The following is a 46,169-nucleotide window of genomic DNA, read 5'->3' as shown; positions in this document are numbered from 1 at the left end:
GTGTAGTCGAAGGTGGTCTGCTGGAGCTGCGGCAATATCTGCGTGGTGCTGAACAGCACCGCGCCGACCGCCATCATCACCAGGAAAGATGTGCCGAACTGGCGGGTGAAAACCAGCCGCATGTCGACGATCGGATCGCGATGGCGAAACTCCCAGGGGATCAGGAAAAGGAACGAGACGGCCGAGATCACGGCGAACGTCGTGATGAAGCCCGACGCAAACCAGTCGTTGCGCTGGCCCTCGTCAAGGAAGATCTCAAGGGATCCGAGCGCCAGCACGACGAAGATGAAGCCGACCCAGTCGATCTTGAGGCCATCCTTCAGCCTCTCTTGGCGCTCGCGCTCCAGCACGTCTGGTTCGACCAGCAGCCATTGCACAAGGGCCAACGACATGATGCCGAAGGGCACGTTGATGAAGAAGATCCAGTGCCAGGAGAAATGGTCGGTCAGCCAGCCGCCGATGGTCGGCCCGACCGTCGGTGCAACGATGACGGCGATGCCGTAGAGCGCGAAGGCCTGCGAGCGTTTTTCGGGCGGGAAAGTATCGGCGAGGATCGACTGCTCGCTGGGTGCCATCCCACCGCCGCCCAGTCCCTGAAGGATGCGAAACAGGATCAGCATTTCCAGGTTCGGCGCGAGGCCGCAGAGCAGCGACGCGAGCGTGAAGGTAGCCACGCAGATCATGTAGTAGCGTTTGCGGCCGATCACGCCGGCGAGCCAGCCGCTGATCGGGATGATGACGGAATTGGCGACCAGATAGGTGGTGATGATCCAGGTGCTTTCGTCCATTCCGGCCGCGAGGCTGCCGGCTATGTTGCGCAGCGCCACATTGGCAATGGACGTATCGAGCACCAGCATGAAGGTGGCGATGGAGACGACGATGGCGATAAGCCAGGGATTGCGCCCGCCCGCGGCGGACCGGCTTTCGCCGGCTTGCGCGGTCGCCTGGCCGGTCATCGCACCTTGACCGTCGGCACGACGGACATGCCGGGCCCGAGCAGCAGGCCGGTCTTCTTGTCGAAGACGATCTTCACGGGCACGCGCTGCACCACCTTGACGAAATTGCCGGTCGCGTTCTCCGCGGGCAGCAGGCTGAAAGCGGTTCCGCTGCCGGCCTGGATGCTGTCGACGTGGCCCCTGAAGGTCTGCTCCGGGTAGGCGTCGATATCGATCTCGACGGGCTGGCCAGGCCGCATAAGGTCGAGTTGTGTTTCCTTGAAGTTGGCCTTCACCCACACGTCCTCGGGCACGAACATCATCAGCACTTGCCCCGGTTGGGCATATGCGCCCACGGCGGCGGATATGTTCGTCGCCCGTCCGGCCACCGGAGCGGTGATCGAGGTGCGGGAAAGCGCGGTGCGGGCCTGCTCTTCGCTGGCATGGGCCTGGTCGAGTTTTGCCGCCACGCTTTTGCGCTGGGCCTCGAGGACGGCGACTTGTCTCTGGGCCGCCACGACGTTCGCCTGCGAGCTGTCGAGCGTCGCCTGGGCCTGGCGAAGCGTCGAGGCAGCCTGTTGCGCCTGCTGCAGCGTTCCGGTTCCCTTGGCAAGCAATTCGCTGTTGCGCTGATTTTCGGCTTTCGCGAAATCAAGCGCTGCCCGGCCTTGCGACACCTGCTTCTGGGCTTGGTCCACCTTGGCCTGCTGCGCTTCGATCTGGGCTGCGATGTCAGCGGTTTCGGCGTCGGCCTGCGCCACCTGCGCCTGAACCTGCTTGAGGGATGCCTGATAATCCCTGTCATCGATGCGCAGCAGGACATCGCCGGCCTTTACGCTCTGATTGTCGGTCACCGCCACATCGGTGATGCGGCCGGCGATTTCGGCACCTATGGTTACGGTACGGGCGTCGATGAAGGCATCGTCGGTCCATTCATACTGTCGCGCCTGGAGCCACCAGATTATCGCTGCGGCCGATGCCAGCAGCAGAACAAGGATGACCGCCGCGGTGACGTAGGGGTGCCGCCTGAGCGAGCCGAACAGGCCCTCTTTGTTCCCGGCGGAAGCATCGAGGTCCTGTTTCGGTTGTGGGCGCGACGAGGCGCGCTTCGGTCGTGCATCGGGGCGACGTTTTGTTTGAGGTCTTTCGTCGACCGGTGCGACGTCTGGAGAGTTCGTGTCCACGTTAGCGGTCCGCGGTAGGGTTGGTGCGGCAAAAGCCGCGTACTGGAAGGACGTAAATCAACGGACCCGCGTCCGAAAAAGTTCCTGTCAGATTGAGGGTTTGTGGCCGGCCGCGCTAGGCGAAGTGCAGCAGCATCATCACCAGCACGATGCCGACAAGTCCCGCAATGAAGATGATACGGCGCGTTCGCGTTCGCAGGATAATCTCGCCTTGCCGCGCATCCTCTGCGGAAAAAACAGGCCCCTCCTTGTCGGGATCGTTGCTCATGAGCTGCTCCTTCCGACGAATTTGGAGTGTCTCAGGCAGCTAAACCTGCTCATCCCGGCAAGGTTCCCCAGAAATCACGGGGGCTGACGGCCGGGGTCACGCTTTGCCAGCCGACAAGCGCAAGCCAGTCCGGGCCACGCCGGGCGCGCCATCAGTCGGCCGGCAACGCATAGGCGATCACGTCGTCGCCGACCTTCGTCTCCATGAAATGATGACCGCCGGGCGCGATGACGACATATTGCCGGCCGCCGACCTCATAGGTCATCGGGGTGGTCTGGCCGCCAGCGGGCAGATCCGTCTGCCAGACCACCTTGCCGGTCTTGATGTCGATGGCGCGCAGCTTGTCGTCCGTCGCCGCTGCGATGAAGATCAGGCCGCCGGCGGTCACGAGCGGCCCGCCATTGTTTGGCGTGCCGATATCCAGCGGCAGCATGGACGGGATGCGCCAGGGGCCATTCTCGACCGCCTCGCCGAGCGGCTTGTCCCAGAGCGTCTTGCCTGTCTTCAACTCGATGGCACGGATATGGCCGTAAGGCGGCTCGGAACAAAGCAGCCCCGTCGAGAGGCGCCAGCCCGCGTTGACGGCAATGGCGTACGGCGAACCCATCTGCGGGTCACCCATGTCCTTGGCCCTTTTCGAAGCGCCGCCCTGTTCGATCGACCTGAAGCCTATCTGGTCCGCCTTTTGGCGCGGTATCAACTGATCATAGTTGGGCATGTCGTTGTAATTGGCGACCAGGATGCCGGCGTCGGTGTCGACGGCAACGCTTCCCCAGTCGGAGCCGCCATTGTAGCCGGGATATTCGATGAAAGGCTTGTCCACCGTGGGGGGCGTATATTCGCCCTGGTAGGAAGCCTGCCGGAACTGGATGCGGCAGTAGAGCTGGTCGAGCGGACTCATGCCCCACATATCCTTCTCGGTCAGCACAGGCTGGTCGAGATGGGCATAGCCGGAATAAGGCTGCGTCCTGGACAATTTCTCTGGTTCGACGCCGCCCGACGGCACCGGCCGTTCTTCGACCGGGAACAGCGATTTTCCGGTCTTGCGGTCGAGCACGTAGATCTGGCCCTGCTTGCTGGGCACGATAATTGCGGGAACCTTTCCATTAACTGACGGAAAATCGACGAGCGTCGGCTGCGAACCGAGGTCATAGTCCCAAAGGTCATGATGAACGGTCTGAAAATGCCAGACCGGCTTGCCCGTCGTGACATCGATGGCGACGATTGAGGAATTGTATTGGTTTTCGAAGTCCTTGCGATCGACGCCGTAATAGTCGACGGCGGCGTTGCCGAGCGGCAGGAAGACATAGCCGAGCTGCGGATCGGCGGCGGCCACGGTCCACATGTTCGGCGTGCCGCGCGTGTAGGTATCGCCCTGGGGCGGTGCGCCCGTGCGGTCCGGATGGCCCATGTCCCAAGCCCAGACCAGTCTCCCCGACATCACGTCATAGCCGCGCACGACGCCTGACGGCGCATCCTCGGCCTGGCCGTCCTGCACCTGGGCGCCAAGCACGGCAATGCCGCGCACGACGGTCGGAGGCGCCGTCACCGAATACCAGCCGGGCACGGTCTTGCCGAGCCCCTGGGTGAGATCGACAACGCCCTGCTGGCCGAAATCGCCACATGCCTTCCCGGTCCTGGCGTCGATGGCAATCAGCCTTGCATCGAGCGTGCCCCACAGGATGCGTGTTGCGCATGGTCGATCGGCGCTTGCGCCTGGAACGGCGTAGTAGGCGACGCCCCGGCAACTGGCGCCGTATGGGATGGCGGCGTCGGATACCTTCGGATCATAGCGCCACTCCTCCTTGCCGGTTGCCGCGTTGGCCGAGATGACGATGCCCTTGGCCGAACATGCAAACAGGTGCCCGTCCACTTCGAGGGGGGTGTTTTCCGGGGAGTATTTGTCGGTCGCCGCCTTGCTTGGCATATCGCCCGTGTGGAAATCCCAAACTTTGGTCAGCTTCGCGACGTTGTCGGCGGTGATCTGTTTGAGGGGAGAATAGCGGGTGGCAAGTTCCGAGCCGCCATAGACGGGCCAATTCGGTCCAGCCTGGTGTATCGCGACATTGGGCTGAGGGCTGACCGGAGACTGACCAGATGCGCTTCCTGCGGCGGGTGGCGTGACCGGGGCAACCGGGGATGCCTCCTGGGATTGTGCCGAGGGCGTGAAATGCTGAAGCCCGATCGCGCAGCCGACAATGAAAAGGGCAGCGGATGCGGCCGCGCAGCCGCGGTCGCGAACCCGTTTCGCGTGCCCGGCGCGAAAGGCAGGCAAGGTCAACAGAACGAAGATCAGGATGACCGTCGGCGCGAGCACCCGGGGCATCAACCCCCAGCCGTCCATGCCAACTTCCCAATAAGCCCAGGCGAGCGTCGCGATCCAGGTCAGGACGTAGAGCCAGACTCCGGCGGCATTGCCGCTCAAAAGCAAAACACCCGCCGCCAGGAGAGCCACTCCGGTGGGCAAATAGTACCAGGAGCCGCCCAGCGCGACGAGCCAGGCGCCGCCTGCGCCGATCAGCAGACCAAGTATTGCCAGCAGCACACCCACGAACATAGTCCACCAGAAGGCGACGCCGGAGCGACGCCTGTCCGCGAGATTCGGATTGGCAGAAGTCATGACAGCATTTCCATTACGACAGGCTCATGATTGTTTCGAACGCTGGCCGTCCCGCATGGTTGCGATCGGCCGCGGTTTTCGAGGGTGCTCCCAACTCACCATTTTGTGAGCATTCCGCGCCGACGGAACCTTTGTCGCTTTGCCGCCGTTAGGCGCTCGATCCAAAAGCTTGTTCCAAGCGAAAAATCGGCGAGGATGCCGCAGGTCTTTTCCAGCAACGCCAATGGGATTGCCCGCTTCTTTCTGTGGGGTGTTTGCTGTTTCGCGCTTCTGGCGGCCGTCGGCGGCACGGCGTTTTTGCGTTCAGGGTTCGTTACCGGCGTGGGGCAACCGGTGGCCCAGGCCGTTCCGTTCAGCCACAAGCATCATGTCGGCGATATCGGACTGGACTGTCGTTATTGCCACAACGGGGTCGAGACATCAGCCTCGGCGGGGCTGCCGGCGACAGAAGTGTGCATGACCTGTCATTCGCAGCTCTTCACCAATGCCGAGATGTTGGCGCCGGTGCGCGCAAGTCTCGCCTCGGGACAGCCGCTGCAATGGCAGCGGGTCAATTCGGTGCCGGATTTCGTTTACTTCAACCACTCCATCCATATCGCCAAGGGCATCGCCTGCGAGACCTGCCATGGCGCGGTCGACGAGATGCCGCTGACGCGACGGGCGCATTCATTGTCGATGGAATGGTGCCTTGGCTGCCACCGCGACCCCGGTCCCAACCTTCGCCCGCCGCAAGCCGTTTTCCTGATGCACTGGAAGCCGCCTAACGACATCGAGCAGATCCGGCGTTCCCTGATCAGCGTGCTCGACATTCATCCCGAGACCATGACGGATTGCTATGTCTGCCACCGTTGACCGAAATCCGGCTTTCGATCTTGCGGCATTGCGGCTCGCCGCGGCGGGGCGCGAGCCATGGCGAAGCATGGGCGAACTGGCTGACACGGCGGAGTTCCAGCGCTTTGTGGAGGCGGAATTCCCCGCGATGGCCGATCGCCTTCAGCCTGGCTTCGACCGGCGCACCGTCCTGAAACTGATGGGTGCATCGCTGTCGCTGGCCGGGCTGGCCGCCTGCAGCGAGGCCGAGAGCATCGTGCCTTATGTCCGCCAGCCGGAGAACATCATTCCCGGCCGGCCGCTCTACTACGCGACAGCCCTCTCCAGCGACGGCTACGGCATCGGAGCCGTGATCGAGAGCCATGAGGGCCGGCCGACAAAGGTCGAGGGCAACCCGGATCATCCGGCATCGCGCGGCGCCACCGATGCCGTCATGCAGGCGGCGGTGTTGTCGCTGTTCGATCCCGAGCGATCTCGCACGCCGCTCAAGCTGGGCGAGCCCGCAAGTTACGATGAGTTCCTGAAAGATATCGCCGAACTGGCTGGTGGATTCCTCGCTTCAGGCGGGCAAGGGCTGGCATTGCTGCTCGAGGCGACGACATCGCCGACGACGAAGGCGCAGATCGCGGCGCTGAGGGTGCGCTATCCCAGACTTCGCGTCTTCCGCCACGATCCGCTTGCGGCCAATTCCGGTGAACAGGCAACGGGTACATTGTTCGGCAGGCCGTTGACGGCGATCTACCGTTTCGACCGCGCCGATGTGATCGTCAGCCTGGATGCCGATTTCCTGGGCGATGGTCCGGGGCGCCTGGCCTATGCTCGTGATTTCGCGCAGCGGCGGCGGGTGCGCAAATCTACGGACACGATGAGCCGCCTCTATGTCGTCGAGACGACTCCCACCATCACGGGTGCTGCCGCCGACCATCGCCGAGCTATCAGGCCAAGCGCCGTCGCAAGCGTTGCGGCGGCGATCAAGGCCGCCCTCGATGGCGACAATGCCGCGGCCGGCTTGTCGCCGCTCGGTCCGGAATGGACAAACGCGCTTGCCGACGATCTGCGCGGCGCCGGCCGCAATGCGCTTGTGGTGGCCGGAGCGCACCAGGCACCGTCCGTGCATGCCTTGGCCCTAGCGATGAATGCCAGGCTTGGTGCCCTTGGCAACACGCTGCAATTGATCGAGCCGCCTGATGCCATGCCGGTGGATGGCGATCTTGCAACGCTCTGCGGGGCCATCACGGATGGTTCGATCGACAAGACCGTCGTGCTCGGCGCCAATCCCTTGCACACGGCGCCATCGGACATCGATGCACGGAAGGCTTTTTCGAGCCTGAAGCTTCTTGTCCACTGGGGACTCTACCGCGATGAGACGGCGTTTCTGGCTCGCTGGCATATCCCAGCCGCGCACGAGTTGGAGAGCTGGAGCGATATCCGGGCCTATGACGGTACGGTTTCGATCGTGCAGCCGCTCATAGAGCCTCTGTTCGGTGGCAAGAGCCTGCATCAGTTGCTTGCCGCGCTGGGCGGTGAATTCGGCGCCAATGCGCAAGCACCGGTGCGCCGGACGTGGGCCGCCATGGACGAGGTGGCCTGGCGCAAGGCGCTGCGCGACGGCATCGTGCCGAACACTGCTGCTGGTCCCGCTGCCGTTTCGGCACCGCCGGATAGCGATGGCTCGGCACCCAATGCCGCCACCAAAGGGTTGGAGGTTCGGTTCGTCGCCGATCCCTGGCTTCGCGACGGCCGCCACGCCAATTCATCCTGGCTTCAGGAATTGCCCCGGCCGTTAAGCAAGCTCGTCTGGGGCAATGCGGCGCTGGTCTCGCCAGCCACCGCGCAGCGCCTGAGGCTCGAAAACGGGCAGGTGGTCAACCTGGCGCGGGACGGCAGGACGCTGGACGCACCCGTCTGGATCACGCCGGGACAGCCTGACGACACAGTGACGCTGTCGCTCGGTTTTGGACGCAAGGCCGGCTCGGTAGCGGCACTCGCAGGCGGCTACGATGCCTTCGCGATCCGGACCAGCGATGCGCCATGGTTTGCCGACGATGTCGTCCTGAGCCCGCGCGGCGGTTCGGCGCGTGTAGTCACGACCCAGCATCATCAAGCGATGGAGGGCAGGGCGATCATCCGCCATGCTTCGCTCGATGCGTTCAGGGCAAATCCCCATTTCGTGCGCGACCACGCGCCCCCAGCGCCCATGGAATCGCTCTACCCCGACTGGAGCTACGACCAGGAAGCCTGGGGCATGTCGATAGACCTGTCGGCCTGCATCGGCTGCATGGCCTGCGTGTCGGCCTGTCAGGCTGAGAACAACATCGCAACGGTGGGGCCGGACGAGGCGGCACTCGGACACGAAATGCACTGGCTGCGCGTCGACCGCTACTATGCGGGCGGGCTCGACGATCCGGACATGTTCTTCCAGCCAGTGCCGTGCATGCATTGCGAGAAGGCCCCCTGCGAGGTCGTCTGTCCGGTCAATGCGACCATCCATACGCATGACGGTCTGAACGCGCAGGTCTACAACCGCTGCATCGGCACGCGCTACTGTTCGCAGAACTGTCCCTACAAGGTGCGGCGGTTCAATTTCCTGGAGTACCAGGAGTTCGACAATGACAGCGCGGGACCGGAGCAGGCCGTCCACAATCCCGATGTCACCGTGCGTTCGCGCGGCGTTATGGAAAAATGCAGCTACTGCGTACAGCGCATTTCGCAAAAACGGATCCGCGCCCAGATCGAGAACCGGGAGATCGAGGACGGTGAGATCGTCACCGCCTGCCAGCAGGCGTGCCCGACAAAAGCTATCACCTTCGGCGATCTCAACAGGAAGGATTCGCAGGTCGTCCAGGAAAAGGCCTCGCCACACAATTACGCGCTGCTCGAAGAACTGAACACAAGACCGCGCACCACCTATCTGGGCAAGGTCAGCAACCCTAACGACAGGCTCGCCGCGACATCCGGCTCGGAGGGCGGCGATGGCTGACGTGGCCGCCCGCAGGACGAGCAAAGGCGTGACACCTGTGCTGCGCGGGCGTCACGATTTTCCAGAGATCAGCGGCCGTATCAGCGCGGTGGTCCTGCAAGGGAAGTTGCCGCGGTTCTTCTGGTCGGCGTTCTTCGTCTGCTTCGCCTTCGTATTGCTGTTCCTCTATTCCATCACCTACCTGGTCTCGGTCGGCGTTGGCGCCTATGGGGTCAACATTCCCGTGGTCTGGGGCACGATGATCTCGAGTTTCGTGTGGTGGATCGGCATTGGCCATGCCGGTACGCTGATCTCGGCGGTGCTGCTGCTGCTGCGCCAGCCCTGGCGCGCCTCGATCAACCGCTTCGCCGAGGCGATGACGCTGTTTGCCGTGGCGATGGCCGGCCTCTACCCTATCCTGCATCTTGGCCGGCCGTGGTTCTTCTATTGGCTCCTGCCCCTGCCCAACACCCACATGCATTGGCCACAATGGCGCAGCCCGCTGGTCTGGGACTTCGCCGCAATTTCCACCTACGCCACCGTCTCGCTGCTGTTCTGGTACACGGGATTGCTGCCTGATCTCGGCGTGCTGCGCGACCGGGCGAAGTCGCGTGGCGGGCAACTTTTCTACGGCGTCCTCGCGCTTGGCTGGCGCGGCTCGGCCTATCATTGGGCGCGATACCGAACGGTCTATTTCCTGATGGCGGCACTCGCAACACCGCTGGTCGTTTCGGTTCATTCGATCGTCGCTCTCGATTTCACCTTCGCCATCACGCCGGGCTTCCATTCGACGATCTTTCCGCCCTATTTCGTCGCCGGCGCGCTCCTTTCCGGCTTCGCCATGGTGCTGACCATAGCCATTCCCTTGCGCTGGGCATTCGCTGTGGAAGACCTGATCACGCCGCGCCACATGGACAACGCCGCCAAACTGATGATCGCGGCCGGCATGGTCGTCATTTACGGCTATGCATCGGAAGCGTTCTTCTCCTGGTATTCGGGTGAGCCTTACGAGCGCGCGATGATGGTCCAGCGCGCCGTCGGCCCTTATGCGCCGCTGTTCTGGACCATGCTCTTCTGCAATTGCGCGGTGCTGCAACTGCTTTGGTTTCGCCGTGTGCGATCCAATATGCCGCTGCTGTTTTCGATCGCTCTGGTCATCAACATCGGCATGTGGCTCGAACGCTACATCATCGTGGTGACCGGCCCGAGCCGCGACTACCTGCCGTCGTCCTGGGGCGAGCAGTCGCTGACCTGGCTCGATTTCGGCATCCTGTTCGGATCGATCGGCACCTTCTTCGCGCTGGTCTTCCTGTTTATCCGCATCCTGCCGGCGATAACCATCTTCGAGGTCGAGGAACTGGCCGAGCAGAAAGGCGGCGCGGCATGAGCGTCCATGGCGTCATCGCGGCTTTCGCCGATCCGGATGCGCTGACCAGGGCGGCGCAAGCGATGCGCGACAAGGGCTACCGGCATATGGATGCGTTCTCGCCGTTCGAGGTGCATGGCCTGATAGACATATTGGGCATGCGAAAAACACGGTTGCCCTGGGTCATGCTGGCGGGTGGCGTCGCCGGCGGCGTGCTGGTCTATGCATTGATCCTTTATTCCGTCGAGGTCGACTATCCGGTCAATGTCGGCGGCCGGCCGCTGCATTCCTGGCCGCCGTTCACGGTCATCGCCTTCGAAGCCGCGATCCTGGCCAGCGTGTTTGCCGGCTTCTTCGGCATGCTGGCCGAGAACCGGCTGCCGCAATATTATCACCCCGTCTTCAACGCCGAGAGCTTCACCTACGCGAGCGGCGGCAAGTTCTACCTGCTGATCGAGGCCACCGACCCGAAATACCGCAAGGGCGTCACCAAGGGGCAACTGACACGGCTTGGCGCCGAGACGGTCGAAGAGGTGGCGATATGAACCCGCGGCTGCTTTTGCCGGTTTGCCTGCTCCTCGGCGCCTGCAAGCAGGACATGGCCGACCAGCCTCGCTACGATCCGCTCGAAAACAGCAGAGAGTTCGCCGACGGCATGTCGGCAAGGACACCGGTCGAAGGCACGGTGACGCGTGACGCCGACCTGGCGGCGACGCCGGACAAATTCCCGTACCCGATCACCATGGCACTGCTTCAGCGTGGGCAGCAGCGCTTCGACATATTCTGCTCTCCCTGCCACGGCCGCACCGGCGACGGGCACGGGATGGTGGTCAGGCGTGGTTTCCCGCCGCCTCCGACCTACCATCAAGATGCGCTGCGCAAGGCGCCGGACCGGCATTTCTACGACGTCATCACCGACGGTTACGGTGCAATGTATCCCTATGCCGCGCGTGTCGAGCCGCGGGACCGCTGGGCGATCGTGGCCTATATCCGGGCGCTGCAATATTCGCGTCATGCTGCGGCCGGCACGCTGCCCGAATCTCTTCGCGCGAAACTCGATGCCGAGGCGGCACGATGAAGCGCGCCGCCCGGCTCGACGGCCATCTCGTCCTGCTGCTCGCAGCGGCCGCCGCGGGGCTCTGTCTGTGCGCGGCCGGGCTGCTCGTCGCCGCGCGCGCGACACTGGCCGGCTGGCTGACGATGGCGGTGTTCCTGCTCGGATTGCCGCTCGGCGCAATGACCCTGGTCATGGTGCACGGGCTGACCGGCGGGCGCTGGGGCGACGCGTTGCGGCCGCCGCTGCGCGCGGCCGTCGCGACCTTGCCTGTCGCGCTGCTGTTGATGCTGCCGGTGCTTGCGCGGCTCGATCTGGTCTTTCCCTGGGCAGGGGCCGACCCGGCGCTGACGGAAGCGGTGCGCCAGAAAATGACCTATCTCAACGTGCCATTCTTCGTCGTTCGTTTCATCGTCTATGCTGTCGTCTGGCTGGCGCTGGCCTGGCTTGTACTTGGCTGGACGGCGCCCGGTTCGGCCGCAAGCAGGACCGGCGGCGGCTACGCCATCGGGCTCGTCGCGCACGGCTTTGCCGTGACGGTGTTTGCCATCGATTGGATGATGTCGATAGAGCCGGATTTTTCCTCCACCATCTATGCGATGCTCGAAGCGGCGGCCGAGGTCGTCGGCGTGTGCGGGCTGGCGCTGGCGGTGCTCTCGGCCGGCCGTGCGATCGAGTCGGCGCCGGGTGGCGAGGAGGACGTGGCGCTCGGCGAAGACCTCGCCAACATGATGTTCGGCTTCATGCTCATCTGGGCCTATCTGGCATTCATGCAGTGGCTGGTCGTCTGGGGCGGCGACCTGCCCGACGAAATCCATTGGTATGTCATCCGTGGTCGAAATGGCTGGCAGTATCTGCTTTGGCTGCTGATCGCGCTGCAATTTGCCTTGCCCTTCGCCGGTTTCCTGAACCGCTCCGTCAAGCGCAGCCGCGTTGGCCTGATAGGGCTCGGCGCGTTCCTGCTGGCCGGACATTTCGCCGATGTCGCCTGGCGCGTCCGGCCGGCTTTGTCCGCCCTCGGTGCAGGAGTGTCGTGGCCGGACCTCGCGGCAATGGTCGGCGCGGGCGGCATCTGGTTCGGGTGCTTCGTCTATATCTGGACCAGGCCTGATCGCATCGTCGTCTGGCGCGGGAGGCTGGCCCGTGGCTAAGGTCGTGCGTCATCCCGAAACACGCGATGTCTGGCCGAGGGCGCTCGTGCTCATTGGCCTCGGCCTGCTTGTCTTCCTGGCGCTCGCCGCGCTTGGGCTGAGACTGATTTTCGATACGGCCCCGTTCTGGCCACTTGCGGGCACGCAGATGAACGGCAGCGCCGCAGGTCCCGCCTTGCAGGATTTCCCCGGGGCCGATCTTGCCGCGTTCCGTCAGCAGGAAGATCGTGAACTCGGCATGCTTGCATGGGTAGACCGCAATGGTGGCATCGCGCGCATTCCGATCGACGACGCCATGAAGCTGATCGCCGCGCAGGGACTGCCAGAGGCGGTAACGCCCGCTGCGGCCGGTGAGGACTGCGCCTTGCTCGAAGGCCAGGTTCCGCGCGCGCCGCAGGCCGGCATTTGCCGCGCCCGAGCGGACGCGGCGCAGCCAAACGCCGGGGCGCCGCAGCAGGGCCAGGCCGCACCGGCCATGGGGGCGAGGCCATGAGGCGTTTGGTCCTGCCGCTCGTGCTCCTGGCTGCAATGACCGCCAGCGTGCGCGCGCGGCCGGTTTTCGAACCGCAGATCGGCGCGCAGGTCAGCCTCGACACAGTCTTCCGCGAGGCTTCGGGCGGACGGCAGACGCTTTCCGGCATTCTCGGCGGGCGGCCGGCGCTGCTCATCTTCGGTTACGACAAATGCCCCAACCTCTGCGGCGTGACCCAGCAGGCGGTTGCCTCGGATCTGAACAAGACCGGCCTCGATCCCGCGACCTACCACGCTCTCTTCGTCTCGATAGATGCTTCCGAGACCGTCGCGGATGCGGCGTCCATCCAAGCCGAAGTCGGGCGGTCCGCCGGTCAGGCAGGGTTGTCCGCGTGGCGCTTCTTGACCAGCGAGGATGGCGCTGGCGCCGCCCTTGCCGCGGAGGCCGGCATCACATTCGACCGGCGCGACCGGATCTCGCAATATGTCCACCCGATCGCGGTCATCGCGCTGACGCCGCAAGGCCGCATCGCGCAAGTACTTCCGGCGCTGAGTTTCGAGCCGCGCGATCTCAGGCTTGCCCTGGTCGAGGCGTCGGCCGGGCGGCTTGGATCCATCGCCGATCACGTCTTTCTGCTGTGTGCCGGCTTCGATGCATCAAAGGGCCAGTACACGCCAGCGGTCTGGGCAGTCGTGAAGGTGACTGGCATGGCGACGCTGCTTGGCCTTGGCGCCACCATCCTCGTTCTGTCGCGAAGGAGGCCGATTTGACGTTCGGCATCCCTTTTACGCCGCCGCAGGCCTCCTCGATTGCCGGCAGTGTCGACGCCCTGTTCTACGTGCTGCTTGCCTTCACCGTCGCGCTGGGCGTCTTCCTGACCAGCCTGGTCGTTTTCTACGCCGTCAAATATCGCGCCGGCTCCAAGGTGGAGCGAACGGGGGAGCGTGCGCGCAGCACGCCGCTCGAGGTGACCTGGACAGTCGCCAGCCTGCTGATCGCTTTCACCATCTTCGGATGGGGAGCCGTGCTGTTCCTGCGCCGCGAACACCCGCCCCTTGACGCACTCGAGATCGCCGGCCTTGGTAAGCAATGGATGTGGGAGTTCCGTCATCCTGGCGGCCAGCGTGAAATCAACGAACTGCATGTGCCGGTCGGCGAGGCGGTGATCGTGTCGCTGGCATCGCAGGACGTGATCCACTCATTCTTCGTACCTGCCTTCCGGGTCAAGCAGGACGCGGTGCCGGGGCGCACCACGCATGTCTGGTTCATCGCCAGCGAGCCCGGGCGGTATCATTTGTTCTGCGCGCAATATTGCGGCACCCAGCATTCGGAGATGGGCGGCTGGGTGACCGTGATGCCGCCGCAAGAATATGCGGCGTGGCTGGGCAAGCAGGGCCAGGGTGAAACGCTTGCGGCCGACGGCGAAAAACTCTTCCGCGCGCTCGGCTGCTCCGGCTGCCACGGCAATTCCACCAAGGTGAGGGCGCCGGATCTGGCTGGGGTCTTCGGACGGCCGGTGGCCCTGGACAATCAACAGACCGTCATTGCCGACGACCGCTATTTGCGCGATTCCATCCTCAATCCGAAGAAGGAGATCGCCGCCGGGTATGAACCCGTGATGCCGAGCTTTGACGGCCTTGTCGACGAGCAGGAGCTACAGATGCTGCTGGCGTATCTCAAATCCCTGTCGCCGCGAGCAACCAGGGAAAGCGGGGCGACCCAATGAGCAGGCAAGCCTTGGCGCCTTCGAGCTATCTGCATGGGGAGGCCGGACCTGCCGCCTGGCTCTTGACCACCGACCACAAGCGCGTCGCCTGGCTCTACCTGATGTCGCTGACGGCGTTCTTTTTTCTTGGCGGTGCTTTTGCCGTGATGATCCGGATCGAACTCGCGTCGCCTGCGGGCGATCTGGTGTCGGACGATGTCTATAACAGGCTGTTTTCCCTGCATGGCATCATCATGGTGTGGTTCTTCCTGGTGCCGTCGATCCCCGCGACGCTCGGCAATTTCCTGCTGCCGCTGATGATCGGCGCGCGCGATCTCGCTTTTCCGCGGCTCAATCTCGCCAGCTGGTACGTGTTCATCTTCGGCAGCGCCTTTGCCCTGGCCGCGGTGCTCGCCGGCGGTGTCGACACGGGTTGGACCTTCTACACGCCGCTCTCGACGCTCTATGCCAACGGCTTCGTTTCGATGGCCGCGCTGGGTGTCTTCATCGTCGGCTTCTCGACGATCATGACCGGCATCAACTTCATCGTCACCGTCCACACGTTACGCGCGCCGGGGCTGACCTGGTTCAGACTGCCGATCTTCGTCTGGACGATGTATGCGACCGCGCTGGTCATGGTGCTGGCGACACCGGTGCTGGCCGCCTCGCTGATCCTGATCGTGCTGGAGCGTGCCTTCGGTATCGGCATCTTCAATCCCGCTCTGGGCGGCGACCCGCTGCTGTTCCAGCATCTGTTCTGGTTCTACTCACATCCCGCGGTCTACATCATGATCCTGCCCGGCATGGGCGTGGTTTCCGAAGTGCTGCCCTGCTTCAGCAAGCGCCCGCTGTTCGGCTACAAGGCGGTGGCGATGTCTTCGATGGCGATTGCCGTGTTCGGCTTCCTGGTCTGGGGTCACCATATGTTCGTATCAGGCCAGTCGGCCTATGCCGGCATCGTGTTCTCGTTCCTGTCGTTCTGCGTCGCGATCCCCTCGGCGATAAAGGTGTTCAACTGGACGCTGACGCTGCGCAAGGGCGAAATCACTTTCGAGACGCCCATGCTTTATGCGCTGTTTTTCCTGGCGCTGTTCACTTTCGGGGGGCTGGCCGGCCTGTTCCTGGCCGCTCTCGCCGTCGACGTCCACGTTCATGACACCTATTTCGTCGTGGCGCATTTCCACTACATCATGGTCGGCGGCATGGTGACGGCCTACATGGCGGGGTTGCATTTCTGGTGGCCGAAGATCACCGGCCGCGTCTATTCCGAAACCTGGGGCCGTATCGCCGCGACCGTGACCTTCCTCGGCTTCAACCTGACTTTCTTCCCGCAATTCGTGCTCGGTTTTCTCGGCATGCCGCGGCGCTATCACACCTATCCGCCGGAGTTTCAGTTCTGGCACGTATTGTCCTCGGCCGGCGCGGTCGTTCTGGCCGTCGGCTATCTTATGCCGCTGCTCTATCTCGGCTGGTCGCTGTTTCGCGGGACGCGGGCGCCGGCCAACCCGTGGGGCGCGACCGGCCTTGAATGGCAGACGGCTTCGCCGCCGCCCCCGCATAATTTCGACACCATGCCCGTGGTCAGGCGGCCGGCCTATGATTATGCCATGAAAGGCCTGAGGCACGAGACGTTCAGCCCGCACAGGGACGAAGCCTCATGAGCGGGCCGACCGAAAGCATTGCCTTCGATACACGGGCCCGCGAGAAGGCGGCCGATGCGTTCGGCATGTGGATTTTCATCGGCTCCGAGGCGATGCTGTTCGGCGCGATCGTGCTGGTGTTCCTCTACGCCCGATTGAGCTATGGCGCGGCATTCGCCGCGGCGTCGCAACATCTGTCATTGCCGCTCGGCACGCTGAATACGGCGGTTCTGATCACCAGCAGCTTCGCGATGGCGCTTGCCCATATGTTCACGGCTGCCCGGCGTTGGCGGCCCGCCTTCTGGGCCTTGATGTCCACGAGCCTGCTTGGCTGCATCTTTCTGGTGATCAAGGCCGTCGAATACAGCAAGGAATTCAGCGAGGGCCTGGCGCCGGTGCTCGGCGCGTCGTTCCGCTTCGCAGGCCCAGATCCGGCCCATGCCGAATTCTTCTTCGCGCTCTATTTCGCCATGACATCGCTGCACGCGCTGCATCTGATAGGCGGCATCGCGGTGATTGCCGGCATGCTGTTGCTCTGGCCGAGGACCGCGCAGGCGAGCCGGGCGCGCCGCGTGCAGGCGATCGGACTCTACTGGCATTTCGTCGACATCGTCTGGGTGTTCCTGTTCCCGGTCCTCTATCTGATCAACCGGGCCTGATGACGATGAGCGACCTCGCCAAGCTCACATTCGCCTATCTCGCGCTGCTCGCCTTGCTGGCGCTTACCGTCGGCTCTTCGTTTGTCGACCTCGGTGGGTTCAATTCCGCGATCAACCTTGCCGCGGCGGCTGCCAAGACAGTGGTGATCGCGCTGCTGTTCATGCATCTGGCGGGCGAGGGCATCCTCCCCAGGCTCGCGGTCGCGGCGGTGGGCCTGTGGCTGGCCATTCTCTTTGGCCTGACCCTGATCGGGCAATAGCCTGCGGGGCCTAGTGTGGCGCGCGTCATCAACGGTCACGCGGATTGCCCAAGGCTGGATCGCGGCGCCTCGTGTAGCCGTCGACGCGCGGCAAGCCGTCGGCCATTTCGATGAATGGCAGGCGCATATCCCAATAGGCCTGTGCCTGTGGCGGAAACCGCTCCGGAGCGTCCATGAAGCCGATCGAGACATAGAGTTCGTCACGCAGGCCTTCGTCGGCGTAGAAGATCGAGGTACCGCAATCGGCGCAGAAGGAGCGGACGACCCCCTTCGTCTTCGAAAAGGTCTTCGGCTTCCCGGCGGTCAGCTCGACCTGGTGCGGACGATAGCCGATCCAGATGGTCATAGGTCCGCCGATCGCCCGCCGGCAATCGTCGTCATGGTCGAAGCAGGTCCAGAAGGGCTCTCCTTCCATCACCGCCGTGACGGCACCGCAGAAACAATGTCCGCGCTCGATGCGAGCCATGTTGCTGCCCGTTGTCAGAGACTGTCGGTCGTCAGGACGGCGCTTCCGCTGCGGTCGAGCATGAATTTTCTCCGAAGCTGTTGGGGGATCTGATCCTGCGGGGTCAACGCAGCGCCGCCAAATTGGTTTCCGGCCATAGGAGCGGCGGCGGATTCAAATCTGCGCTTCCGGCCTAGCCGCTGGAACCTGCCGGTCGAACCCAGGTTAATGACTGTGCCAAAGGAGGACCGGCCATGACTGGAAGCGAAAATCGCCGCGAGACTGGTGCCACCAAATATCCGGCCAGGAGCGACGGCGATCCCGCCGATTCATTCTCCCAGGACGCCGCAGGCAACAAGCCGCCGGCGTCCGGGCAAGGCCTGACGCGCCCTTCAGGCGAGGTGAATGAGAAAACGCATCAGTCCGAGGGGCAGAATCCATCCCGGCGGGCGCCCCCCGACCAGCCGCCCAGAAAAGGCGCCGGCTCAGCCACTTCTGAGCACTCAAAAGACGGCCAAGTGCCGCCCGGAGGCCGGGAGCCTGGTGCGTTCGACAAGAAATGAACGATTCACAATTGACAAGCCGGCGGTGCTTGTGGATTAGTGAGAACGTTCTCAGAGAACGTTCTCACCGCTGCGGCGGACTTACCTTTTGGGAGGAGGTATGGGTACCGACGAGATCCGGCTGGCTGTTCGCATCGCGAATATTGCAAAATCCTACGGACCCACAGTCGCACTCGATTCCGTCTCCATTGATCTGCGGCCAGGGGAAGTCCATGCGCTGTTGGGCGAGAACGGCGCCGGCAAATCGACGCTCGTGAAAATCCTCAGCGGCGTCGTGACGCCTGACGGCGGATCCATGTCGATCTTCGGCAAGCCTTATGCGCCGCGTGGCATCATCGATGCGCGGGCGCAGGGCGTGGCGACGGCCTTTCAGGAACTCAGCCTGCTGCCGAATCTCAGCATCGCCGAGAATCTCGTGCTGCCGAAAATGCCGAAGGGAAAGCTAGGTCTCGTCTCGCGCCGCACCGCCACGGCATCAGCTGGCAAGGTTCTTAACGACTACGCTCTCTCCCACTTTGATCCTGACACGCCCGTCGGCGTGCTTTCGCTTTCGGATCGTCAGCGGCTTGAGATCGTGCGCGCCTTCACCCATGCCTCGAAGCTCTTGATCCTCGATGAGCCGACGGCCGCGCTGGCGGACGTCGAATGGCTGTTTGAGCTCGTGCGCCGGCAGAAGAACCTGCAGACCGCCATCCTCTACATTTCCCACCGCCTCGGCGAGGTGCGCACCCTGTGTTCGCGCGCCACCATCCTGCGCAATGGCCGCAGCATCGGCACCGTCGAGTTGTCCGGCGCTTCGGACGCGAACATTTTCGAGATGATGGTCGGCCGAAGCGCGCGTGAGACGACCGCCTCGCAGCCTTTGGTCGCCGACACCGCGCCCGTCGCGCTCAGCGTTCGGGGCCTCTCCGGCGGCATTTTGCGCGACGTGTCGTTTGATGTCAGGCGAGGTGAGATCGTCGGCATCGCCGCGCTCGAGGGGCAGGGCCAGCGCGACCTGTTCAGGACGATGATCGGCCTCTCCAAGGCGAAAAGCGGCGGCATCGAGATCGACGGCGTGCCCGCCCAGATCGCTAGCCCGGGCGCCGCGCTCCATTTCGGCAACGGCCTTGCCTACCTGCCGGAGGACCGCAAGTCGGAAGGGATTTTCGCCGGCCTCAGCACCGCCAGCAACATGGTGTTGCCTATCATTTCGCGTATCGCGCAGGGTGGCGTCGTCTGGCCGGCCAGCGAGCGTCGCATTGCGAAAAAAACCGCTGAGGCGGTCGAACTGCAGGAGCGCTATCTGCAGTTCAAGATCGATGAGCTTTCCGGTGGCAACCAGCAGAAGGCGCTTCTGGCGCGCGTCATGATGACGGGTGCGCGCACTCTACTGCTTTTCGATCCGACGCGTGGAGTCGATGTCGGAACCAAGCAGTCGATCTACGAGGCGATCCGGAAGTTCGCTGCCGATGGCGGCTCGGTGCTCTTTTACTCGTCCGAACTGCCGGAACTCGTCCATCTCGCGCATCGCTGCATGGTGCTCTATGGCGGCCGCGTCTTCGCCGAATATCAGGGCGATGCCATCGATGAGCCGACTATCGTCGGCGCGCTGATCGGCCACGCTGCGGGCGCGGTGAATGGAGTGGCCGCATGACCGCGGTCCAGGCAAATCCCGCGCCCCGCCGCTCCGCGTTATGGAGGGCTGTCATCAGCGGCACCGGCATCGTGGCGATGATCTATGTCCTGCTTTATGCGCTCTACGCGTTCTGGCAACCGGATGCGCTTTCGGTCTACACCTTCACCGATCTCGTCAACAACTCGACGCCATTGGCGCTCGCGGCAGCGGGCGAGACGCTGGTCGTCATCAGCCGCGGCTTCGACTTGTCCGTCGCAGGCGTCGTCTCGCTGACCAATGTGCTGATGGCGGTCTATCCGTTCGATGGTCCGGGCGGTGCGCTGGCCAGCCTCCTGATGTGCTGTGCGATCGGCGGTGCCGTCGGGGCAATCAACGGCATTCTCGTGGCCAGGCTTGGGCTGCAGACCATCGCGGCGACGCTCGGCACGATGATCGTCTGCCAGGGGCTTGCGCTGGTTATCCTGGACGCGCCTGGCGGTATGGTTGCCGACTTCGTCACCTACACGCTGACCGACACCCTGTTCGGTATCATCCCGATCGCCGGGCTGTTTCTGGTTGCCACCATCGCGCTTTGGCTTGCCTTCCGGCGGACCAATACCGGGATCGGCCTCTATGCGATCGGCGCCGACGAGCAGTCGGCTCGCTTCTCCGGCGTGCCCGTCGCAGGGGTACGCATCACGGCCTTTGTCGGCGCCGGCATCCTCTACGGCGTCGCCGGCTTCATGCTGAGCGCCCAGACGGCGACAGGAAATCCGACAGCCGGCACGCCATTCCTGATGCTCACCTTTGCCGCGGTGGCGCTCGGCGGCACGCCGTTGAGCGGCGGCCGAGGCAGCCTCGTTGGCTCGATCCTCGGCGCCGGTACGCTGATGCTTTTGCAGAAGGTGCTTTTCTCGGGTGGGGTCTCGTCCTTCTACACCGGCATATTCCAAGGTTTCGTGCTGGTGCTTGCGATCGTGTTCGGCAGCGCCGTGGCGCGCCTGCTCAAGAAGGAAGAGATCCGGTGAACGCGCATAAGGACGTCGCAACGCGTTTCGAGGCCAATTCCGACCGGCGCGGCAGGCAAAGGCTCGACCGGGAGGTGGTGAATACGTTTGTGGTGTTTGGGCTGAGTGTCGTGCTTGTGGTGTGCTCGCGCTTCATCAGTCCGGCGCTGGGTTCCTGGGATCAGGTGCTGACGGTTCTTATCCTCGCGTCCTTCCTGATCGTTTTGTCGTTCGGGCAAGGGCTCGTCATCCTGATCGGCGGGCTCGACCTATCGGTCCCCGCCCTCATCACGCTCGGCGGCGTGTTGACGACGACTTGGATTGGTAGCGGCAACGCCGGCATCTGGTACATGCTGCCGGCCATTCTGGTCATTTGCGCGCTGGTCGGCACGATCAGCGGACTGGGAATTGTCTGGCTGAAGGTTCCTCCCTTCATCATGACCATGGCGACCTCGATCGTCGTGGCTTCGGTGGCGCTGGGCTATACCAGCGGGACGCCGCGCGGCGGTTCCCCGTCCGTCTTGCTATGGCTGATGAAGGAATGGTTCCTCGGCGTGCCGCTGGTCATCTACTTCACCGTCGTTTTCATCCTGTTCGGCTGGTTCTTGCAGAACTTCACTGCGCTCGGCCGCCGGCTCTACGCCCTTGGCACCAACAGGAACGCCGCCCTTATCGCCGGCGTCGCTGTCAATCGGCTCGAGCTCGCCCCCTATGCGATCAGTGCCACCTGCGCAGGGTTCGTCGGCATGATGCTGGTGGGCTATTCGAACGGGGCGACGCTGAGGATGGGTGACAGCTACATGCTGCCTTCCATCGCTGCCGTCGTGGTCGGCGGCTCCTCGATCCTCGGCGGCAGCGGAACTTTCATCGGGACGGTCGGCGGCGCAATTCTTCTGACGACGCTTGGCACCGTTATCTCCGCCATCGGCCTCAACGAAGGATGGCGCACCGTCATAGAGGGCGCAATCATTGTCGCCGCCCTGCTGGTGCTGCGCGGTGAATTCCTGGCCGATCTCGGAAATCGAATGCTGACGCGGAGGAAGTGACCATGCCTGTGCGTGAAATGCGTTTGTCCAATTGTGAGAACGTTCTCACAAGCTCTGGTCCGGCACCTGCAAGGGCCAAATTCCAACGGGAGGTTGATCGAAATGAGGCTGTTAAAAAGACTGGGACTGGCCGCGTCGCTGACGCTTGCCACCGCCATGGGCGTTGGGATGGTTGTCGACCATGCCCAAGCGCAGGACAAGAAGTTCAAGATATATCTGTCGCTGAGCTACAGCGGCAATTCGTGGCAGTCGGAGGCTGCGAACATCGTCAAGGCGTTGGCGCAGACGCCGCCCTACGACAAGACGGTGGAGCTGAAGGAAGTCATCTCGGGAACCGACCCCCAGGCTCAGATCTCGGCCTATGAAAGCATGATACAGGCTGGCGCCGACGGCATCATCAGCTTCCCGATCTCGTCGACGGCGCTGAACCGCACGGTCCATCGCGGCTGCCAGAAGGGCGTGCTCTTCTTCATGTACGACGCCACGGTGACCGAGCCTTGCGCCTACAATGTCAGCTATATCACCGCAGGCTTCGGCGAGAACACCGCCCAGGCCTTGGTCAATATCCTGGGAGGCAAGGGCAAGATCTTCCTGAGCCGTGGCGTCCCGGGCAACTCGGTGGATAAGCGCCACACCGACGGCGCGATGCACATTTTCAACCAGTATCCCGGCATCAAGGTCGTCGCGGAATACTACTCCTACTGGGATGACCGCACCACACAGCAGGAGACGGCCAAGGCTCTCGCTGCGCATCCCGATGTTGACGGCATCTGGGCTCAGGCAGGCGAATATGGCGCCGTTCAAGCGCTGCTCGACAAGGGCAACAAACTGGTTCCGATGACCGGCGAGAACTCGGACGGTTTTCGTCTCGGACTGGCAGACCCGAAGATGCAAGGCATGGGTCTCAAGGGTGTGTCCGCCGGTTCGCCGCCTGCTACGTCAGGCTATGCCTTCAAGCTGATGATGGAGATCCTGACCAAGAAGCGCGACCTGAAGCCGATGAACATCGAGTACCCGCTGCCTTGGGTGCCAGCGGATCAAGTAAAACCCTGCAAAGGCGATACCTTCGCCGACGGGTGCAATGTTTTCCCGTCCGACAAGGTCCCGAGTTCCTTCGTCACCGAGGTCTTCAATCCCGATTTGCTGCCGGAACTGTCGCTGCAGTCGGCGCTCGAGGGCAAGCCAACACCAGGAGCGACCATTCAGGCATTGCCCGCGGACGTGAAGCAGGCGCCCGATGCCCCTGGCATCAACTGCTCATCGTGCAAGGCTCCGGCCGACGAATACAAGCTCACCAAGATCGAGCCGACGGTAAAACCCTGACGATCAGCAATGCAACAGGTGGACGGCATCCTGCCGCCCACCTGACTCAACATAAGGATGAGAATATGCCGACTTTTCTGAAACGGGGCAGGGATCCCGAAGCTGTCGCCCAGAGCGATGCGGCCGTCCGGACGACCGTCGAGACGATCCTTGCCGACATAGAAAAGCGAGGCGATACCGCTGTCCGGGAGTTGTCGGAGCGTTTCGACAAATGGTCGCCGCCAAGCTTCCGGCTCAGCGACAGCGAGATCGAGCAGGCGATGTCCAAGGTGTCGGCAAGCGACATCGAGGATATTCGCTTCGCCCAGGCCCAGGTTCGCAATTTCGCCGAGAAGCAGCGCGCCTGCCTCCAGGACCTCGAAGTGGAAACGCTTCCCGGCGTTGTCCTCGGCCACAAGAACATTCCCGTGGAAACAGTCGGCTGCTACGTGCCGGGCGGGAAATACCCGATGGTCGCCTCCGCGCATATGAGCGTGGTGACGGCCAAGGTCGCCGGGGTGAAGAAGATCATCGCCTGCGCGCCGCCGTTCCAGGGCGGTCCGCATCCGGCTATCGTGGCCGCGATGCACATGGCCGGCGCGGACGAGATCTACGTTCTGGGCGGTGTGCAGGCCGTCGGCGCCATGGCGCTCGGAACCGAAACCATCGGGCGCGTCGACATGCTCGTCGGTCCTGGCAATGCCTTCGTCGCTGAAGCCAAGCGGCAATTGTACGGCCGTATCGGCATCGACCTGTTCGCCGGCCCGACCGAGACGCTGGTCATTGCCGACGACAGTGTCGACGGCGAGATCTGCGCGACCGATCTGCTCGGCCAGGCCGAGCATGGTCCGACCAGTCCCGCCGTGCTTTTGACAAATTCGGAGAGGCTCGCGCGCGACACCCTGGCCGAGATCGAGCGGCAGCTGAAGATCCTGCCGACCGCCGAGATCGCCGCCAAGGCATGGGCGGACTATGGCGAAGTGATCGTCTGCGCTTCCTACGAGGAAATGGTCGCGGAGGCCGACCGGATCGCATCCGAGCACGTCCAGGTCATGACGCGCGATCCGGACTACTTCCTCGACAACATGCGCAATTACGGCGCTCTGTTTCTGGGAGCGCGTACGAATGTTGCCTATGGCGACAAGGTCATCGGCACCAACCATACGCTGCCGACCAAGAAGGCGGCCCGTTACACAGGCGGTTTGTGGGTTGGCAAGTTCATCAAGACCTGCACCTATCAGCGCGTTCTGACCGACGAAGCGAGCGCCATGATAGGCGAGTACTGTTCGCGCCTGTGTGTCCTCGAGGGATTCTATGGGCATGCCGAGCAGGCCAACATCCGGGTCCGCCGCTATGGAGGTCGCAACCAGGCCTAAGCCAGCGCGCCAACGGAGTTTTCATGTCGATCATCGCCCGCAACAAGAACAGCAAGCCCCGCCTGACCGTGAAGGATCTGGCGCGCGATCTCGGCATGTCTGTTTCGACCGTATCCAGGGCCTTTCACGCCGATGCCGTGATCGCCAAGAATACGCGGGACCTGGTGCTGAACCGTGCGAGGGAGATCGGCTATTCGCCGAACCCTTTCGCGCGCAGCCTCATCACCAAGAAGACGCGTATCGTGGGTATTGTCGTCGCGGACATCAAGAACCCGTTCTATCCGGAAGTGCTGACGCGGCTGACCACCGCCCTTCGTGCCATCGACATGAACGTGATGCTCGTCGCCGCCGACCAGTCGGGAGACGTCGACCAGGCGCTACGCCTGCTGCTCAACTACCAGCCAGATCTTGCCATCATCCTGGCGGCCACCCTGTCTTCGGCGGCCGCGCAGGAATGCCGTAGGGCCGGCACTCCGGTGATCTTTTTCAACCGACTCTCGGCCGACGACCACGCGTTCGGCATTTCCTGCGACAATATACTCGGCGGCCGCAGCATCGCCGACTATCTCGTCGATACCGGCCACCGGCGCCTGGCCTACATCGCCGCCTTGCCCGATGCCTCCACCAATGTCGCACGCCACAGGGGCTTCAGCGAACGCGCCGTCGAGCGTGGCCTCGCCGCGCCGATAGTTATCGAGGCAGGCCAGTTCAGCTATCACGCCGGCTACGAAGCGGCGCGCAAGCTGCGTGACCTGAAAGAGGTTCCCGACGGTGTCTTCTGCGCCAACGACATTCTCGCCATTGGCTTTCTCGACGGCGTGCGGCGAGAGCTGGCGCTCGGCGTGCCGGACGACATTTCGATCGTCGGCTTCGACGATATCGAGATGGCCCACTGGCCTTCGCACGGGCTGACGACCGTCCGGCAGCCCATTGACCAGATGCTCGAGGCCACGGTCAGCCTGGCGAAGGAATTGAGCACGAATTCCGGCCGGGAGCCGATCGTTCAACTAATCCCGCCCGGCGCGGTGATCGAGCGCGCGACGACGCGAAAAAGGCACCATGGCTGATATCCCGGGAAAGCGCTTCTTCGAGCGGGCGGTAAGCGTCCACCGCTATGACTGCGAGGTCGTCGCGGCGCCCCATGTCTCCGTCACCGGAAGCGAGGAACCCGTCGCCACCGTCAACGATGCCGCGTTGGCCGACGAAGCCATCGTCCGCTACGTCGTGGCAACCCGCCCCGTCTACGAAGGCCTGCGCCGGCTGATCGGCCAACTCGCTGGCCTGCTGGTCCTGGCTCAGGCCGGCGGACGCCGCGACGTGCTCGATCTGCCTGACATTCCGGTGGCCCGCGAACGGTGGACGGAGGTGGAGCAGCGGCTGGGCGCCTTGCACGCGCCGCATGGGCTCGAAAGCCATTGCGCGCGTCTGGGGGCCGCCCATGCAATGCTGGGCGAGGTCCTGGACGATTTCGGTTCGGCCCGACTGCGGCGCGACTGGCAGCAGGAGCTCGACCGGGCCGGGGAGAGGATCAAACGCGCCTACGCCGGGCTGCAGGCGGCGTCGGAACCGCGGGCCGGTATGACGCCGGTCGATTTCAATCACGCCTGCTGCAGCTGTGCGCAGCGTTGGCGACAACAGGGAGGAAGCAATGAGCCAATATTCGATCTGGGTGCTTGAGTACAGCTATGTCAGCAACTACCACAAGAGCGGCGTGCTCTACGGCGCCCACAACCAGGGTTACGTCAAGCTTCCCTACTGCTACGCGCTGATCAAGGGCAACGGTCGCGTTGCGATGGTCGATGTCGGCTACAACAACAAGGACTACGGCAAGCATCTCGCCGACAAATTTGGCGTCGAGAACTGGCACTCGCCCGAGGCCGTTCTTGGCGAAATCGGCCTCTCGCCAAAGAGCGTCGACACGGTTTTCGTCACGCACGCGCATTTCGACCATTTCGGCAATGTCGAGGACTTCCCGAATGCGACCTTCTACATCCAGGAGAGGGAGATCGCGAAGTGGGTCTGGGCGATGTCGCTGCCGGATCGCATGCGCTGGATGAACGTAGCCGTCGACCCGGGCGACATCGTGCGCGGCGTCGACCTGGCCCGTCAGAAGCGGTTGGTGACGATCGACGGAGCGAAACAGGACGTCCTGCCCGACATCGATCTCCATGCCGCCTTTGACAGCCATACCTACGGATCGATGTGGGTCACCGTGCGCAACGGCAAGGACGACACCTGGGTGCTGGCTGGCGATCTGGTCTACGTCTTCGATAACATCGAGGGCTCGGGAGCTGCCGTCGATATCGAGACGCTCTACGTTCCGGTGGGGCTTGCGGTCGGCAGCCAGACCAATCTCGTTCTCGCCACCGAGGAGATGATGAAGCAGGTGGGCCACGAGGCACGGCGGGTCATTCCCATCCACGAAGAGCGGTTGAAGGACCGGTTCCCATCCCGCATCACTCAGGATGGCCTGCGGATCACCGAAATTTGCCTCGCGGACGGCGAGACGTCACGGGTGCAATGATGGATGCAATCCGCAAAGTCGCCATTGTCGGTGCCGGACTGGTCGGCCGTGGCTGGGCGATCGTCTTCGCCCGGGCCGGCCATGATGTGACCATCTATGACGGCAGCGCCGACATCCGCGCCGCGGTGCTCGACAAGATCCGGGCCAGCCTTGCCGATATGCAAGAGGCCGGGCTGGTAGATGCCGTCGATGCAGTCATGCGGCGGCTGAACGTTGTCGATACGCTGGAGGGTGCGGTAGCGGATGCCGACTACATCCAGGAGTCGGTGCTGGAAGTGCGCGACATCAAGGAGGCGGTCTGTCTGGAGATTGACCGGGCGATGCGGCCCGACGCGGTCGTAGGCAGCTCCAGCTCCGGCATTCCGGCCTCGGCCTTCACCGGGTCCTGTGCCAACCGCCGGCGTTTTCTCGTCGCTCATCCCGTCAATCCACCGCATTTGATCCCGTTGGTGGAACTGGTCCCGGCGCCCTGGACCGACGCGGAGGCCGTTGCGTGGCTGCGGGTGCAGATGGAGGCCGTAGGGCAGGCTGCCGTGATCGTGCGCAAGGAAGTCGAAGGGTTCGTCCTCAACCGGCTTCAGGGGGCATTGCTGAACGAAGCCTGGGCCCTGCTCGAGGAGGGCGTGGCAAGTACCGCCGATATCGACCTTACGGTATCGCATGGGCTCGGCTACCGGTGGTCCTTCATGGGGCCTTTCGAGACGATCGATCTGAATGCGCCCGGCGGGATCGCGGACTACGCGAGACGTCTGGGACCGCTCTACCATTCGATCGCCCTCGCCAGGCGCGATCCGGCCCCCTGGTCGGAAGGGCTGGTTGCCAAGGCCGAGGAAGCGCGCCGCGAAAAGTTGTCAGCATCCCAACTCGCCGAACGCAGCGCCTGGCGCGACCGCAATCTAATGGCGCTGGCCGCCCATAAGCGAAGCACCGGGGGTTGACACTCAGGAGACGGCCATGACAGCCACACTCACAGGCAAGGTTGCCCTGGTCACTGGAGCAACCGGCGGCATCGGCGCGCGGATCGTATCCAGGCTTGCTGCGGAAGGGGCTTCGGTTGTCATCGGCTACAACCGTTCGCGGCAGGCGGCCGACGATCTGGTTTCGTCATTGGCGTACGGCGATCACTTCGTCGCCGAGGCGACCGTGACGGACAGCGATTGCCTCGCGCGCCTCGCTGGTCAGATCGAGAAAAGCTTTGGCCGGCTGGATGTCCTGGTCAATTGCGCCGGGACAACCCGCTTCGTGCCACATCCGGACCTCGACAGCCTGGACGATGAATTGATCGACCGCATCTTCAGCGTCAACGTGCGCGGTGTGATTGCTGCGACGCGGGCCATGCGGCCGCTGCTCGACCGCACCGGCAGCGGGGTTGTTGTCAACATCTCGTCGATCGCAGGGGTCACCGCCATGGGCAGCAACGTCGCCTATTGTGCGTCGAAAGCCGCTGTCGATAATCTGACCAAGTCGCTGGCGCGTGCCCTAGCCCCGAGAATCAGGGTCGTTTCGGTCTCGCCCGGCGTCGTCGACACCGACTTCATCAAGGGCCGTGACGAATCCTGGCGGGACGAACAGGCAAACCGAACGCCGCTGGGGCGGCTGGGCACGCCCGACGATGTCGCCGAGGCGGTTTTGGCGGCTGCGACCCATCTCCGTTTCGTGACCGGCGTTATCATTCCGGTCGACGGCGGTCGGCCCCTGGCCTAGAGCCCGGGACGGATCAGATCGAACGGACTTCCTTTCGCATCATCGATCTGCGGTCAAGAAGTGCCTGCTGATTGGTCTAATCCTCCAGCAGATAGCCTGTCCGGTGGGCGAGGGGCTTTTGGCCCACCACCTTGGCAATGACCTGATTGGCGGCGACGAGTTTCTTCAGCCTTCGTGTCACCACGAGCCCGTCGGTGCGCGCCCGTACCGTCACGCGCGCCTCGCGGCCCAGCGAAGAAGGCACGATGATGTCCGCGATCGGCTGTCCACAAGTGACGCGTTCACCCAGTTCGGCGCGGTAGACGATGACACCGAAAGCGGGCGTGCGAACCACATCGCACGCATCGAAGCCGGTGATCTCGCAAAGCGCGGCGGGCGGCAGGCCCGCTTGCCCCGCGACGTAGCCGCGGCGGCGAAGCACGTTGAGCAAGGCGGAAGCGTCAGCCGACGCCATCTCATCACTGATGTCGATGAAGCCGCGCAGTTCCACCGTCGCGGCGAGGCAGCCGATCGGGATCACCTTATCGGGAAGGGCAGCCGCAAGCCTGATCCAGGGCTCGACGCTTGCTTCGGCGAAGGTTGAGCCGCCCGACGAACCCTGTGAGAACACCGCCCGGCAACCGAGTTCCCGCGCAAGGTCGGACAATTCGGCCGAGATCTCGGGCCGCACGAACAGATGCATCAGTCCTTCGTCGTCGCAGTGCAGATCCAGCACAAGATCGGAATCGAAAGCCTCGCGTGCCAAGGCGGTGTAAAGGGAATCGACAGGCTGCCCTGCGCCGCGTTCGTCGAGAATTTCGCGGATCGTGTTGCGGATGAGCACCGTGTTGTCGTCGGCGCTGCTTCCGAGCCGATCGGCAAGCCGGATGGTCAATTCGCCGGCGACATCAGGCCATTTGCGGTTGAAATTCCGGCCGCTGGCCAGATCGTAACGCCCCAGATGATCGCCATTGACGAACTGCGCCAGGCCGAGCGGGTTGGCGTAGGGAACGACGACGATCTGGCCCCGGATTTCGCCGCGCGCGTCGGCGGCGTCAAGCTGCTCGACCAGATGGTGTAACACCAGCAGGCCGGGCGCTTCGTCGGCATGCAGCGCGGCATGTATATAGGCTTTCGGGCGCGCGTCGGCGGCACCATACCGGATGATGCGCACGCTGTGTTGGCTGCCCGGCGTGCCGTTGGCAAGAGGAACATCGAGGATTTCACGAGACATTGGTGGCTCCGGCGAGCGCACGTTCCGATAGCGGGAAGTGGCAATTGAAGACATGGCGGGGATCTTCCCGGTCGGCTGCCCGGGACGGGAAGACGCTTTTGCAGATGCCCTGCGCATAGCGGCAGCGGGTGTGGAACTCGCAGCCGGTTGGGCGCGTCATCAGGCTCGGCACCTCGCCGCTGAGCTCGACCCTGTCGAGCACGGCGTCCGGGTCGGGTTCCGGATTGGCCGACAGCAGCGCCTCCGTATAGGGGTGGCGCGGCTGCGCGAATATCCGCTCGGTCGAGCCGACTTCGATGAAGCGGCCGAGATACATGATCGCCATGCGATCGGTCATGTGGCGCACGACATTGAGATTATGCGTGATGATGAGAATGGCGATGCCGAGTTCGCCCTGCAAACGTCCAAGCAGATTGAGGACTTCACCCTGAACGGACACGTCCAGTCCCGCGGTCGGCTCGTCGGCGATGATAAGATCGGGTTGCAATGCAAGGGCCCGCGCCACGCCGACGCGGCGCGCCTGGCCTCCGGAAAGCTGGTGTGGATATCGCCGCCCGAAGTCGGCGGGCAGGCCGACCATGTTGAGCAGGCGTTCCGCTTCGGCGGCGGGGTCGCGGCCGGTAACGCCGTGAATGCGGAAAGGCTCCATCAGCAGTGAGCGTACAGTGAGCCGCGGCGACAGCGATCCGACCGGATCCTGGAACATCATCGCCATGCGCCGAAGATGCGGCTTGCGCTCCGTCGGGGCGAGGCCGTTCAGCACCTGACCATCGAAGCGTATCGTGCCGCCCGTCGGCGGCCGCAGGCCCATGATGGCGCGGGCGATGGTGGATTTTCCCGAACCGCTTTCACCGACGAGGCCGAGCGTTTCGCCCTTGCGGATCTCGAAGGAAACGCCGCAGACGGCGTCCACGAACGGGTTCTTAACGCCGCTGGCGAGCGCCTTCAGCGGGCCCATGGTGCGGAAGCGTACGCGAAGATCCTCGACAGAAAGCAGGGGGCTCATGCCGGCGCCACCAACGTGTCGTCGAGGCGATGGCAGCGTGCGGTGTGCGTTGCGCCGATAGCGCACTGGACAGGACTGTCATCCACGCACCGGGTAAAGGCTTGCGGGCAGCGCCGACGGAAGATGCAACCCGCCTGGGTACCGAGGAGGCTCGGCACCTCGCCTGGGATCGTCGGCAACTGGCGGGTGCGTTGCCGGATGCGTCCGGGATCACATTCGAGCAGCGCGCGCGTATAGGGATGCCCCGGTCGGCGGAAGATGTCGCGCACGGTGCCGTATTCGACCACCTCGCCCGCATACATGACCGCCACCCGGTCGCAGAGCTCGGCGACAGCGCCGAGGTGGTGAGAGACGAACAGGATCGAGCAGCCGATCTCCTTTTGCAGCTCTTTCAACAGATGGATGATCTGCACCTCCAGCGTCGCGTCGAGCGCTGTGGTCGGTTCGTCCGCGATGAGCAGCGCCGGCTTCACCAGCAGCGCCATCGCGATGCAGATACGCTGGCGCATGCCGCCGGAAAACTCGTGCGGATAGCCGCCGATGCGGCTCTCCGGGTCCGGAATGCCGACCCGATGGAGCATATCCAGCGCGCGCTGGCGCTTGGTCCGGTGCGAGCCGCCCTCGTGATGCTGGACATCGATCATCTGGCTTTCGATGCTGCGCACCGGGTTCAACGCCGTCATCGGATCCTGGAAGATCATCGACATGCGGTTGCCGAGCAAGCCGCGCCGCTCCGCCGGAGGCATGCCGAGCAGGTCGCGCCCCTCGAACAGGATGGCGCCGTTCACCATCTCCGCATTTTCCGCCAGCAGCCCCATCACGGCATAGGCGAGCGTCGATTTGCCCGAACCGCTTTCGCCGACGATGCCAACCACTTCGCCCGCCGACACGTCGACATGGATATCGCGCAGTGCATGGGCGCGACCGCGCGGCGTGCCGAAATCGAGAGACAGACCGCGGATCGCCAGAAGCGGGTCGCGGTTTGGAGAATGTCTTGCCTGAGCGCCGGTGTTCATAGGTCTTTCCGAAGCTTGGGGTCGAAAATGTCGCGCAGCGCCTCGCCGAGGAAAGTGAAGCCCAGCGTGGTTATGACGATCGGGATGCCGCCGGCGATCACCAGCCACACCGTCTTGTGGATATAGCCATAGCCGTCACTGAGGATGGTTCCCCAGTCCGGCGTCGGCGGACGGACACCCATGCCTAGGAAGCTCATGCCGGCCTCCAGCGTGATGACCAGCGGAACATCCATGCTGACCAGGATCAGCAGCGGCCCGATCACATTGGGCAGCACGTGCACGGCAAGGATGCGCACGATGCCGGCGCCCATGGCGCGCTCCGCAGTGATGAACTCGCTCTCGCGCAGTGCGTGGGCCTGCGTGCGCACCACGCGCGCATAGATCGGCACGGACGTGATCGCGACGACGAAGATGACGCTGGCAAGGCTCGGCCCGAGCAGCGTCACCACTGCCAAGGCGAAGATGATGACCGGAAAGGAGCGGATCGTGTCGAAGACCAGCAGCAGCAGATTGTCCAGCCAGCGCGGACCGAAGGCGGCGATGAGGCCGAGCACAAGCCCTGCGCTGAGCGAGGCGCCCAACGAGACGAAGGCGACGAGCAGCGCGATCCTTCCGCCCATGACGACCCGCGAGAAGACATCGCGTCCCAACTGATCGGTGCCGAGAAGAAAATGCAAAGAGGGCGGCGCCAGCCGGGGCCCAACCATGATCTTGATCGGATCGTAAGGCACGATCCAGGTGGCGAAGACCGCAGTCACCACCATCAGCACGACCAGCACGGCGCCCATCATGCCGAGCGGAGACTTGCGCAATTGCCGCAGGAACATGGCGGCCGCGCCCTGCCCGCTGCGTTCATCGACCGCCTCGCGAATGAGTTGAACTTCGGACACGCTACAAATTCTCGCGGATTCTTGGATCGAGCGCCGCGTTTACGAGGTCGGCGAGCGTCGTGGAGATGACGAACAGAACGGTGGTGACGAGGACCGTGCCCATGACCATCGGATAGTTGCGCGAATCCACCGCCTTGACGATCAGAGCGCCGATGCCGGGCCGGGCGAAGACCACCTCGACGAAAACCGCCGCCGAGAGCAGGTGCGCCATGCCGACGCCGATGATCGTCACTGTCGGCAGGATCGCGAGCGGCAGCGCGTAGCGCGCCACGATGCGCCGCTCCGAAAGGCCGAAGGAGCGCGCCATGCGAATGTGGTTCTCGCCAAGAATCTCCAGCATGGAGGCGCGCACGATGCGCGAGATGTAGCCCACCCAGCCGATACCGACGACGAAGGCTGGAAGGATGAGATGGACGAACCCGTCGCGGAAGCCTGAGCCGGCGCCGATGGCCGGCAGCCAGCGCAGGCCGACCGAGAAGATCAACAGCGCATAGATCGCCATGACGAAGGACGGGATGGCGATGGTTCCGACCGCGAATACACCCACGACCTTGTCGATCACGGAGTTGCGGCGCAGCGCCGAATAGCAGCCGAGCGGCACGCCGACGATAACGGCCCAGGCGATCGAAACCAGGATGAGTTCGATCGTGTAAGGCAATTGCTCGAAAACGATGGCCGCGACAGGGCGCTGGGTAAAGACATCGGTGCCGAGATTACCGTGCAGCAGCCCCCCGAAGAATGAGACGATCTGCACGGGCAGCGGCTTGTCGAGGCCCATTTCCTCGTGCAATTGCGCCTTCAGTTCCGGCGTCGCACGCGGTCCGAGCAGGACCGCGGCGGGATCGCCGGGAACGGCCTGGATCATCAGGAACAGCAGCGTGACGGCAACGACGACAATTGCCGCCGCCAGCACGATACGCTTGCCAAGATATAACCACATGTTCTGACTCAGCCTGTCCCAGCGACCGCGTCAGAGCGGTTCAGCGTTTGATAGAATCGCCGACCCGCTCTAACCCTTTGTTTTTTCGCAATTCCGGACGGAAAACCGCTACGCACTTTTCCTAGAATGCCCTAGGCCGATTTCGGCTCAAAGCCGAGATAGAGCGGCCGCCCGTCTGGGCGCGTCTCGGCCTCGAGTTGCGTCGTTCGGTACATGATCGGCGAGCCTTCATGGGTGAGGAACCGGTAGGAGCCGGAATCTTCCATGATGTCCTGCATCTCATAATACATCTTGGCCCGTTCCTGCGGGTCTTCGACGGTTACCGCCTTGGCGTTGAGCTCGTCGAAGCGCTCGCTGCGGAAGCGCTCCCAGTTCCACACACCGACCTGGTCGCGCACGAAAAAGGTGGTGGCGTAATAGGGATCCGGCACCATCGAGAAACGCTGCACGATCAGCTGCATGTCCTTCCAACGTTCGCCTTCCGATTCCATGCCGATGGTCCAGAACGAACCGGAATCCTGAACATTGACCTCGACCGTGATGCCGATCTGCGACAGCTGCGCCTGGACCATTTCCGCGATCGTGGAGAAGGTGGTCACGTTGAGCGCGTCGATGGTGAGGCTGAGTTCGGTGATGCCGGCCTTCTCAAGATACTGCTTCGCCTTTTCGAGATCGCCCTCCGGCGGTATCAGCGCTTTTTCCCGGTGTCCCACCAAGCCCGGAGCGATAAGGCCGGTGGCGACCTGGGCCTGGCCTGAATAGGCCGCGTCCATGATCTGCGGCACATTGATGGCCCATTGAATCGCCTTGCGGACATTGACGTCCTTCAGCTTCGGATGGTCCGAGTTCATGCCGATATAGACATAGTAGAGCGAAGGCTTTTCTTCGATCTTGGTGTTTTCGGGCGGGCTGTCCTTCAAAGTGGCCAGCGAATCGAGGCTGAAATCGGTGAAGTCGATGTCGCCTGCCTGATAGGCGCGCTCGGCGGTCTTGATATCGCTCATGGGCAGGATATGAATTTCGTCGAAGCCCGGCCTGGGGCCTTTCCATTCGGGATTTCGGGTCAACAGGACGAGCTGGTTCGGCTTCCAGTCCGACAACACGTAGGGACCTGAATAGCAGGGCGGCTTCATGCCGAAATCGCCGCCGTCGGCAACTGCCTTCGTCACCGCTTTTTTCGAGACGATGTGGCCGCAACCATAGGGAAGAGTGATGTTCCAGAGCGGCACGAAAGGCGTCTTGAGCACGATCACGCCCGTATGGTCGTCCTCGATCTCGATGCGGTCGAGCGGACCCCAGTCGCCCTTGACCGGAGAATTGTGCTGGATGACGCGCTCGAACGAGAACTTCACGTCCTCGGCGGTCATTTCGCCAAATCCGCCAGTGAAGTTGATGCCCTTCTTCAGGCGGAAGCGGATGTGCGTCGGATCGATCTGCTCGACGGATTCGGCGGCCTCGAGTTCCCAGCCCCACTCCGAACCCGGTTTATAGCGCGTAAGCTTGGTGTAGATGCAGTTCATGACGTCGACATTGTACGCGTTCTGGTAGAAGCCAGGATCGAGCTTGTCGATATCGGAATAGGCGCGGGCCTTGAGTACCTTGCCTTCGGCCGCCCATACGGCCTGCGACAAGGGCAGACCGGAGGCGATGATCCCCGCGCCGAGGCCGGCGCCTGCCTGCAGGAAATGCCTGCGATTCAATTTCATTCCATTCACGGTTTCGTTCCCCTTTCAACTGAGCGGGTTTCCCGGCGATTGCCGGGATCCCTCTTTTTGGTACCGCGCCGCCTGATGGGGCCGCGAGTTCGGACGGCGCATTCTTCAATTCAGCCGGCAAGCCGGTCAATTTCGCTGCCGACGCAGATGTGAGCGAGATTAGCGTCAGTTCGCGAATGTCACAGCAGGCGACGCTCTATCGCCTCGGTCCATTTCTGTTCGTGGACAAGCTCGTCGCCTTCCCATGCCTCGAGATGCGCCTCGACGTGGAAGTGCGATGGCGTCGCGGTCATGGTCGTTTCGGTCACAGAACGCATGCGCCAATCAGCGCGCGAAAATTCGAACTCCCATTTCGCCTCGGCCCTGGCCGACCCGAAATCGTCGCCGCGGAAGGAATAGCGTTCGCGGCCGAGCGAGGTAATGGTTAGGTCGTTGTCGACGATGCGATAGGTGCCGGCGCCTTCGCCGATCTCAACGACGGTCGAAGCGACTGCCAGATTCTCCGTGATCGTCCAATCCTTTTGCGGCTTTGAGATCGTCTCCACCCGTAAGGGCGGCGCCCCTTCGGGTTCGGCAAAAGGCGCCGGTGCCGGATCTCCGGCGCCCCCGACGCGGACCGGAAGTTCAAGGCGGCAATCCGCCGGATGGACGGTGAGCGTGACCGGCTCGGGCGAAGGCCAAGCGATCGGGAAGTAATTTGTCGAGATGGCAAGGCGTATGCGATGCCCCGCGCTGAAGCGCTGTGCTACGTGCTTGAAGGGGACAGAGGTGCGGTAGCGCCTTGCCGGTTCGAGCGGTTCGGGCCTCTCATGGCTATCGCGATGCGTCAGGTTCAAAAGGCCGTAGCTGACGCGCGTCGTCGCGCCATCGGGGGCGACATCCGAAAGACGGACGGCCACCATGGCGACGGGCCTGTCGCTTTCGAAGACAAGATCGAGCATTGCATCGCCGGCGATCTCAACATCGTGCGCCAGCTCTTGCGTCTCATAGACCAGACTGCCGGCATCGTCGCCGCGCTGGTCAGCCGGCTGGTCGCCGGGCACGGCATAGGAGCACCATTTGCCGCCGCGCAGGCCAACCGACAAGGGCGAGCGGACCGTCTGCGTTCCGGCCGCATCGTCTGCCCGGCGTAGGGACAGGCGCCCATTGCCGGAAAGGAAGAAGGACTGCCGCTCGATATTCGGCGATGGCCATGCCGGCTCCGTGACCCAGCGTCCGGCGCGCGTCTCGTAGGAAGTTTGCGGCGGGGCGCTATCCTGCATGAACAGGCGCAGCATCGGCTCGTCCATGATGCCGGTGTCACGGCCCTTCAGCCATTGATCCCACCAGCGGACGCATTCCTGCAGAAAGCCGATGGCAGGACCAGGCTTGCCGATATGGGGATAAGTGTGCGCCCATGGCCCGACCAGCCCCTTGCGCGGGCCCTGCAGCTTTTCCATCAGGCGGAAGACCGAGCGGCAATAACCATCGGCCCAGCCGCTGACGGCGTAGACCGGGCAGGTGATCGCGCCGAAATCCTCGCAGACCGAACCGTGTTTCCAGAACTTGTCGCGGTGCTGGTGCTCCAGCCAGTTCTTCAGCCATAGCCCGCTTTCCTTCAATCGACTGTGCCACAAAGCGCGCCAATTGTGCGGCTTGTTGCGTGGGTCGGGCGGCAGCGTGTTGCGCCCGAACATGATCGCCGCCCAGGAGAGATTGTCGATGAGCAGCGTGCCACCCATGTGGTGGACATCGTCGGCGTAGCGGTCGTCGGTCGAGGCGCAACTGATCACCGCCTTCAGCGCAGGCGGCCGCATGGCCGCGATCTGCAATCCGTTGAAGCCGCCCCAGGAGATGCCGATCATGCCGACGTTGCCGTCGCACCAGGGCTGGGAGGCCAGCCATTCGATGACCGAGCAGCCGTCGTCCAGCTCCTGCTGAAGGTACTCGTCGAGCATCAGCCCTTCGGAATCGCCGGTTCCGCGCAGGTCGACGCGCACCACTGCGTAGCCGTGGCCGGCCACGTAGGGGTGCATGACGACATCACGCGCGGCGGTCAGATCGTTCTTGCGATAGGGGATGTATTCCAGGATAGCCGGCACCGGCTTTTGTTCGGCACCCTCGGGGAGCCACATGCGCGCCGCAAGCCGGCAACCGTCCGGCATCGGAATCTCGAAATGGTCGACCGAGCGGATCGGATGGGGGAAGTTGGACACTGTGCGCATGACGAGGCCTCTGTTGGAGAGCGCCACTTTGGGCAAATCGGCGGTGCCGCACAATTTCGCGACCCTTCGCGACTTGACACTGTTCTGGCGTCAGTATGCATTAGGTCATGCAGACCGAACCGCTTCCCCAGAACCTCGCCTTCCTGTGCAGCTATTATCCGTCTATCGCCGCCGTGTGCCGGCGCCTGCAGATCAACCGCCAGCAGTTCAACAAATATCTGAGCGGCCAGACCTGGCCGTCCCGCCGCAACATGCGCAAGATCTGCGATTTCTTCGGCGTGAGCGAAGGCGAGCTTTTGATGGACCAGCAGCGCTTTGCCGAGATCGTCGGCCTGCGCCGCCGCCCGCTCGGCGTCCACGCGCCGTCGGACATGCTGGTGCATATGGAGCAGCTCTATCAGCGTTCCGGCGATCTCGGGCGCTATGTCGGCTACTATTTCCGCTATTTCTACTCGTTCGGCTATGCCGGCAAGATCATCAAATGCCTGGTCGTGATCTATGAAAAGGAAGGCCGCTATTTCTGGAAATGCATGGAAAGGCTCGTCCATTTCGGCAAATATGGCGTGAAGACCTCGAAATATTCGGCCGCCCTGCTGCTGCTCGGCGATCGCATATTCGCGCTCGAATCCGAAACCCTGCTCAAGACCAGCATCACCCAGGTGATCCTCTATCCGAGCTACCAGACGAGCGTCGCCTATCTGGTCGGCATCCAGACGGGCATGCCCCTTTTACGAGGGCGGAGACCAGCGGCCTCGGTCGTGCTTCTGGAATATCTCGGCCGCTCCGTCGACCAGCGCAAGGCGCTGCAGGCCTGCGGCCTATTCGACGAAACTGACCCCGCCATCGATGCCGGCATCCGCGCCATGATCACCAACCGCATCCCCACCGGGACATTCGTGCTCGAAACGGAAGAGGTGTAGACGTTCCTCCCCACGCGACCCGCATCAGCGTGGGCCTGTCCAACCCGTTCAGCGCGAGGTTGTCACCCATGTCTTAGGTACAGTCTGTTACCTATGTCTCCGGGCCGTACAGGTGAGAGGTGGTAGCGGGAGAGGGACTTGAACCCCCGACCCCAGGATTATGATTCCCGTGCTCTAACCAACTGAGCTACCCCGCCAGGGCGGCGAAAGGCCCGAAATCCGCCTTAAATCGCAAGGCATTTCGAGGCGTTCGCCAAGGTCGCGCGGATATAAGGTTGGGAGGGTGAGCCTGTCAAGCTTCGAACCGCTCGGCAGGGGCGCTTATTCTCGCTGCCGAAAAGCTTTGCCGCGCCGATAATTGGTTGCAGCCGCCGGGGTTGAGTTCGAAGAGGCACGTCGCTATGTCTCGGCCACGAGTTTTTAGAGTTTGAGAACAGATGAAGCCGCGCATTGCAGTCCTCGGTTGCGGATACTGGGGCTCCAACCACATCCGCACCCTCAAGGCGCTCGGCACGCTGCACGCGGTCTCCGACGCCAACCGTGCCCGCGCCGAAGGCTTTGCCAGCGAACAGGACTGCCTCGCGATCGAACCGGACCAGTTGTTCGTCCGCAATGACATCGACGCCATCGTCATGGCGCTGCCGCCGCAATTTCATGCCGAGATGGCGGTGCGCGCCACCGAAAGCGGCAAGGACGTGCTGGTGGAGAAGCCGATCGCGTTGACGGTTGCCGATGCCGAGCGCTCGGTGCAGGCGGCGAAGGACAAGGGCCGCGTCTTCATGGTCGGCCACGTCTTGCGCTTCCATCCCGCGTTCGAGACGCTGAAGGCGCTCATCGACAAGGGCGAGCTCGGCGAGGTCCGCTACATCCATTCGCACCGGCTCGGCCTCGGCAAATTCCACACCGAGAACGATGCGCTATGGGACTTGGCGCCGCATGACCTGTCGATGATCCTGGCCATCACCGGCACCGAACCGATCGAGGTGCGCGGCGAAGGGGCGGCGCTGCTCGACAATCTCAGCGACTTCGCGCATCTGCACATGCGCTTTCCCAACGGTTTGCGCAGCCATCTCTTCGCCTCGCGGCTGAACCCTTACCGCGAACGGCGGCTGACCGTGGTCGGCACCAAGGCGATGGCTGTCTTCGACGATGTCGAACCATGGGAGCGCAAGCTCGCCGTCTATCGCCACGCGGTCTGGCAGGACAGCGGCCAATGGGCGTTCACCACCAATGAGCCCTCCTATGTCGCGGTTGGCCAAGGCATGCCGCTGACGCGCGAACTCGAGCACTTCATCCATTGCATCGAAACGCGGGCCGAACCGCGCACCAGCGGCGAGGAGGCAATCCGGGTGCTGCGCATCCTGACCGCGGGTACGGTCACGCACACCAAATCCAATCCCTGAAGAAGATCGGGCCGCGTCGCGGCGGAGAGATCGTTGCCTACTCGGCGGGAACCTGCGCCGGTGACGCGGCAAGTCGGCTCAACATCGCCTCGGCCTCGGCGCCGCGCTCGGAGCGTTCGATGAAGCCGCCGCCGAACACGCGGGCCTCGTTGCCGTCGTCGGAATAGAGCACGCAAGCCTGTCCAGGCGCGATACCGGACTCGCCATCGGCCAATTCGACCGATGTGACGCCCGCCTCGTGACGCAGCATCGCCGGGCGTGGCGGCCTGGTCGAGCGGACCTTGGCGAACAGTTCCAGCCCGCCCGCGGGCATGTCGGCCAGCGCGCCGTCACCAAGCCAGTTCATGTTGCGCAGGTAGATCTTGTGCGTCTCCAGCGCCTCGCGCGGCCCGACCACGACACGGGCGCGCTCGGCGTCGAGATGGACGACATAGAGCGGCTCGCCGGAGGCCACGCCGATGCCGCGGCGCTGGCCGATGGTGTAGCGCAGAATGCCTTCATGGCGGCCGAGCACCCGGCCGTCGATATGGACGATGTCACCCGGATTGGCGGCCGTCGGCTTCAGCTTGGCAATGATGTCGGAATATTTGCCCTGGGGCACGAAGCAGATGTCCTGGCTGTCCTGCTTGGCGGCTACCGTCAGGCCCATCTCCTCGGCAATGGCGCGAACCTGCGGCTTCGGCAGGCCGCCGAGCGGAAAGCGCAGATAATCGATCTGCGCCTGCGTGGTGGCGAAGAGGAAATAGCTCTGGTCGCGATCGGCGTCGACCGGCCTATAGAGCGCGCGATGGGCGCCATTGGCGCCGGAGCGAATGTAGTGGCCCGTGGCCAGCGCGTCGGCGCCGAGATCCTTGGCGGTGGCCAGCAGATCAGCGAACTTCACCGTCTGGTTGCAGGAAACGCAAGGGATCGGCGTCTCGCCGGCGACATAGCTCTCAGCGAAGGGATCGATGACCGCCTTGCGGAAGCGCTCTTCGTAGTCGAGCACATAATGCGGAATGCCGAGCGTCTCGGAAACGCGGCGGGCGTCATCGATATCCTGCCCGGCACAGCAGGACCCGGCCCGGTGCGTCGCGGCGCCATGATCGTAAAGCTGCAAGGTGACGCCGACGACATCATAACCCTCGCGCTTCAAGAGACCCGCGACGACGGACGAATCGACGCCGCCCGACATGGCGACGACGATACGGGTGTTTTCGGGACGTCCGGGAAGATCGAGGCTGTTCATGGTTCTTTCGTTCTGCGCGGCGCTTGCATGCCAATGACGCGAATATAGGTCAAGCTTGGCGGCTGCGCCAGCTTGCGGGAACCGATCGGCGGGCAACTGCCGGCCCGGTGACCGCGCAGATTTTTCGAGCGAATCCGGAACTTCCCGGCAGATATTTCAAATGTTTGCGAAAAGACTAACGCGGCGTTCATGATCATTACCTAGCTGTTAGGGTCTGCTTAGGCAATTTTTAAAGCTGTGGCGGTAACGTGGTGGGGATTGGGTCTTTGAGTTTTTTGTAGAGAGTACGATGACCGATCTGGTTAGACCGCGAGTCAAATATGTTATCGGGCCTGACGGCAGCCCTCTCACAATTGCCGATCTGCCGCCGACGAATACACGTCGCTGGGTTATCCGGCGCAAGGCGGAAGTGGTTGCAGCGGTGCGCGGCGGGCTTTTGAGCCTCGAGGAGGCATGCCAGCGCTACAAGCTGACCACCGAGGAGTTCCTGTCCTGGCAGGCCTCGATCGACGAATACGGCCTCGCCGGGCTGCGCACGACGCGCATCCAGCAATACCGGCACTGACGCTCAAGAATCTGCAAAAGGGCGCGAAGTTCGCGCCCTTTTGGTTTCTTGACAGCATTTGCGCGTTTCAGACCGTCAGCACCACCTTGCCGACCGGCTTGCTGGCGAGGAAAGCGTGCGCGGCGCCGGCCTGTTCTAGCGGGAAGGTCTTTGCCACATGCACGGTAAGCTTTCCCGCATCGACGAGCCTGCCAAGTTCCAGCAGGCCTTCGCGGTCGGGAACAACGGACATGCGTTCGACGCGGATGCTTCGCGCCTTGGCATCCGCCCTGGTCTTGTCGCTGATGTCGAGCAGTGACACCAGCACGCCGCCGTCCCTGAGCACCTTCAACGATTGATGGGCGTGCTCGCCGCCCACCGTCTCGAGCACCAGGTCGATGTCCTTCGCCTTGTCGGTAAAATCATCCTTGGTGTAGTCGATGACCTCGTCGGCGCCGAGCTTGTGGACGAAATCCAATTTTTCCGTGCTGACGGTGGCGGCAACCCAGGCGCCGCCCGCCTTGGCGACCTGCACCGCCAGATGGCCGACGCCGCCGGCCCCGGCGTGGACCAGCACGCGCTGGCCGGCTTTCATCGCGCCATGACGCACGAGGCCTTGCCAGGCGGTGAGGCCGGCCAGCGGCAATGCGCCTGCCTGGACGTAATCGGCGTGCGCGGGCTTGCGCGCGATTTCATCGGCGGGCACCGCGGCCAGTTCGGCATAGGCTGCCGCCTGCTTTGGGAAGCGCGGCATGCCGAACACCGCGTCACCTGGTTTCAGGCCGCTGACACCAGGCCCCAGCGCCTCGACGGTTCCCGAAAGGTCCCAGCCGAGGATGAAGGGTGGTTCGCCGAGCAGCGGGTAATAGCCGGCGCGCACGGCGCCATCGACCGGATTGATCCCGGCCGCCTTGATGCGGACCAGCACTTCGCCGGCGTTGGGCGAGGGCGCCGGGCGCTCGGCGATGACAAGGACATCGGGTCCGCCGACGGAATTCTGGATAATGGCACGCATAAGATTTCTCCTGATTGACCGGTCCCACTATCATTTGGAGAGTAATGGTCTCTTGTCTAGTATGTACCTTGTTGATATATAGGCACCGTATGGATAGTGATCTCGACTCCCCCTACGGCTATGATGCGTTCCGGCGGACCTGTCCCTCGCACACGGTGCTGGAGACGCTGGCCAGCAAGTGGGTTTACCTGGTTGTTTGTGCGCTGCGCCAAGGCCGGCAGCGCAATGGCGAGCTTGCCCGCAAGCTCGAAGGCGTCACGCCGAAGATGCTGACGCAGACGTTGCGCGTGCTCGAGCGCGACGGCTTGGTGCGGCGCGAGGTGTTTGCGGTCGTCCCGCCTCGGGTCGAATATGAATTGACCGAACTTGGCCAGAATCTGGCGGGATTGCTCAACCAGATCAGATCCTGGTCGGAACAACACGTTCCCGACATCAAGGAGGCCCGGGCGCGGGCTGCGGCCGTGAATGAAGGGGAGTGGGCCGTTTAGCGCTCGCCCAATGCGTTGCGCGCCCGCTTGGACGTGCTCAAAGACGCGGATATCGGGCGGTTCAGCCGATCATCGCGCTACGACCGCCAGTTTCGGCCTCGCGAATCTTGGTGTCGCGCGATTCGAGCATTTCCGCCTTGGAAAGCTCCGCTTCAGCTTCGCCGAGTAATGATTCGGCGGCGCTTCGCTGCTGGGCGAGGTCGCCTTGCGAATTTCTGAGGTTGTCGCGGCGCAAACGGGCCGCCTTGGCGAAGGTCGGATAGGCGAAATGATTGATGTCGGTGATACCGGCCTTCTTTTCCTCGGCGCTGATCTGAAGCTCCAGCTCGGCGGCCATGCGTTCGAATTCGGCGATCATCATGTCGAGCTGCAGCAGCTGCCGCCGCTTCTCATTCACCTGAAACTGTTTCAGCCGAACGAGGTTTTCACGTGACTTCATGATTCGGTACTCCCGGAAACGCACACCTGCACATATCGTCCAAACCACTTGGAAAGGCCCAAGCGCTGCCCGTGTCCACCGGCTTTCCCCGCACTATGGGAAACAAAACCCTAAAGTTTTTTGCCGACGGTAACCATTCGTTTACGGGCATTGTTAATCATACGGGTCAGGACTTAAGGCCGGGTAAAAATCCGGCTGGCGACATGGAAGCGATGTCGATGAGTCCCTGGAGTCACTTAGTCCAGGTTTTTAATGTGTTGCATTAGCGGTTTGGTCCTGTGATTCGTTATTAAATTCAAGAGGGTGTAGAAAGTGGTTAAAAAATCTGGTACCGTCATCGACGCGGAATTAGGTTTTGTTAACCATTCCATGGCAGCCTCTGCACCAGGCAATCACTGCTCCGGTCCCGGATGGGTCGCAAGATGGTCCGGCAGCAGAAAAGGGGAATGAAATGCGTGTTCTGCTGATAGAAGATGACAGTGCAACCGCACAAAGCATCGAGCTGATGCTGAAATCGGAAAGCTTCAACGTCTATACGACCGACCTCGGCGAAGAGGGTGTCGATCTGGGCAAGCTCTACGACTACGACATCATCCTTCTCGACCTCAACCTACCCGATATGTCCGGCTACGAGGTCTTGAGAACGCTTCGTCTCTCCAAGGTGAAGACGCCGATCCTCATCCTTTCCGGCATGGCCGGCATCGAGGACAAGGTGCGCGGCCTCGGCTTCGGCGCAGACGATTACATGACCAAGCCTTTCCACAAGGACGAGCTGGTGGCGCGCATCCATGCCATCGTGCGCCGTTCGAAGGGACATGCCCAATCGGTCATCACCACCGGCGACCTGGTGGTCAATCTCGACGCCAAGACCGTCGAAGTCGGCGGTCAGCGCGTGCACCTTACCGGCAAGGAATACCAGATGCTGGAGCTGCTCTCGCTGCGCAAGGGCACCACGCTCACCAAGGAAATGTTCCTTAACCACCTCTATGGTGGCATGGACGAGCCGGAACTGAAGATCATCGACGTCTTCATCTGCAAGCTGCGCAAGAAGCTCGATGCTGCGTCCGGCGGCCAGAATTATATCGAGACGGTCTGGGGCCGCGGCTATGTGCTGCGCGAACCTGAAGACATCCGCGTCAGCGCCTGAGCGACGGCCGATCGAAATTCCAGACAAAAACCCGGCGGCAGCCGGGTTTTTGCGTCATAGACCGGTGGTAACCGCGATCCGACGGATCAGGCAGCGATCTTCAGGGTGCGAAAGCGCTCGAGTAGCTGCGGGCGGTTGAACGGCTTCAACAGATAGCCTTGGGCGCCGGCGCGTTTGGCTCGCATGATCGAGGCGATGTCCAGTTCGACCAGCGAGATCAGGATCTGCGGCTTGGTCGGGCTTTCCATGGCGCGCACGCGCCGGATCAGGTCGACCGCCTGTACATCCGGCAGTGCACCGTCGACGACGATGATATCAGGCATATCGGCGGCGCACATCTCCAGCGCGTCAAGCCCGCTGGCGGCTTCGATGACCATCATGTCGGAACCGCCCAGGATGCGCTTCGCAACTTTCCTGATGACGCTAGAATCGTCGACGAACATGCAGCGTTTCATTTCCGGGTCCTCTTTGCCTTGTGGCAATCCGGTCGCGTCGGGGTATCTGCGGCACAGCATAGGCCGATCTGGTAAAGAAGCCGAAAAGCCATTAGGTAAAATTTTTGCAAAGATGCCAGTTTGCAAGGTTTTTCTTGCAGATGCTTTGACCCGCGCTGTCAGACGAAGTTCATCTTTCGTCCGCAGGTCCATTCAACCAATATTACAGCGCTGAAATACTTTGCTGCTGGTCTGCGCGGATCTCAGGCCGCCGAAAGCACGATCTCTTCCGCGGTCGCATGGATCGATATCGTCATGTTGGCCTCCCGCGCCAGAAGCAGCGTATAGTAAGGCTGCACCGAATGCGCGTCGATCGGTTCTTCCGGCTTGTGGCCGGAATGCAGTTCGAGGAATTTCGGCGGCACCCGCAACATGGGGCCGCTCGCCGAAAGCGCGAAGCGAGGCTCGGTCTCGAGATTCTCCAGCGTCACCGAAAGCTTGCCGCCGCGTGGAATGGCGGCGTTGGCGACCAGGATCAGGTTGAGCAGCAGCTTGACCTTGTTCTTGGGCAACAGTGCACGGGTTCCATTCCAGATGAGTTCCGGCTTCTCGTTCTTGAGGAAGGCGATAGCGACGGCTTCGGCATCGCCGGTGTCGATCAGCATGCCGGCGGAACCAGCCGCGCCGAAGGCGATGCGGGCGAACTGCAGGCGCGCCGAGGCGTTGCGGGCGCTCTGGCGGATCAGCTTCATGGCGTCCTCGTCGGCGCCGCCTTCATCGAGCAGTTCAAGCCCGTTGTTGATCGCGCCAACAGGCGAGATGATGTCGTGGCAGACCCGGCTGCACAAAAGTGCCGCCAGATCGGGTGCGGAAAGGGTGAAAAGATCGGACATCGGCGA

The 46,169-nt window shown here is 63.0% G+C and carries 45 protein-coding genes and 1 tRNA gene; 27 read left to right on the top strand and 19 right to left on the bottom strand.

From position 1 onward, the window contains the following. The 4 genes from FJ867_RS19350 to FJ867_RS19335 all read right to left on the bottom strand — a co-directional run. Nucleotides 1–956 (bottom strand): DHA2 family efflux MFS transporter permease subunit (locus tag FJ867_RS19350; protein WP_140781851.1); only part of this gene is annotated, 956 nt, incomplete at its 3' end. Then, the gene (locus FJ867_RS19345) at nucleotides 953–2,119 is read right to left on the bottom strand and encodes an HlyD family secretion protein (protein WP_140556194.1); all 1,167 of its coding nucleotides are present in this window, start codon (nucleotides 2,117–2,119) and stop codon (nucleotides 953–955) included. The genes FJ867_RS19345 and FJ867_RS19350, both read right to left, overlap by 4 nt. Nucleotides 2,120–2,234: 115 nt before the next feature. Beyond that, the gene (locus FJ867_RS19340; RefSeq protein WP_140496137.1) at nucleotides 2,235–2,387 is read right to left on the bottom strand and encodes a peptide ABC transporter permease; all 153 of its coding nucleotides are present in this window, start codon (nucleotides 2,385–2,387) and stop codon (nucleotides 2,235–2,237) included. Between the two features lie 151 nt (nucleotides 2,388–2,538). Continuing rightward, nucleotides 2,539–5,007 (bottom strand): membrane-bound PQQ-dependent dehydrogenase, glucose/quinate/shikimate family, encoded by a 2,469-nt coding sequence (locus FJ867_RS19335; RefSeq protein ID WP_140818233.1) that lies wholly within the window; start codon nucleotides 5,005–5,007, stop codon nucleotides 2,539–2,541. 195 nt (nucleotides 5,008–5,202) lie between these two features. Between FJ867_RS19335 and FJ867_RS19330 the strand changes: the two genes are divergently transcribed. The 12 genes from FJ867_RS19330 to FJ867_RS19275 are packed head-to-tail and all read left to right on the top strand — an operon-like array spanning nucleotide 5,203 to nucleotide 17,104. Further along, a complete protein-coding gene (locus tag FJ867_RS19330) occupies nucleotides 5,203–5,859 on the top strand; it encodes a cytochrome c3 family protein (RefSeq protein WP_140522240.1) in 657 nt (218 codons plus the stop codon). Beyond that, nucleotides 5,843–8,818, top strand: coding sequence for a TAT-variant-translocated molybdopterin oxidoreductase (locus FJ867_RS19325; protein WP_140818231.1), 2,976 nt, complete (start codon nucleotides 5,843–5,845; stop codon nucleotides 8,816–8,818). Before FJ867_RS19330 ends, FJ867_RS19325 begins: the two co-directional genes overlap by 17 nt. Next, a complete protein-coding gene (nrfD, locus tag FJ867_RS19320; protein ID WP_140522236.1) occupies nucleotides 8,811–10,184 on the top strand; it encodes an NrfD/PsrC family molybdoenzyme membrane anchor subunit in 1,374 nt (457 codons plus the stop codon). Before FJ867_RS19325 ends, nrfD begins: the two co-directional genes overlap by 8 nt. After that, the gene (locus FJ867_RS19315) at nucleotides 10,181–10,708 is read left to right on the top strand and encodes a DUF3341 domain-containing protein (protein ID WP_140556189.1); all 528 of its coding nucleotides are present in this window, start codon (nucleotides 10,181–10,183) and stop codon (nucleotides 10,706–10,708) included. The genes nrfD and FJ867_RS19315 overlap by 4 nt, the downstream gene beginning before the upstream one ends. Beyond that, entirely contained in the window at nucleotides 10,705–11,241 is a 537-nt protein-coding gene (locus FJ867_RS19310) for a cytochrome c (RefSeq protein WP_140556188.1), read from the top strand. The genes FJ867_RS19315 and FJ867_RS19310 overlap by 4 nt, the downstream gene beginning before the upstream one ends. Beyond that, nucleotides 11,238–12,368, top strand: coding sequence for a hypothetical protein (locus tag FJ867_RS19305; RefSeq protein WP_140582241.1), 1,131 nt, complete (start codon nucleotides 11,238–11,240; stop codon nucleotides 12,366–12,368). Before FJ867_RS19310 ends, FJ867_RS19305 begins: the two co-directional genes overlap by 4 nt. Further along, on the top strand, nucleotides 12,361–12,861 hold the full coding sequence (locus FJ867_RS19300) for a hypothetical protein (RefSeq protein ID WP_140522231.1): 501 nt from the start codon (nucleotides 12,361–12,363) through the stop codon (nucleotides 12,859–12,861). Before FJ867_RS19305 ends, FJ867_RS19300 begins: the two co-directional genes overlap by 8 nt. Next, nucleotides 12,858–13,610 carry an SCO family protein gene (locus tag FJ867_RS19295; RefSeq protein WP_140818229.1) on the top strand — a complete coding sequence of 251 codons (753 nt, stop codon included), beginning with the start codon at nucleotides 12,858–12,860 and terminating at the stop codon, nucleotides 13,608–13,610. The genes FJ867_RS19300 and FJ867_RS19295 overlap by 4 nt, the downstream gene beginning before the upstream one ends. Continuing rightward, nucleotides 13,607–14,566 carry a cytochrome c oxidase subunit II gene (coxB, locus tag FJ867_RS19290; protein WP_140522227.1) on the top strand — a complete coding sequence of 320 codons (960 nt, stop codon included), beginning with the start codon at nucleotides 13,607–13,609 and terminating at the stop codon, nucleotides 14,564–14,566. Before FJ867_RS19295 ends, coxB begins: the two co-directional genes overlap by 4 nt. Next, nucleotides 14,563–16,206 carry a cytochrome c oxidase subunit I gene (gene ctaD / locus FJ867_RS19285; RefSeq protein WP_140518010.1) on the top strand — a complete coding sequence of 548 codons (1,644 nt, stop codon included), beginning with the start codon at nucleotides 14,563–14,565 and terminating at the stop codon, nucleotides 16,204–16,206. The genes coxB and ctaD overlap by 4 nt, the downstream gene beginning before the upstream one ends. After that, nucleotides 16,203–16,844, top strand: coding sequence for a cytochrome c oxidase subunit 3 (locus FJ867_RS19280; RefSeq protein ID WP_140496125.1), 642 nt, complete (start codon nucleotides 16,203–16,205; stop codon nucleotides 16,842–16,844). Before ctaD ends, FJ867_RS19280 begins: the two co-directional genes overlap by 4 nt. Nucleotides 16,845–16,849: 5 nt before the next feature. Next, complete coding sequence (locus FJ867_RS19275; protein WP_140522223.1) at nucleotides 16,850–17,104, top strand: cytochrome C oxidase subunit IV family protein; 255 nt, start codon at nucleotides 16,850–16,852, stop codon at nucleotides 17,102–17,104. Nucleotides 17,105–17,132: 28 nt separating this feature from the next. On the opposite strand, the gene FJ867_RS19270 is transcribed toward FJ867_RS19275, so the two are convergent. Beyond that, nucleotides 17,133–17,570, bottom strand: a complete 438-nt coding sequence (locus tag FJ867_RS19270) for a GFA family protein (RefSeq protein WP_140496123.1) — start codon at nucleotides 17,568–17,570, stop codon at nucleotides 17,133–17,135. Between the two features lie 642 nt (nucleotides 17,571–18,212). On the opposite strand from FJ867_RS19270, the gene FJ867_RS19260 reads away from it, so the two are divergent. The 10 genes from FJ867_RS19260 (at nucleotide 18,213) to FJ867_RS19215 (ending at nucleotide 28,668) form a co-directional block, all read left to right on the top strand. After that, on the top strand, nucleotides 18,213–19,748 hold the full coding sequence (locus FJ867_RS19260; protein ID WP_140496121.1) for a sugar ABC transporter ATP-binding protein: 1,536 nt from the start codon (nucleotides 18,213–18,215) through the stop codon (nucleotides 19,746–19,748). After that, nucleotides 19,745–20,737: an ABC transporter permease gene (locus FJ867_RS19255; protein ID WP_140518011.1), complete on the top strand. Its 993-nt coding sequence runs from the start codon at nucleotides 19,745–19,747 to the stop codon at nucleotides 20,735–20,737. The genes FJ867_RS19260 and FJ867_RS19255 overlap by 4 nt, the downstream gene beginning before the upstream one ends. After that, entirely contained in the window at nucleotides 20,734–21,762 is a 1,029-nt protein-coding gene (locus tag FJ867_RS19250; protein WP_181168393.1) for an ABC transporter permease, read from the top strand. The genes FJ867_RS19255 and FJ867_RS19250 overlap by 4 nt, the downstream gene beginning before the upstream one ends. 102 nt (nucleotides 21,763–21,864) lie before the next feature. Next, nucleotides 21,865–23,085 carry a sugar ABC transporter substrate-binding protein gene (locus tag FJ867_RS19245; protein WP_224618028.1) on the top strand — a complete coding sequence of 407 codons (1,221 nt, stop codon included), beginning with the start codon at nucleotides 21,865–21,867 and terminating at the stop codon, nucleotides 23,083–23,085. A gap of 65 nt (nucleotides 23,086–23,150) precedes the next feature. Next, nucleotides 23,151–24,440, top strand: coding sequence for a histidinol dehydrogenase (gene hisD, locus FJ867_RS19240; protein WP_140518013.1), 1,290 nt, complete (start codon nucleotides 23,151–23,153; stop codon nucleotides 24,438–24,440). Between the two features lie 23 nt (nucleotides 24,441–24,463). Further along, nucleotides 24,464–25,507 (top strand): LacI family DNA-binding transcriptional regulator, encoded by a 1,044-nt coding sequence (locus tag FJ867_RS19235; protein WP_140496117.1) that lies wholly within the window; start codon nucleotides 24,464–24,466, stop codon nucleotides 25,505–25,507. Then, nucleotides 25,500–26,117: a hypothetical protein gene (locus FJ867_RS19230; protein WP_140556173.1), complete on the top strand. Its 618-nt coding sequence runs from the start codon at nucleotides 25,500–25,502 to the stop codon at nucleotides 26,115–26,117. Before FJ867_RS19235 ends, FJ867_RS19230 begins: the two co-directional genes overlap by 8 nt. Continuing rightward, the gene (locus tag FJ867_RS19225; RefSeq protein ID WP_140496115.1) at nucleotides 26,089–26,964 is read left to right on the top strand and encodes an N-acyl homoserine lactonase family protein; all 876 of its coding nucleotides are present in this window, start codon (nucleotides 26,089–26,091) and stop codon (nucleotides 26,962–26,964) included. Before FJ867_RS19230 ends, FJ867_RS19225 begins: the two co-directional genes overlap by 29 nt. After that, nucleotides 26,964–27,902, top strand: a complete 939-nt coding sequence (locus FJ867_RS19220; RefSeq protein ID WP_246675081.1) for a 3-hydroxyacyl-CoA dehydrogenase — start codon at nucleotides 26,964–26,966, stop codon at nucleotides 27,900–27,902. Before FJ867_RS19225 ends, FJ867_RS19220 begins: the two co-directional genes overlap by 1 nt. Nucleotides 27,903–27,918: 16 nt before the next feature. Continuing rightward, nucleotides 27,919–28,668 (top strand): SDR family oxidoreductase, encoded by a 750-nt coding sequence (locus tag FJ867_RS19215; RefSeq protein WP_140496113.1) that lies wholly within the window; start codon nucleotides 27,919–27,921, stop codon nucleotides 28,666–28,668. Between the two features lie 76 nt (nucleotides 28,669–28,744). Here FJ867_RS19215 and FJ867_RS19210 read toward each other — a convergent pair whose 3' ends face one another. The 7 genes from FJ867_RS19210 to FJ867_RS19180 all read right to left on the bottom strand — a co-directional run bounded on the left by FJ867_RS19210 (nucleotide 28,745) and on the right by FJ867_RS19180 (nucleotide 37,652). Then, entirely contained in the window at nucleotides 28,745–29,881 is a 1,137-nt protein-coding gene (locus FJ867_RS19210) for a succinylglutamate desuccinylase/aspartoacylase family protein (RefSeq protein ID WP_181168392.1), read from the bottom strand. Further along, nucleotides 29,871–30,887: an ABC transporter ATP-binding protein gene (locus tag FJ867_RS19205; RefSeq protein ID WP_140818221.1), complete on the bottom strand. Its 1,017-nt coding sequence runs from the start codon at nucleotides 30,885–30,887 to the stop codon at nucleotides 29,871–29,873. Before FJ867_RS19205 ends, FJ867_RS19210 begins: the two co-directional genes overlap by 11 nt. Beyond that, entirely contained in the window at nucleotides 30,884–31,903 is a 1,020-nt protein-coding gene (locus FJ867_RS19200; RefSeq protein WP_140818219.1) for an ABC transporter ATP-binding protein, read from the bottom strand. The genes FJ867_RS19205 and FJ867_RS19200 overlap by 4 nt, the downstream gene beginning before the upstream one ends. Then, a complete protein-coding gene (locus FJ867_RS19195; protein ID WP_224680319.1) occupies nucleotides 31,900–32,793 on the bottom strand; it encodes an ABC transporter permease in 894 nt (297 codons plus the stop codon). Before FJ867_RS19195 ends, FJ867_RS19200 begins: the two co-directional genes overlap by 4 nt. A gap of 1 nt (nucleotide 32,794) precedes the next feature. After that, nucleotides 32,795–33,733, bottom strand: coding sequence for an ABC transporter permease (locus FJ867_RS19190; protein ID WP_140818216.1), 939 nt, complete (start codon nucleotides 33,731–33,733; stop codon nucleotides 32,795–32,797). A 131-nt stretch (nucleotides 33,734–33,864) separates the two neighbouring features. Next, complete coding sequence (locus FJ867_RS19185) at nucleotides 33,865–35,439, bottom strand: ABC transporter substrate-binding protein (RefSeq protein WP_140496108.1); 1,575 nt, start codon at nucleotides 35,437–35,439, stop codon at nucleotides 33,865–33,867. Nucleotides 35,440–35,627: 188 nt separating this feature from the next. Further along, nucleotides 35,628–37,652, bottom strand: a complete 2,025-nt coding sequence (locus tag FJ867_RS19180) for a CocE/NonD family hydrolase (protein ID WP_140496107.1) — start codon at nucleotides 37,650–37,652, stop codon at nucleotides 35,628–35,630. Between the two features lie 107 nt (nucleotides 37,653–37,759). Here FJ867_RS19180 and FJ867_RS19175 point away from each other — a divergent pair, with 107 nt between their 5' ends. After that, a complete protein-coding gene (locus FJ867_RS19175) occupies nucleotides 37,760–38,572 on the top strand; it encodes a helix-turn-helix transcriptional regulator (RefSeq protein ID WP_140518024.1) in 813 nt (270 codons plus the stop codon). Nucleotides 38,573–38,692: 120 nt separating this feature from the next. Here FJ867_RS19175 and FJ867_RS19170 read toward each other — a convergent pair. After that, nucleotides 38,693–38,769, bottom strand: a tRNA-Met gene (locus FJ867_RS19170). Nucleotides 38,770–39,009: 240 nt separating this feature from the next. On the opposite strand from FJ867_RS19170, the gene FJ867_RS19165 reads away from it, so the two are divergent. Then, nucleotides 39,010–39,975, top strand: a complete 966-nt coding sequence (locus FJ867_RS19165) for a Gfo/Idh/MocA family oxidoreductase (RefSeq protein ID WP_140582221.1) — start codon at nucleotides 39,010–39,012, stop codon at nucleotides 39,973–39,975. Between the two features lie 37 nt (nucleotides 39,976–40,012). Here FJ867_RS19165 and mnmA read toward each other — a convergent pair whose 3' ends face one another. Next, complete coding sequence (mnmA, locus tag FJ867_RS19160; protein ID WP_140496104.1) at nucleotides 40,013–41,203, bottom strand: tRNA 2-thiouridine(34) synthase MnmA; 1,191 nt, start codon at nucleotides 41,201–41,203, stop codon at nucleotides 40,013–40,015. Beyond that, on the bottom strand, nucleotides 41,200–41,394 hold the full coding sequence (locus FJ867_RS19155) for a hypothetical protein (protein ID WP_140518053.1): 195 nt from the start codon (nucleotides 41,392–41,394) through the stop codon (nucleotides 41,200–41,202). Before FJ867_RS19155 ends, mnmA begins: the two co-directional genes overlap by 4 nt. 98 nt (nucleotides 41,395–41,492) lie before the next feature. On the opposite strand from FJ867_RS19155, the gene FJ867_RS19150 reads away from it, so the two are divergent. Further along, nucleotides 41,493–41,768: a DUF1153 domain-containing protein gene (locus FJ867_RS19150; protein WP_006203587.1), complete on the top strand. Its 276-nt coding sequence runs from the start codon at nucleotides 41,493–41,495 to the stop codon at nucleotides 41,766–41,768. Between the two features lie 67 nt (nucleotides 41,769–41,835). Here FJ867_RS19150 and FJ867_RS19145 read toward each other — a convergent pair whose 3' ends face one another. Further along, complete coding sequence (locus tag FJ867_RS19145) at nucleotides 41,836–42,762, bottom strand: NADP-dependent oxidoreductase (RefSeq protein WP_140818214.1); 927 nt, start codon at nucleotides 42,760–42,762, stop codon at nucleotides 41,836–41,838. 89 nt (nucleotides 42,763–42,851) lie between these two features. Here FJ867_RS19145 and FJ867_RS19140 point away from each other — a divergent pair, with 89 nt between their 5' ends. Further along, a complete protein-coding gene (locus tag FJ867_RS19140; protein ID WP_140657042.1) occupies nucleotides 42,852–43,250 on the top strand; it encodes a helix-turn-helix domain-containing protein in 399 nt (132 codons plus the stop codon). Nucleotides 43,251–43,311: 61 nt separating this feature from the next. Here the strand turns inward: FJ867_RS19140 and FJ867_RS19135 are convergent, their stop codons facing one another. After that, complete coding sequence (locus tag FJ867_RS19135; protein WP_140496101.1) at nucleotides 43,312–43,689, bottom strand: flagellar export protein FliJ; 378 nt, start codon at nucleotides 43,687–43,689, stop codon at nucleotides 43,312–43,314. A 451-nt stretch (nucleotides 43,690–44,140) separates the two neighbouring features. Here FJ867_RS19135 and ctrA point away from each other — a divergent pair, with 451 nt between their 5' ends. Then, nucleotides 44,141–44,836 (top strand): cell cycle two-component system response regulator CtrA, encoded by a 696-nt coding sequence (gene ctrA, locus FJ867_RS19130; protein ID WP_006203583.1) that lies wholly within the window; start codon nucleotides 44,141–44,143, stop codon nucleotides 44,834–44,836. Nucleotides 44,837–44,922: 86 nt separating this feature from the next. Here ctrA and FJ867_RS19125 read toward each other — a convergent pair whose 3' ends face one another. Both FJ867_RS19125 and FJ867_RS19120 read right to left on the bottom strand, forming a co-directional pair. Further along, nucleotides 44,923–45,291: a response regulator gene (locus FJ867_RS19125; RefSeq protein WP_140496100.1), complete on the bottom strand. Its 369-nt coding sequence runs from the start codon at nucleotides 45,289–45,291 to the stop codon at nucleotides 44,923–44,925. Between the two features lie 242 nt (nucleotides 45,292–45,533). Further along, a complete protein-coding gene (locus tag FJ867_RS19120) occupies nucleotides 45,534–46,163 on the bottom strand; it encodes a histidine phosphotransferase family protein (RefSeq protein WP_140564027.1) in 630 nt (209 codons plus the stop codon). Between the last annotated feature and the right edge of the window lie 6 nt (nucleotides 46,164–46,169).

The organism is Mesorhizobium sp. B2-5-3 (genome assembly GCF_006441005.1).
In the GTDB taxonomy this organism is placed as follows: domain Bacteria; phylum Pseudomonadota; class Alphaproteobacteria; order Rhizobiales; family Rhizobiaceae; genus Mesorhizobium.
This window is presented reverse-complemented; position numbering and strand designations above follow the sequence as displayed.

Coding starts and splice junctions, on each gene's coding strand:
- FJ867_RS19340 (WP_140496137.1), bottom strand. CDS start 2,387: ATGAGCAACGATCCCGACAAGGAGGGGCCTGTTTTTTCCGCAGAGGAT.
- FJ867_RS19335 (WP_140818233.1), bottom strand. CDS start 5,007: ATGACTTCTGCCAATCCGAATCTCGCGGACAGGCGTCGCTCCGGCGTC.
- FJ867_RS19330 (WP_140522240.1), top strand. CDS start 5,203: ATGCCGCAGGTCTTTTCCAGCAACGCCAATGGGATTGCCCGCTTCTTT.
- FJ867_RS19325 (WP_140818231.1), top strand. CDS start 5,843: ATGTCTGCCACCGTTGACCGAAATCCGGCTTTCGATCTTGCGGCATTG.
- nrfD (WP_140522236.1), top strand. CDS start 8,811: ATGGCTGACGTGGCCGCCCGCAGGACGAGCAAAGGCGTGACACCTGTG.
- FJ867_RS19315 (WP_140556189.1), top strand. CDS start 10,181: ATGAGCGTCCATGGCGTCATCGCGGCTTTCGCCGATCCGGATGCGCTG.
- FJ867_RS19310 (WP_140556188.1), top strand. CDS start 10,705: ATGAACCCGCGGCTGCTTTTGCCGGTTTGCCTGCTCCTCGGCGCCTGC.
- FJ867_RS19305 (WP_140582241.1), top strand. CDS start 11,238: ATGAAGCGCGCCGCCCGGCTCGACGGCCATCTCGTCCTGCTGCTCGCA.
- FJ867_RS19295 (WP_140818229.1), top strand. CDS start 12,858: ATGAGGCGTTTGGTCCTGCCGCTCGTGCTCCTGGCTGCAATGACCGCC.
- ctaD (WP_140518010.1), top strand. CDS start 14,563: ATGAGCAGGCAAGCCTTGGCGCCTTCGAGCTATCTGCATGGGGAGGCC.
- FJ867_RS19280 (WP_140496125.1), top strand. CDS start 16,203: ATGAGCGGGCCGACCGAAAGCATTGCCTTCGATACACGGGCCCGCGAG.
- FJ867_RS19275 (WP_140522223.1), top strand. CDS start 16,850: ATGAGCGACCTCGCCAAGCTCACATTCGCCTATCTCGCGCTGCTCGCC.
- FJ867_RS19270 (WP_140496123.1), bottom strand. CDS start 17,570: ATGGCTCGCATCGAGCGCGGACATTGTTTCTGCGGTGCCGTCACGGCG.
- FJ867_RS19260 (WP_140496121.1), top strand. CDS start 18,213: ATGGGTACCGACGAGATCCGGCTGGCTGTTCGCATCGCGAATATTGCA.
- FJ867_RS19255 (WP_140518011.1), top strand. CDS start 19,745: ATGACCGCGGTCCAGGCAAATCCCGCGCCCCGCCGCTCCGCGTTATGG.
- FJ867_RS19245 (WP_224618028.1), top strand. CDS start 21,865: ATGAGGCTGTTAAAAAGACTGGGACTGGCCGCGTCGCTGACGCTTGCC.
- hisD (WP_140518013.1), top strand. CDS start 23,151: ATGCCGACTTTTCTGAAACGGGGCAGGGATCCCGAAGCTGTCGCCCAG.
- FJ867_RS19235 (WP_140496117.1), top strand. CDS start 24,464: ATGTCGATCATCGCCCGCAACAAGAACAGCAAGCCCCGCCTGACCGTG.
- FJ867_RS19230 (WP_140556173.1), top strand. CDS start 25,500: ATGGCTGATATCCCGGGAAAGCGCTTCTTCGAGCGGGCGGTAAGCGTC.
- FJ867_RS19225 (WP_140496115.1), top strand. CDS start 26,089: ATGAGCCAATATTCGATCTGGGTGCTTGAGTACAGCTATGTCAGCAAC.
- FJ867_RS19220 (WP_246675081.1), top strand. CDS start 26,964: ATGGATGCAATCCGCAAAGTCGCCATTGTCGGTGCCGGACTGGTCGGC.
- FJ867_RS19215 (WP_140496113.1), top strand. CDS start 27,919: ATGACAGCCACACTCACAGGCAAGGTTGCCCTGGTCACTGGAGCAACC.
- FJ867_RS19210 (WP_181168392.1), bottom strand. CDS start 29,881: ATGTCTCGTGAAATCCTCGATGTTCCTCTTGCCAACGGCACGCCGGGC.
- FJ867_RS19205 (WP_140818221.1), bottom strand. CDS start 30,887: ATGAGCCCCCTGCTTTCTGTCGAGGATCTTCGCGTACGCTTCCGCACC.
- FJ867_RS19200 (WP_140818219.1), bottom strand. CDS start 31,903: ATGAACACCGGCGCTCAGGCAAGACATTCTCCAAACCGCGACCCGCTT.
- FJ867_RS19190 (WP_140818216.1), bottom strand. CDS start 33,733: ATGTGGTTATATCTTGGCAAGCGTATCGTGCTGGCGGCGGCAATTGTC.
- FJ867_RS19185 (WP_140496108.1), bottom strand. CDS start 35,439: ATGAAATTGAATCGCAGGCATTTCCTGCAGGCAGGCGCCGGCCTCGGC.
- FJ867_RS19180 (WP_140496107.1), bottom strand. CDS start 37,652: ATGCGCACAGTGTCCAACTTCCCCCATCCGATCCGCTCGGTCGACCAT.
- FJ867_RS19175 (WP_140518024.1), top strand. CDS start 37,760: ATGCAGACCGAACCGCTTCCCCAGAACCTCGCCTTCCTGTGCAGCTAT.
- FJ867_RS19165 (WP_140582221.1), top strand. CDS start 39,010: ATGAAGCCGCGCATTGCAGTCCTCGGTTGCGGATACTGGGGCTCCAAC.
- mnmA (WP_140496104.1), bottom strand. CDS start 41,203: ATGAACAGCCTCGATCTTCCCGGACGTCCCGAAAACACCCGTATCGTC.
- FJ867_RS19155 (WP_140518053.1), bottom strand. CDS start 41,394: ATGAACGCCGCGTTAGTCTTTTCGCAAACATTTGAAATATCTGCCGGG.
- FJ867_RS19150 (WP_006203587.1), top strand. CDS start 41,493: ATGACCGATCTGGTTAGACCGCGAGTCAAATATGTTATCGGGCCTGAC.
- FJ867_RS19145 (WP_140818214.1), bottom strand. CDS start 42,762: ATGCGTGCCATTATCCAGAATTCCGTCGGCGGACCCGATGTCCTTGTC.
- FJ867_RS19140 (WP_140657042.1), top strand. CDS start 42,852: ATGGATAGTGATCTCGACTCCCCCTACGGCTATGATGCGTTCCGGCGG.
- FJ867_RS19135 (WP_140496101.1), bottom strand. CDS start 43,689: ATGAAGTCACGTGAAAACCTCGTTCGGCTGAAACAGTTTCAGGTGAAT.
- ctrA (WP_006203583.1), top strand. CDS start 44,141: ATGCGTGTTCTGCTGATAGAAGATGACAGTGCAACCGCACAAAGCATC.
- FJ867_RS19125 (WP_140496100.1), bottom strand. CDS start 45,291: ATGAAACGCTGCATGTTCGTCGACGATTCTAGCGTCATCAGGAAAGTT.
- FJ867_RS19120 (WP_140564027.1), bottom strand. CDS start 46,163: ATGTCCGATCTTTTCACCCTTTCCGCACCCGATCTGGCGGCACTTTTG.